The sequence below is a fragment of the Variovorax sp. GW821-FHT09B05 genome (assembly GCF_059418265.1).
Genome location: NZ_JBWKPN010000006.1, coordinates 54,745 through 110,049, shown reverse-complemented (window position 1 = coordinate 110,049; position 55,305 = coordinate 54,745). Strand labels below are relative to the sequence as shown.

Genomic DNA, 55,305 nt, shown 5'->3' with positions numbered 1-55,305 from the left:
CTTTCCCGAACGCTTCGACACCGAGGCCGCGCTCGAGGACTACCTCGCCACGCCCTCGCGCGACCTGCTGCGCGACATGGCGCGCATCGACGGCGACCTGATGGTGCTCGGCGTCGGCGGCAAGATGGGCCCGACGCTCGCGCGGCTGGCGAAGAACGCGATGCCGGGCCGGCGCGTGATCGCGGTGGCGCGCTTCAGCGAGGCCGGCGTGCGCGAAGCGCTCGAGGCGCACGGCATCGAGACCCTGGCCTGCGACCTGCTCGACGCCGAGGCGATCGCGAAGCTGCCGCGCACGCCCAACGTGGTCTTCATGGCCGGGCGCAAGTTCGGCGCCGATGCCGACAACCCGCTGACCTGGGCCATGAACGCGCACGTGCCGGCGCTGGTGGCGCAGCACTTCAGCGGCTCGCGCATCGTGGCCTTCTCCACCGCCTGCGTCTATCCCTTCGTGCCGGTGATCGGCCAGGGCGCGCACGAGAGCGAGGCGCCCAATCCGCCCGGCGAATACGCCAACTCCTGCGTGGGCCGCGAGCGCATGTTCGAGTACTTCTCGCAGCGCCACGGCACGCCGGGCCGGCTGTTCCGCCTGAGCTACGCCATCGACCTGCGCTACGGCGTGCTGGCCGACGTGGCCGGCAAGGTCTGGCGCGGCGAACCGGTGGACGTGACCATGGGCCACGTCAACGTGATCTGGCAGGGCGACGCCAACGCGCAGGCGCTGCGCTGCCTCGCGGCCGCGACGGTGCCGACCTCGCCGCTCAACGTGAGCGGCCCCGAGACCACCTCGATCCGCTGGCTGGCCGAGGAGTTCGGCCGCCGCTTCGGCAAGCCGGTGCAGATCGCGGGCAGCGAGGCGCCCACCGCCTGGCTCATGAACACCGGCGAGGCCGAGCGGCTGTTCGGCTATCCGCGCGTGCCGCTGTCGCAGCTCGTGGGCTGGGTCGCCGACTGGATCGCGCGCGAGCAGCGCCAGTACGGCAAGCCGACCAAGTTCGAATCGCGCGACGGCAAGTACTGAAGGAAGACACCGTGCCCGCCACCGTCACCGTCGAAACGCTGGACGCGCTCTCGCCGCGCGACCTGCCGCAGCTGGACGCGCTGGTCGCGGCCAGCGGCTGGAACCAGCTCGCGGCGGACTGGCGGCTGTTCGAGCGGCTCGGCAGCGTGCACGCGATACGCGATGGCGCAGGCGCGATCGTCGCCAGCGGCGCCGTGCTGCCGCTGGAGCGCGCGGCCGACGCGCCGCGCAACCAGCCCGGCGCCGCCTGGATCAGCATGATCCTCGTGACGCCCGCCGCGCGCGGACAGGGCCTGGGCCGCGCGGTGTTCGCGCACTGCCTCGAGCGCGTGCGCGCGCAGGGCCGCATCGCGATGCTCGATGCCACGCCGCAGGGCGAGCCGCTCTATGCGAGCTTCGGCTTCGCGCCGCTGTGGCGGCTCACGCGCTGGCGCCGCGAGGCGCTCGCGCACGCGGCCGATCCCGCGCCGGTCGACCGGCCCGATGCGGCGCCGCTCGCCGCGCTCGACACCGAGGCCCTGGGCCTCGCCCGCCCCCAGGTGCTCGCCGACCTGCTCGCGCGCCCGGGCAGCCGCTGCGTGCGCGATGGCCTGGCCTTCGCCCTCGTGCGCGAAGGCCGGGTCGCCCATCACGTCGGCCCGCTGCTCGCGGCCGACGAAGCCCATGCCCGCGCGCTGCTGCCGCGCGCGCTCGCCGGTATCGCCGGCCCGGTGCTGATCGACGCGCCCGACGGCCGCGCGCAACTCGCGCAGGCACTGCGCGCGGCGGGCTTCGAACCCCAGCGCGGCTTCGCGCGCATGGCGCTGCCGCCCGCGGGCGTGGCGGCGCCGGCCGGTCATCCCTCGTTCATCCACGCCATTGCCGGCCCCGAGTTCGGCTGAGGACTTCGCACATGCCATTGAACCGCTCCGACCTGCCCGCCGACGTGCTCGCGCTGCTCGCCAAGGGCACCGTGATCCCGGCCCATCCGCTCGCGCTCGATGCCGGGCGCCGCTTCGACCGCCGGCGCCAGCGCGCGCTGACGCGCTACTACGTCGATGCCGGCGCGGGCGGGCTTGCGGTCGGCGTGCACACCACGCAGTTCGCGATCCGCGAGCGCGGCCTCTATGCCGAGGTGCTCGAGGCCGCCATGGCCGACCGCCTGGCCTGGAGCGACCGGCCGATGGCAATGATCGCCGGCCTCTGCGGCCCGACCGCGCAGGCGAGCACCGAGGCGCGCACCGCCGTCTCGCTCGGCTACCACGCGGGCCTGCTGAGCCTGGCCGCGCTGGCCGGCGCCTCGGAAGATGCGCTGATCGCCCATTGCGAGGCGGTCGCGCGGGAGATCCCGCTGATCGGCTTCTACCTGCAGACCGTGGTCGGCGGCCCGGTGCTGTCGAGCGACTTCTGGCGCCGCTTCGCCTCGATCCCGAACGTGCTCGCGATCAAGGTCGCGCCCTTCAACCGCTACCGCACCATCGACGTGGTGCGCGGCGTGATCGAGGCGCGCGCCGAGGAACGCGTGTTCCTCTACACCGGCAACGACGACCACATCGTGCTCGACCTCGCCCTGCCCTTCGCGGCCATGCGCGACGGCGCGCCGGTGCAGGTGCGTTTTCGCGGCGGGCTGCTGGGCCACTGGTCGGTCTGGACCGCGGGCGCGGTGCAGCTGCTCGCGCGCATCCAGGCCGAGCTGGCGGCCGGCCACGGCAACCTGAGCCCCGAGCTGCTCGCGCTCGATGCACGCGTGACCGACTGCAACGCCGCCTTCTTCGACGTGGCGAACAACTTCCACGGCTGCATCGCGGGCTGCCACGAGGTGCTGCGCCGCCAGGGCCTGCTCGAGGGCATCTGGTGCCTCGACCCGGCCGAGGGGCTGGGCGCTGGCCAGTCGGCGGAGATCGATCGCGTGTACGCCGCGCACGGCGACCTCGCCGACGACGCCTTCGTGCGCGACAACCTCGCAAGGTGGCTCGCATGACCGAGGCTGCCGTCCGCGCGCAGGCCCGAGCGGAGGTCGAAGTGCCGCTGATCCGCATGCGCGGCCTGCGCAAGGTCTACCGCCGCCGCGACCAGGAGTTCCTCGCGGTCTCCGACGTCACGATGGACATCCACGCGGGCGACATGGTGTCGCTGGTCGGCCCCTCGGGCTGCGGCAAGTCGACGCTGCTGAAGATCCTCGCCGGGCTGCACGGCCACGACGGCGGCACGCTGGAGATCGGCGGCGGCCAGGCCTTCGAACCGGGCCGCGACGTGGGCATGGTGTTCCAGCAGCCGCTGCTCTTGAAGTGGCGCACCATCCTCGAGAACGTGCTGCTGCCGGCCGACATCCTCGGCCTCGACCGCAAGGCCGCGACGCAACGCGCGCACGAACTGCTCGAGATGGTCGGCCTCGCGGGCTTCGCCGACAAGCGGCCCTACGAGCTCTCGGGCGGCATGCAGCAGCGCGCCGCGATCGCGCGCGCGCTGATCCACGAACCCAAGCTGGTGCTGATGGACGAGCCCTTCGGCGCGCTCGATGCGCTCACGCGCGAGAAGATGAACCTCGAGATGCTGCGGATCTGGGAGCGCAGCCGCACCACCTTCGTGGTGGTCACGCACAGCATCCAGGAGGCGGTGTTCCTCGGCTCGCACTGCGCGGTGCTCACCGCGGGGCCGGCGCGCATGGCCGACTTCTTTCCGATCGAGCTGCCCGCGCCGCGCACGCTGCACATCAAGACCAGCGCCGAGTTCGGCCTCTACGTGCGGCGCATCTACGACCTGCTCGGCGTCGAATAGACCTTGCGGCTCAGGCCGGCAACAGCCGCTCCTTGGCGCGCGCCACTTCCATCTCGCGCGGCAGCGGCACGGCGTTCTTCACCGCGAGAATTTCCGCCATCACGCTGACCGCGATCTCGGGCGGCGTCTTGCTTCCGATGTAGATGCCGATCGGCCCGCGCAGCCGCGCCAGCGACTCGGTGGTCTGGTCGAAGTGCTCGATCATGCGGTCGCGCCGCGCGTCGGCATTGCGGCGCGAACCGATGGCGCCGACGTAGAAGGCGTCGCTCTGCAGCGCCTCGAGCAGCGCGAGGTCGTCGAGCTTGGGGTCGTGCGTGAGCGCCACCACGCAGCTGCGGCGGTCGGGCCGGAAGGCCAGCACCGCGTCGTCGGGCATCTCGGTGGTGATCTGCACGCCCGGCAACGACCAGGCGGTGCGGTACTCGGCGCGCGGATCGCACAGCGTGACCGCGAAGCCGCTGAACTTGGCCATCGTCGCGAGGTACTCGGCGAGCTGGCCCGCGCCGATCAGCAGCATGCGGTACTCGGGGCCGAAGGTGTTGGCGAGTTCGGTGTCGTTGACCGTGAGTTCGTCGGGCGCCTTGGCCTCCTCGAGCCGCACCACGCCCGTGGCCAGCTCGACGGTGCGCCGCATCAGCCGGCCCTGCTCGAGCTGCGACACCAGCGTGTCGAGCGCCCCCGCGTCGGGCGCGTACTCGAGCAGCAGCTCGAGCGTGCCGCCGCAGGGCAGGCCGAAGCGGTGCGCCTCGTCGGCCGTGATGCCGTACTTCACCAGCGCGGGCGGCGCGCCCAGCGGCACCTCCTCGGCCTGGCCGTGGGCATGGCTGTAGCGCGCGATCAGGTCGTCCTCGATGCAGCCGCCCGAGACCGAGCCGACCACCGCGCCGTCTTCGGCCAGCGCCATGATCGAGCCCACGGGCCGCGGCGACGAGCCCCAGGTGCGCACCACCGTGGTCAGCAGCGCGCGCTTGCCGGCACGCCGCCAGTCGCGCAGCGTGCGCAGCACCATCACGTCGAGGTTTTCCATCGCGTCTTCTTTCGTGGGAGCCGGAGCCTGACGGCCGTCTCAGCCGCCGCTGGAGGAATCGCCGCCCGTGCCGGGCTCGGCGTCCTTGTCCGATTTCTTGCCGAGTCCGATCTTCTTCATGAAGCCGGCCACCGCGCCGGTCTTCTCGGCCGACGCTTCCGCATTCTCGGACGCGGCGGCCGGCGGCGGGCCGTAGCGGCTTTGCATTTCGGCTTCGAAGCGCTTGAAGAAATCGTCGGCCGTGGACTTGGCCGCGCCGTCGATCAGGCGCTGGCCGAGCTGGGCGATCTTGCCGCCGACCTGAGCCTGCACGGTGTAGTCGAGCTCGCAGCCGACCGGGGCGGCGGCGGGCGCGCTCTCCGCGCCCTCGGCCACCGGGGCGTCCGCGGACGCCGCCGCCGGCGCGGCATCGGCCAGCGGCCGCAAGGTCACGCTCGACGAGCCCTTGGCGAAGCCGGCCACGCCGCCCTGCCCTTCGAAGGTGAGCTTGTAGCCGTCGGGCGCGACGATGTCCGAGAGCATCACCTTGCCGCTGAACTTGGCCGACACCGGGCCGATCTTGACCGCGAGGCCCACGCTGTAGGTGTTCTCGCCCGTCAGCTCGAACTTGTCGCAGCCGGGAATGCACTTCTTGAGCGTTTCCGGGTCGTTGAGCGCCTCCCAGGCCTGCTGCTGGGTGATGGCGAGCCGGCGGTTACCGAGCATTTCCATGGTGGTCTTTCCTTCTTGTGATCCTGTCCCGTCGCGGTCGGGAGAACGCTAGCGCCCCGACCGCATCAGCGCCGCGAGACTCGCGGCCAGCTGTTCGAGCGCGCTGAGATTGTGAACCGCGAGCATCGCGTCCGCATGGCGGTGCAGCACGCCGGCCCCACGCGCCAAAGGGGCGTAGCCCTCGAAGCGCAGCAACGGGTTGAGCCACAGCAGCCGGCGCGAATGGCGCTTGAGCCACTGCAGTTCCTGCGCGAGCTGGGCCGGCTCGCCGGTGTCGAGCCCGTCGCTGATGACCAGCACCAGCGTGCGGCGGCCGGTCAGCCGGCGCGCATGGCGCTGGCGCAGCTCGGCCAGCGAGCTGCCGAGCCGCGTGCCGCCCGCGAAATCGTCGATGGCGAGGCTGGCCGTGGCCAGCATGTCGTCGGTGTCGGCCAGCCGGAAGGCCGGCGTGAGGTCGGTCAGCCCGGTGCCGAAGGCGAACACGTCGCGCCGGCCCGCGCGCCGCGTGGCCGCGTGCAGAAAGGCCAGCAGCAGCCGCGCATAGCGCTCCATCGAGCCCGAGACGTCGACCAGCACCAGCAGCGGCAGCGGCTGTTCGCGCCGCGCCAGCCGCGGCAGGCGCAGCATCTCGCCGCCGGTGCGCGCCGCCTCGTGCAGCACGCCGGGCCAGTGCATGCGCGCATGGCGGCCGTTCTCGCCAGCGGGGCGCAGGCGCCGCGTGGGCAGCCGCGGCACGGGCAGCGAGATGTCGCGCGCGAGCCGCTCGACCAGCCGGTACTCGGCCGCGCCCAGCGCATTGAAGTCGGCATGGTGCAGCCGCTGGCGATCGCTCGCGGTCATGGCGGCGTCGAACTCGACTTCCTTGTCGGGCAGCGCGGCCAGCGCCGGCTTGTGCGGATCGCGCGGCGCGGCCAGCGCCTCGCGCACGCGCGGCCGGCGCTTCGAGGGCTCGGCCTTGCCCTCGGCGCTCGGCAGCATCTGCGCGAGCAGCTTGTTGGCGAGCTCGGGGTCGCGGAACCAGGCGTCGAACAGCTCGCGGAACACCAGCCGGTCCTGCTCGCGGCTGACCATCACGGCCTCGAGCGCGGCGCTCAGGTCGAGCCTGCGCTCCACGCCGACCAGCGTGGCGGCCTCCTCGGCCAGTGCGATGCGCGCGGCGTCGGTGCGCACGCCCGCGCGGCGCAGCGCCCGGCCGAAGGCGGCGATGTTGCCGGCCAGCTTGCCGGTGCGGGCGTCGCCTAGTTGCTGCATCGCGGCCTCATCTCACGCGCCGGCCTGCTCCGGTTCCGGCTTCAGCAGCTCGCTCGCCAGCTCGCGCGTCAGCGCCGCCACGTCGTCGCGCTGCTTGAACAGGATGCCGGCGGTGTCGGACACCACCTCGGGATCGAGCTCGATCGTGTCGAGCGCGATCAGCGCGCGCGCCCACTCCACGCTCTCGGCAATGCCGGGCGCGCGCTGGAAGGCGTTGACGAAGGGCGCGCTGCGCAGGCGGGCGGCGAAGTCGGCCACCTGCGCCGACAGCTTCTCGCTCACGCCCGGCACCTGGGCGCGCACGATGGCCAGTTCGCGCTCGCGCTCGGGATAGTCGAGCCAGTGGTAGAGGCAGCGCCGCTTCACGGCGTCGTTGAGTTCGCGCGTGCGATTGCTCGTGAGGATGGTGACCGGCGCCACCTCGGCGCGGATGGTGCCGAGCTCGGGAATGCTGACCTGGTACTCGCCGAGGTACTCGAGCAGGAAGGCCTCGAAGGGCTCGTCGGCGCGGTCGACCTCGTCGATCAGCAGCACCGCGCCCGGCGCCGGCGCCTGCAGCGCCTGCAGCAGCGGGCGGCGGATCAGGTAGTGCGGCTGGTAGACCTCGGCCTCGACGTCGCGCACCGCGCCCGAGGCCTCGACCGCGCGCATGTGCAGCAGCTGCGCCGCGTAGTTCCACTCGTAGAGCGCCTCGCGCTGCTCGAGGCCGTCGTAGCACTGCAGCCGCAGCAGCTCGCGCTGCAGCGCCTTGGCCAGCGCCTTCGCGAGCTCGGTCTTGCCCACGCCGGGCTCGCCCTCGAGCAGCAGCGGGCGCTGCAGCTTCAGCGCGAGGAACACGGCGGTCGCGAGCCGGCGGTCGGCGTAGTAGCCGGCGCGCAGCAGGCCGTCGGTGAGGGAGTCGATGGTCTCGAAGGTCATGGCCTAGGGTAATGCAAGGCCGCCGGGCATGCGGGATCGGGCGGCCGAACGCAGAAGTCGCGAAGGTTCCGCGAAAGTCGCAGAAGGAAGACAGAAATGAATGGGCTTCTTTTCTGCGACTTCTGCGTTGCTTTTGTCTTCCTTCTGCGTTCGGCTGTCCGGATTCCTCAGCCCAGCGCCTTCGTCACCGCGCGCTGCGTCAGCACGTTGATCAGGTTGGCGCGGTAGGCCGCCGTGGCGTGCAGGTCGGTGTTGAGCTCGCTGGCGTCGATCTTCACGCCGGCCGCGGCGGCCGCGGTGAAGCTCTTGTTGAGCGCATCCTCGAGCCCCGCGTGCCGGAACACGCCGTTGCCCGCGCCGGTGATGGCCACGCGCACGCCGCTGTCGTACTGCGCGAGGAATACGCCGACCAGCGGGAAATGCGAGGCCTTCTGGCGCAGCTTCTCGTAGACCGCGCGCTTCGGGATCGGGAAGCGGATCGCGGTGATCAGCTCGCCGTCCTCGAGCGCGGTGGTGAACAGGCCCAGGAAGAAATCGTCGGCCGCGATCTCGCGCTTGGTGGTGATCACGGTCGCGCCCGATCCCAGCACCGCGCTCGGATAGCAGGCGGCCGGATCGTTGTTGGCCACCGAGCCGCCGATGGTGCCCATCGCGCGCACCTGCCGGTCGCCGATGCGCGAGGCCAGGTCGGCCAGCGCCGGGAAGGCGGCCTTCACCTCGGCGTTGTTGGCCACGTCGAGGTGGCGCGACATGGCACCGATGACGATGGCATCGCCATCCTTCCTGATGCCGGTGAGTTCCTTGATGCCGCCGAGGTCGACGAGCTGTTCGGGCGCCGACAGGCGCAGCTTCATCGAGGCCAGCAGGGTCTGGCCGCCCGCCAGGGGCTTGCCGCCGGCTTCGGCCAGCTTGACGGCGTCGGCCAGCGCCGCGGGCCGTTCGAACGTGAAGGCGTACATGGGGTGGTTCCTTCTTTATTTGTATGGAGGGGGTTGATCAGGCGGCCGGACGGCCCTGCGTGCTGGCGGCCAGCGCGGGCTGCTGCGCCACCGGGTCGCTGGCGGCGCTGCCGCTGCCCTTCTGCATCGCTTCCCAGACGCGGCTCGACGAGGCCGGCATGTCGAAGTCCTTCACGCCCAGCGGCGCCAGCGCATCGAGCACGGCGTTGATGACCGCCGGCGGCGAGCCGATCGCGCCCGCCTCGCCGCAGCCCTTGGTGCCCAGCGGGTTGTGGGTGCAGGGCGTGCAGACGGTGTCGAGCTTGAACTGCGGGAACTCGGCGGCGCGCGGCATGGCGTAGTCCATGAAGCTGCCGGTGAGCAGCTGGCCGGTCTCGTTGTCGTAGACGCAGTTCTCGAGCAGCGCCTGGCCAATCCCCTGCACCAGCCCGCCGTGCACCTGGCCCTCGACGATCATCGGATTGATGATGGTGCCGAAGTCGTCGACCGCGGTGAAGCGGTCCACGCGCACCTCGCCGGTCTGCTTGTCGATCTCGACCTCGCAGATGTAGGTGCCGCCCGGGAAGGTGAAGTTGGTCGGGTCGTAGAAGGCGGTCTCGTTGAGGCCCGGCTCGAGCTTGTCGAGCGGGTAGTTGTGCGGCACGTAGGCCGTCAGCGCCACCTGGCCGAACGGGATCTTCTTGTCGGTGCCCTTGACCGTGAACTCGCCGTTGGCGAACTCGATGTCGGCGTCGCTCGCCTCCATCAGGTGGGCCGCGATCTTCTTGGCCTTGGCCTCGATCTTGTCGAGCGCCTTCATGATGGCCGCGCCGCCGACCGAGATCGAGCGCGAGCCGTAGGTGCCCATGCCGAAGGGCACGCGGCCGGTGTCGCCGTGCACCACGTCGACCGCCTCGACCGCGATGCCCAGGCGCGCCGCCACCACCTGCGCGAAGGTGGTCTCGTGGCCCTGGCCATGGCTGTGCGAGCCGGTGAACACGGTCACGCTGCCGGTCGGATGCACGCGGATCTCGCCGCACTCGAACAGGCCCGCGCGCGCGCCGAGCGCGCCCGCGATGTTCGACGGCGCGATGCCGCAGGCCTCGATGTAGCTCGAGTAGCCGATGCCGCGCAGCTTGCCGGCCGCCTCGCTGGCCGACTTGCGCTGGCCATAGCCCTCGACCTCGGCCAGCTTGCGCGCCTTGTCCATGCAGGCATGGAAGTCGCCGGTGTCGTACTGCAGCGCCACCGGCGTCTGGTACGGGAAGGCGGTGATGAAGTTGCGCTGGCGGATCTCGTCCTGGCCCAGGTTCATTTCCCAGGCGCAGCGCGAGACCAGCCGCTCGAGCAGGTAGGTGGCCTCGGGCCGGCCGGCGCCGCGGTAGGCGTCGACCGGTGCCGTGTTGGTGAACCAGGCATCGACCTCGACGTAGATCTGCGGCGTGGTGTACTGGCCCGCGAGCAAGGTGGCGTAGAGGATGGTCGGCACCGCGGTCGAGAAGGTCGACAGGTAGGCGCCGAGGTTGGCGTCGGTGTGGACCCGCATCGCGAGGAACTTGCCTTGACTGTCCATCGCCATCTCGGCATGGCTCACGTGGTCGCGGCCGTGCGCGTCCGACAGGAAGCATTCCGAGCGCTCGGCCGTCCACTTGATGTTGCGGTTGAGCTGCTTGGCGGCCCAGGTCAGGCACACGTCCTCGGCGTAGAGGAAGATCTTCGAGCCGAAGCCGCCGCCCACGTCGGGCGCGATCACGCGCACCTTGTGCTCGGGCAGGCCCAGCACGAAGGCCGTCATCAGCAGCCGCTCGACGTGCGGGTTCTGGTTCGAGACGTAGAGCGTGTAGTCGTCGGTGCCGCGGCTGTAGCTGCCGATGGCCACGCGCGGCTCGATCGGATTGGGAATCAGCCGGTTGTTGACCAGGTCGAGCTTCGTGACATGCGCGGCGCCCGCGAACGCGGCATCGACCGCCGCCTTGTCGCCCAGCGCCCACTTGTAGCACTGGTTGTCGGGCGCCTCGTCGTGGATCGTGACGCCGCCGGCCTTCTTCGCCGCGTCGGCCACGCCGACCAGCGCGGGCAGCACCTCGTACTCGACCACCACGGCCTCGGCCGCGTTCTTCGCCTGCTCGACCGTCTCGGCCACCACCATCGCGACGTGGTCGCCGACGTAGCGCACCTTGTTGATCGCGAGGATCGGGTGCATCGGCTCCTTCATCGGCGTGCCGTCGGGGTTGTTGATCAGCCAGCCGCAGGGCAGCCCGCCCATCTTGCCCTCGATGTCCTTGCCGCTGAAGATGCCGACCACGCCGGGCATGGTGAGCGCGTCGGCGATGTCGACCGAGACGACACGCGCATGCGCGTGCGGAGAACGCACGAACACCGCGTGCGACTGGTTGGCCAGCGTGATGTCGTCGGTGTAGTTGCCCGCCCCGGTCAGGAACCGGTAGTCTTCCTTGCGCCGGAGCGCGTCGCCGATGTGCGGCAGATTCGCGAAGTCGGAGGCACCCATGTCGTGCTCCTCAGGCCGCGGCCGTGGCCTGGACCGGAACCGGGTTGCCCGAGGCCATGGCCTCGCCGCCCATCACCACGGCCTTGACGATGTTCTGGTAGCCGGTGCAGCGGCACAGGTTGCCGTCGAGCAGCTCGCGAATCTCGGATTCGCTCGACTTCGGGTGGTGGGTGCACAGGTCGATGGCGCTCATGACCATCCCCGGCGTACAGAAGCCGCATTGCAGGCCGTGGCATTCCTTGAACGCGGCCTGCATCGGGTGCATGGTGCCGTCGGGCTGGGCCACGCCTTCGATGGTGGTGATTTCGGCGCCGGCCACCTGGGCCGCCAGGATGTTGCACGACTTGACGGCCCGGCCGTCGACGTGGACGGTGCAGGCGCCGCACTGGGCGGTGTCGCAGCCGACGTGGGTGCCGGTGAGGTGGAGGTGCTCGCGGATCGCGTGCACGAGGAGGGTGTTGGGTGGCGCGTCGACGGTGACCGAGCGGCCGTTGACCTTGAGGGCTACCTGCATGTGGCTGTCTCCGTGAAGGGTGATGGCTGACAGGCCCGCACCTCGCAGCGGCATGGGCGGGCCCCGAGGGCATCTTGGATGCCGACCCCCTGCACTATCCTAGGCAAAACCCTCGACGCTTGCGCCGGGGGCCTGAAATTCTCAAAATGAAACAGCTTGCCGTTCGGCAGGTCCCCAAAACGGGCGCCCCACGCGCCCCCGCAAACAGATGCTCGCTTCCAACGCCCTGCCGACACCCGAGCGCTCGCTGGCCATCGCCCAGGCCCGGCAGGCCCTGATCCATGGCGATGCCGTCGATCTGCGCGCCCCGCCCGGCAGCCGCATCGAACCCTGGATCGCCCGCTCCTGGCAGCGCTGCATCGAGGCCGGCCAGCAGCCGCAGCAGCGCGTGAGCTTCGAGCCGGTGGGCCGCAGCGCCCAGCGCGCGGTGGCGGAACGCAACCGCGCCCTGGTGTCGGCCGCGCGTCCGGTGATCGAACGCTTGTCGCGCGCCATTGCCGACACCCGCTATTTCGCCGTGCTGACCGATGCCGAGGGCATCGTGGTCGACGTGGGCCTGCTGCCCGACGGCACCGACGACGCCAGCCGCTACGCGCGCAACATCGCGCGCATCGGCGTCGACCTGTCGGAACGCGCCATCGGCACCAGCGCGATCGGCACCGCGCTGGCCGAGCAGGAATCGGTCTGGCTGCACGGCGGCGAGCATTTCTTCGACGACACCAGCGTCTACAGCTGCGCCGGCGCGCCGCTGTTCGGTCCCCAGGGCGACTGCATCGGCATGCTCGACCTGACCGGCGTGCAGGTGGCCGAGCGGCCCGAGCTGCGCCACCTCGCGACCCTGTCGGCGCGCAGCATCGAGAACGCGCTGGTGCTGCGCTCGCCCTGCGAGATGCTGCTGCGCCTGGCCTGGCCCGGCTGCCCCACCAGCGAAGCGGCCGAGGGCCTCTTGTGCATCGACGGCGGCGGCAACGTCACCGGCGCCAATGCTGCGGCGCGGCAAATGCTGCACCAGCCGCTGGCGCGCAGCCAGGGCGGCCTGCATTGCAACGACCTGTTCGCGCTGCCGCTCGACATGCTGTTCGATGCCGCGCGGCGCGGCGATGCGGTGCTCGAGGTGCCGCTGTGGTCGGGCCTGCGTGTGCAGGTACGGCCCCAGCGCGGCGACGGCAGCCATGCCAGTGCCGCCGCGCCCGAAGCCCGCCCGCGGTTGCGCGACGTGGAGACCGCGCTGATCCGCAAGGCCGTGGCCGATGCCCGCGGCAACGTGGCCGAGGCGGCGCGCGCGCTGGGCATCAGCCGCGCCACGGTCTACCGCAAGCTCTGGCGCGGGCGCGGCACCGGCACCACGGACTGACTCAGGCGCCGACCGGCACCTTGTCGAGAAAGCCGGTCACCGAGCGCAGCTTGCCCGCGTCCAGCCGCACGAAGTCGGTGCCCTGGATCAGGTCCTCGGCGCCGCTCGGCCCGAGCGTCCACGAGAAGCGCACGTGGTCGCCGTGCGCGTCGGCCTTGCCCAAAAGGTTGAAGCGGAAGCCCGGGTAGCGCTGGTGCACGGCGCCGACCAGCGCGCTGATCTGCGCATGGCCGCTGCCCTGCATGATCGGATCGACGTACTGCGCGTCGGCCGACCAGCCGGCCTCCAGCAGCGCGGCGCGGCGCGCGGGATCGGTCTCGTTCCAGACGGCGATGTAGCCTTGGGCGATGGCAACGGGGTCGTGGGCGGCGGTGTTCATGGTGACGATTCCTTCGGTGGATGCCCGCGACGTTGCGGGGTGAAGGAATGGTCGTTTCAGCGGCGCTTCGGGTCCATGACGCGGGAGGTCATGAACGCCTTCAGATCGGGTCGAGCGGAAACACCGGCCGCCGCACCTTGCCGAACGGGAACAGGCCGTAGTCCGAACTGGTCACGCCACGGCTGTCGCACTCCACCAGCGCGGCCGCGAGCGGCTCGAACACCGGCCGGCAGTACATGCGCGACTTCAGCAGCAGGAAGCGCTCGCGGCGCGGATCGAGCCCCGCGCATTCGAACACGCCGATGTCCCACGGCTCCTGCGTGCGCTCGGTGACCACGATGCGCGCGGCGCCGATGTCGAACAGCACGGTGCGGCCCATGCTGGCGCGCTGGCCGGTGTAGGTCGGGCCGGTGATGACGTACTCGCCGTCGCAGATCGTGCGCACGATGCCCGTCAACCGCACCGGCGCGTTCTCGCGGCCGATGCCCGCCAGCGAGACCTTGTTGCCCAGCGCCACCGTCGCGCGCGCGCCCTCGCCCGCCGCGATCAGCTGAGCCACTGCCTCGGGATCGCACAGCGGCCCGACGCCGATGCCCTCGAGCCCCTGGGCCAGCGCCTCCTGCAGCACGTCCATGGTGTCGCAGCTGCCGCCCGACATGCAGTTGTCGCCATGGTCGAGCAGCAGCACCGGACGCTCGGCACCGTCGGCCAGCTGCTTCGCGCGCGCGATCGAGTCGGCCAGCGGCTCGCTGTCGTAGACGAAGGCCGCGCGCTCGCGCCACATCTGCGCCGCGATGCGGTCGGCCGTGGCCTGCGCGCGCTCGCCCGACTGCGCGTCGACCACGATCACGCTCATGCACGGCGCCTCGATGTCCGACAGCGAGAAGCCCGCGAGGATCGACACCGCGAGCGACTCGCCCGAGGCCTCGGCCGCGCGCGCGGCATCGATGGCGCGCTGCATCGCGCCGGTGTAGGAGGCGCTGCGCAGCGTGTGGGCCATCAGCGGCAGCGAATGCCAGCGCATCGCGGGCCGCCCGCGCCCTGCCAGCAGGTCGAGCAGCAGCCGGCCCGCGTGTTCGCCGGTCTCGTACATGTCGACGTGCGGATAGGTCTTGAAGCCGACGATCACGTCGGCGTTCTCCACCATCGCGGGCGTGACGTTGGCATGCAGGTCGAGCGCCACGCCGATCGGCACGCCGGGCGCGGCCGCGCGCAGCCGCAGCAGCAGGTCGCCCTCGCCGTCCGCGCTGTTGTGGGCCACCATCGCGCCATGCAGGTCGAGCAGGATCGCGTCGCAGCCCGGCGCCGCATCGACGATGCGTTGCGTGAGCGCGTCGTAGGCGCGCGCGTCGACCGGCCCGCTCGGGTTGGCCGAGGCCGACACCGGCGTGACCAGCTCGGCGCCGGCCGCCTCGGCCAGGTCGATGAAGGCCGACATCGCGGTGCGCATGCCCTTGTTGTCGCGGTACGCCTGCTGGTCGAAGGTCGGGCCGTCGGGCCCGAAGGCCGCGAGCGGCGTGGGCACGGGCGAGAAGGTGTTGGTCTCGTGGTTGAGACGTGCGATCAGCACCTTCATGCGGCCACCCCGGCGACACCGGCGCTCTGCACCATCGCCTGCAGCAGCACGTTGCAGCCGGCCTCGAGGTGCTCGGGTTCGGCGTCCTCGATCTCGTTGTGGCTGATGCCGTCGAGGCATGGCACGAAGATCATCGCGGTGGGGCACACGCGGGCGAGGTACACCGCATCGTGGCCCGCGCCGCTGATCACGTTCATCCACGTCAGGCCCTGCGCCTGCGCGGCGTCGCGCACCGCGGACACGAGCCCGGGCGTGAAAGGCTGGGGGGGGAAGTACACGACCTGCTCCACCGTCGCCTCCACCTTGCCGGCGGAAGCGAGGCGCAGCACGGCGTCCTTCAGTGCCGCGTCCATGGCCGACAGCACCGTATCGTCCGCCGCGCGCAGATCCACGCTGAGCTTGACCCGGCCCGGAATCACGTTGCGCGAGTTCGGGTAGTTGTCGATCCAGCCGACCGTGCCGCGCGCATGCGGTGCGTGCGCGAGCGCGATGCGGTTGACCTCGATCACGAGTTCGGCGGCGGCGAGCAGCGCGTCCTTGCGCAGTTCCATCGGCGTGGGGCCGGCATGCGCTTCCATGCCCTGCACCACGACGTCGTACCAGCGCTGGCCGAGGGCACCTTCGACCACGCCGATCACGCGCGCGTTGGCCTCGAGCACCGGGCCCTGCTCGATGTGCGCTTCGAAGTACGCGCCCACGGGCGATGCGGCCGCCGAGGCGGGCACCGTGCCCGCATAGCCGATCGCATCGAGCGCCTGCGCCACGCTCACGCCCTCGGTGTCGCGCTGCGCGAGCGCGTGTTCCAGCGTGAAGGCATCGACGAACACACCCGAGCCCATCATCACCGGCACGAAGCGCGAGCCTTCTTCATTGGTCCACACGGCCACTTCGAGCGGCGCTTCGGTCGACACCTTCGCGTCGTTGAGCGCGCGGATCACCTCCAGCCCCGCGAGCACGCCGTAGTTGCCGTCGAACTTGCCGCCCGTGGGCTGCGTGTCGATGTGGCTGCCGGTGGTGACGGGCGGCAGCGCGTTGTTGCGGCCGGCACGGCGCGCAAAGATGTTGCCGATGGCATCCACCCGCACCTCGCAGCCCGCCTCGCGCGCCCAGCGCACGAACAGGTCGCGGCCCTGGCGGTCGAGGTCGGTCAGCGCGAGGCGGCACACGCCGCCCTTCTCGGTGGCGCCGACCTGGGCCAGCTGCATCAGCGAATCCCAGAGGCGCTGGCCGTCGATGCGGAGGGCGCGCACATCGGGTGCGGAAGAAGTTTCGATGGTTGTCGTCATGGTTCTGCGAATGAGGTCTGGAAGACGGGAGGCTTCAGGCGAGGCCGACGCCGAGGTAGCGGTCCTTCACGTCGTGGTCGGCCATGAAGGCGGCGTTGCCCGCCTCGTGCACGATCACGCCCTGCTCCACGATGTAGTGGCGGTCTGCGAGCTGCACGCACACCTCGAGGTTCTGCTCGACCAGCAGGATGGCGACACCCGCGGCCTTGATGGTTTTCAGCTGCGCGACGATCTCCTCGACGATCACCGGCGCCAGGCCTTCGACCGGCTCGTCGAGGATCAGCAGGCGCGGATGGTTCATCAGCGCGCGGCCGATCGCTAGCATCTGCTGCTCGCCGCCCGAGAGCTGGCCGCCGCCGTTGCGGCGCCGCTCCTTCAGGCGCGGAAAGATGCGGTAGATGTCCTCGAGCTGCCACGGCGACTCGCGCCGCTGGCCGAGCAGCAGGTTCTCCTCGACCGTCAGCAGCTTGAAGATGCCGCGGTGCTCGGGCACCAGGCAGACGCCGCGCGCGGCGATGCGGTGCGCGGGCTGGCCCGCGATGTCGGCGCCCTGGAAGCGCACGCGCCCGGCCGTGGGCGTGACCGCGCCCGCGATGCTCTTGAGCGTGGTCGACTTGCCCGCGCCGTTGCGGCCCAGCAGCGTCACCAGTTCGGCCTCGCCCACGCGCAGCGACACGCCCTGGAGCACGTGGCTCTTGCCGTAGTGCGCATGCAGGCCCTCGACCTCGAGGATGTGGGTGATGCTCATGCCTTGCCTCCCGTGATCATGTTGCCGAGGTAGGCGCTGCGCACGCGCGCATCGGCGCGGATGTCGCCCGGCAGTCCCTCGGCCAGCACGCGGCCCAGCTGCATCACGGTCACGGTGTCGGAGATGTCCATCACGATGTTCATGTTGTGTTCGATCAGTACCACGGTGTGCCGGTCGCGCAGTCCGCGGATCAGCTGCTTCATGTCGTCGAGGTCGTCGATGCCCATGCCCGAGGTCGGCTCGTCGAGGAAGATCGCCTTCGGCCGCGCGGCCAGCGCCATGCCGACCTCGAGCCGCCGCTGCTGGCCATGCGAGAGCTCGGCCGCCGGCACATCGGCGAAGCGCTCGAGGCCCACGCGCTGCAGCACCTCGTCCACGGTCTGCGTGCAGGCCAGCTCGCCGACCGGCGCGCGCCAGCAGTTCATGGCCTGGCGCGGCGCGATGCCCTGCGCCGCCACGCGCAGGTTCTCGCGCACCGCGAGGCTGCCGAACAGGCTCGTGACCTGGAACGAGCGCGCCATGCCGCGCTGCACGCGGCGGTGGTCGGGCTCGCGCGTCACGTCGTGGCCATCGAACAGGATGCGCCCGCCGGTGGTGGTGCCGGTGCCCGTGAGCATGTGGAACAGCGTGGTCTTGCCCGCGCCGTTCGGGCCGATCACCGAGTGCACGGTGTTGCGGCGGATCTGGAGGTCGACGCCGCCGAGCGCGGCGAACTTGCCGTAGTGCTTGGTGACGCCGACGGCTTCGATGAGGACGTCGCTCATGCTTTCTCTCCCTGCGCGGCGGAGGCGCCGGCGCCTTGCGCGCCCTTCCCGAAGATGCGTCGCCAGGCGCTCTCGCCCAGCCCCCAGAGGCCGCGCTGCATGCCGATGCTCACGCCGATCAGCAGCAGCCCCAGCAGCAGCAGCCAGCGCGGCCACAGCGTGGAGAGCCAGTCGGCCAGCAGCACGTAGAAAGCCGACCCCAGCACCGAGGCGAACAGGTTGCCGGTGCCGCCGATCACGGTGATGACCAGGATCATCTCGCTCGTGTGGTACTCGGCGTTCGACAGCGGCGCAATGCCGGTCATCATCGCGTGCAGCCCGCCCGCGAGGCCGGTGACGGCCCCCGAGATCACGAAGGCCAGCAGCTTGAAGCGCCGCAGGTCGTAGCCCACCGCGGCGGCGCGGTCGCCGTTGTCGCGGATCGCCAGCAGCGTGCGGCCGAACACCGAGTCGGTCACGCGCAGCAGCAGGCCGAAGGCGATCAGGAACATCACGGCCACGAAGGCGTAGTACTTCCACGGCGTGTCCATGAAGGCCGGGCGCGGCACGTCGAGCAGGCCGTTGTCGCCACCGGTCAGGCCCGAGGCCGTGTAGGCCACGAAATAGAACATCTGCGCGAAGGCCAGCGTGAGCATCACGAAGTAGGTGCCGCGCTGGCGTATCGCGACCCAGCCGACCAGCGCCGCGCCGAGCGCGCCCACTCCGATGGCCGCGAGCAGGGCCAGCGGCATCGGCAGCGCGAGCCGCGTGAGCAGGATCGCGATGGTGTAGCTGCCGAGGCCGAAGAAGATGCCCTGGCCGAAGGACAGCAGGCCCGTGTAGCCCAAGAGCAGGTTGCAGCCGAGCGCGGCGAGCGCGTAGATCAGCACCTCGCTCGCGAGCGAACCCGAGCGCATGAAGAGCGGCAGCGCCAGCGTGACGGCCAGTGCCAGCAGGAAAGTGATTTTTCTGGGCATGGCCTTCATCCTCTGCGGCCGAGCAGGCCATGCGGGCGCAGCAGCAGCACGGCCGCCATCGCGATATAGATCATCAGGCTCGCACCGGGCGGCCACAGGGTGCTCATCAGGCTCTGCACGATGCCGATCAGCAGGCCGCCGACCAGCGCGCCGCCGAAGCTGCCGAGCCCGCCGATCACCACCACCACGAAGGCCACGCCGAGCGCCTCCACGCCCATGAAGGGCTCGGCGCCGCGGATCGGCGCGGCCAGCACGCCGGCCAGCGCCGCCGTGGCCGCGCCGAGCGCGAACACCAGGCTGAAGACGCGGAACACGTTGATGCCGAGCAGCGAGACCATCTCGGTCGATTCGCTGCCCGCGCGCACCGCGCTGCCCAGGCGCGTGCCCTCGAGCACCCACCACAGCAGCACCGCGAGCACGGCGGTGAAGCCGATCACGAACAGCCGGTACTTCGGATAGATGAAGCTGCCCCACATCACCACGCCCTGCAGCAGGTCGGGCGTGGGCACGCTGTTGCCCAGCGGGCCCCAGAAGACGATCACGATCTCCTGCACCGCGAGCGCCAGGCCCACGGTGACGAGGATGTGGAATTCATGCGCCTTCGCATACACGCGGCGCAGCAGCAGCTTCTCGGCCAGCCAGCCGAGCGCGCCGACGGCCAGCGGCACCAGCACCAGCGCGGCCCAGAAGTTCAGGCCCCACTGCAGCGCCTGGAAGCACAGGTAGGCGCCCAGCAGGTAGAAGGCGCCGTGCGCGAAGTTCACGAAGCGCAGCAGGCCGAACACGATCGACAGGCCGACGGCCAGCAGGAAATACAGCATGCCGATGCCGATGCCGTTGATGGTCTGGAGCAGGTAGACGGACATGGGTGTGGGAAATGGAGCGTGCGGGCGGACCGCGCCCCGCCGCACCACCGCGGTGGCGCGGACGAGATCGCGGAACCGGCGTGACTCAGGCCAGCTTGCAGCCCGTCTTGTCGACCGGCAGGAAGGACTTTCCGGCGCTCACGACGTCGACATAGTCGGCCGCGTCCTTCATCTTCGACTTGGCCTTGCCCTTGAGCAGGTAGTAGTCCTTCACCACCTGGTGGTCGGCCTTGCGGATCTCCTCGCCGCCCGTGAGCCCGTCGAACTTCATGCCCTCGAGCGCGGCGATCACGGCCTTCTGGTCGACCGTGCCGGCCTTCACGATGCCGTCGATCAGGATCTTGGTGCAGATGTACGAGCCCGCGAGGCTGTAGTTGGGCACGATCTTGAGCTTGTCGGCGGTGCGCTTGACCAGCTCCTTGTTGAGCGGCGCATCCACCGTGTGCCAGTACTGCGCGCCGAAGTACACGCCGTCGCAGAGGTCGGCGCCGAGCTCGTCGAACTGCTCGAGCCCCGAGGCCCAGGCCATCAGGATCGTCATGTTCTTGTGCATGCCGAAGCTCACCGCCTGGCGCAGCGCGGCCGAGGACTGGGCGCCGAAGTTCAGCAGCAGCAGCACGTCGGGCTTGGCCGCCATCGCATTGGTGAGGTAGCCGCTGAACTCCTTTTCGTTGAGCGAGTGGTAGCTGTTGCCCACGTGCTCGATGCCCTTCTCCTGGAAGATGGTCTTGGCCGCGCTCAGCAGGCCGTCGCCGAACACGTACTGCGGCGTGATCGTGTACCAACGCTTGGCCTTGGGCATCTGCGCGACCAGCGGGCGCACCGTCTGCTCGATGGCGCCGAAGGTGGGCACCGACCAGCGGAAGGTGGCGGGGTTGCAGTCCTTGCCGGTGATCTCGTCGGCGCCCGCGGTGGTGATGAACAGGCCACCGGCCTTCTCGGCCTCCTTGCCCATGGCCAGCGCTTCCGACGACAGGATGCCGCCCGCGAAGAACTTCGCGCCCTGCTGCTGCGAGGCTTCCTGCACCTTGCGCACCGCGGTCGCGGGCTTGCCCTCGGTGTCGAGCACCGTGTAGGCCAGCGGACGCTTGAGCACGCTGCCGTACTGCTCGATCGCCAGCTTCATGCCGAGGTCGGCGAACTTGCCGTTGGCCGCGAAGGCGCCCGACATCGGCACCGGGCAGCCGAAGCGGATCGCCTCGGCCGATTGCGCGAAGGCCGAGCGGCCGGCCAGCAGGGAAGCGGGAGCGGCCGACAGGGCGGCCAGTTGGAGAAGGTGTCTGCGTTGCAAGAGGAACTCCGTCGTGGTGAGGGTGGAGAGGGATGGGCGTCCGCGGTCGCGGCGAATTTAAGCGGATAAATAGGATTAATATGCTGGTAAAAACCCGTTAGCAATCCCCGTGCCCAAAAACCACCCACTTCGCGGGCCCCTCGCCCCGCCCGCGTGCACCACGCCGATGCGCCCAGGACCGCTGGGTAAGATCGCCCGCTGTTGCGCATTCCGCGCATCTCCCGAGGGACATCGAGCGTGGGCATGACAGTGGGGCAACACCGCCCGAAGCGACAAAAGCTCTCGGACGTCATCGTCGAGGACGTGAAGCGCTGGATCGTGGCCGAGCGCAAGCAGCCGGGCGACCGGCTGCCGAACGAGAAGGAACTGATCGAGCTGTTCGGCTATTCGAAGAGCACGGTGCGCGAGGCGCTCAAGGCGCTCGAAGTCAGCGGCCTGATCTCGATCCGCACCGGGCCCGGCGGCGGCGCCTACCTGCAGCAGGTGTCGGTCGAGCATGCGTCGGAGCCGCTGCGCAACTTCCTGCACTTCCACCACCTCGACGGCCACCACATCTACCAGCTGCGCAAGGCGCTCGAGCCCGAGCTCGCGGTCAGCGTGGTGGGCCGGCTCACGCCCGAGATGTTCGAGCGGCTCGAGGAGAACGTGCGCCTGTGCACGAAGGAGCCGACCTCCGAGGACGAGCAGCGCATCCAGCGCGAGGCCGAGCTGGCCTTCCACACCATCCTGGCCGAGGCCTGCCCCAACCCGGTGCTGTCCTTCATGTGCCGCTTCCTCAACGACCTGCTGCGCGACCTCGTGGTCTACAAGAAGGCGCTCGACCACCATCACTTCGGCGAGGCCAACGTCGACTACCACACGCAGCTGCTGGCGGCCTACCGCAAGGAGGACGCCGCGACGGTGCAGCGGCTGATGAGCGAGCACATGGTCGACGCCGAGCAGCACATGCACGAGATGGAGGCGCACATCGGCGCCAAGCATCTTCTCGTGCCCAACGCCCAGCGCTGACAAGGCGTGAATAAACCTGCTGCGCGCCCCGATCTCGCACCTGCGGTCCTCACCGTACAAGGTACGGCTCCGGTCCTCGGCGCGACCTCGGCGCGCTCGCTACGGTTTCTTCACGCCTTGTGAGCGCGCCTCCTACTTGCCGCGGTGCGCCGCCGTGAGGCAGGCCTGAAACGCCAGCACCGCGCGCGAAGGCTTCGGCGAACGCCGCAGCAGACTCACGAAGCGGCATTCGTAATGGAAGCGCTCGGGCAGCACCGGGCGCATCAGCCCGCGCTGCTCGAACACCTGCGCATAGTGGTCGGGCAGGAAACCCAGGAAACGCCCCGACAGGATGAGCGTGGCGATCGCCTCCTGGTCGAAGCCCGTGGCCTTGCGCGAGAGCTGCGCGCGGTGGCTGAGCTCCATGTTGGGCGAGTGGTAGCCCAGGCCCGCGAAATGGTGCTCGCGCAGCTTCGGCCAGGTGAGCTTCGCATGGCTGGCCTCGAACAGCGGATGGCCGCGGCCGCAATACAGCAGCATGGTCTCGCCGAACAGTTCTTCATAGACCAGGCTCTTCGAGCTGCGGTGCGCCGGGATGATGCCGATCTGGAAGTGGCCCTCGAGCACGCCCTGCTCGATCGCGTTGATCGAACCCACGTGCACCGCCAGGCTGACCTCGGGCGCCACTTCGGCAAAGCGCGCGATCGCCTCGCCGATGCGCGCCTGCGGATTGGTCGCGGTCTTGTCGAACAGCGCCACCTCGAGCTGGCCGCCCATGCGGTTGTGGATGTCGTCGATGCTGCCGCGGAAGGCGTCGACCGAGGCCAGCAGCCGCAGCGTCTCGTCGTAGACGCGCTGGCCCTCGGCCGTGAGTGCGAAGCCGGCCCGGCCGCGCCGGCACAGCACCAGACCGAGCCGGGTCTCGAGGTCCTTCACATGGCGGCTCACGGTCGAGGTGCCGATGTTGAGCTCGAGCTCGGCCGCCGCCATGCCGCCGCAGTCGACCACGCTCTTGAACACCTTGAGCAGGCGCAGGTCCATATCGCTGAGCTGGCCCAGCACGGCACGGCTGCGGGCCGTGGAAGCGCCTTCTTTTACTTGCATGGATCGTCAAGTGAACATTGATATTGCGCCATTCTCCACACTGAACGGCTTGCCAACAATCGACGCGTCAGCTTTCCCACCCAACCTGGACGCACCCATGACCCTCGCCACGCCCGATCTCGCCAACCCGGCCCCGCGCACCGATGCCGCCTGGCTCGAGGCGCACTGGATGCCCTACACCGCCAATCGCCAGTTCAAGGCCGACCCGCGCCTGATCGTCGAGGCCAAGGGCGCCTACTTCACCGACCACGAAGGCCGCAAGATCTTCGACGGCCTCTCGGGCCTGTGGTGCTCGGGCCTGGGCCACGGCCGCCCCGAGATCACCGAAGCGGTGAGTCGCCAGATCGCGAAACTCGACTATTCGCCGGCCTTCCAGTTCGGCCATCCGCTGTCCTTCGAGCTCGCCAACAAACTCAAGGAGCTGACGCCCGCGGGCCTCGACTACGTCTTCTTCACCGGCTCGGGCTCCGAGGCCGCCGACACCTCGCTCAAGATGGCGCGCGCCTACTGGCGCGCCAAGGGCCAGGCCAGCAAGACCCGGCTGATCGGCCGCGAGAAGGGCTACCACGGCGTCAACTTCGGCGGCATCTCGGTCGGCGGCATCGGTGCCAACCGCAAGCTGTTCGGCCAGGGCGTCGAGGCCGACCACCTGCCCCACACCCAGCTCGCGGCCAATGCCTTCACGCGCGGCATGCCCGAGAACGGCGCCGAGCTGGCCGACCGCCTGCTCGACCTGATCGCGCTGCACGACGCCTCGAACATCGCGGCCGTCATCGTCGAGCCCTTCGCGGGTTCGGCCGGCGTGGTGATCCCGCCGCAGGGCTACCTGAAACGCCTGCGCGACATCTGCACCGCGCACAACATCCTCTTGATCTTCGACGAGGTCATCACCGGCTTCGGCCGCTGCGGCACCCTCACCGGCGCCGATGCCTTCGGCGTGGTGCCCGACATCATGAATGCCGCCAAGCAGATCACCAACGGCGCGCAGCCGCTGGGCGCCGTGATCGCCAGCAAGGAGATCTACGACACCTTCATGGCCGCGGGCGGCCCCGACTACATGCTCGAGTTCCCGCACGGCTACACCTACTCGGCCCACCCGGTGGCCTGCGCCGCCGGCATCGCCGCGCTCGACGTGCTGCAGAAGGAAGACATGCCCGCGCGCGTGAAGGCGCTGGCCCCGCATTTCGAGAACGCCGTGCACAGCCTCAAGGGCAGCAAGCACGTCACCGACATCCGCAACTTCGGCCTCGCGGCCGGCCTCACCATCGCCGCGCTGCCGGGCGAACCGGCGCGCCGTCCCTACGAGATCGCGATGAATTGCTGGAAGAAGGGCTTCTACGTGCGCTACGGCGGCGACACCATCCAGCTCGCGCCGCCGTTCATCTCGGAGAAGGCCGAGATCGATCGCATGATCAATGCGCTGGGCGACGCGCTGGCGGAAACCAACTGATCAGATCCCGCCCGACATGACCTTGATGTTCGAGGTGCGCACGGCATACACGCCGCCGAAGCTCCTGAACCAGATCAGGTCGCCAGACCGCGCGATGAACCGGCCATTCATCTCGATCTCGATGCGGGGCGTCAGCAGATCCGACTTGTAGCTGAAGTCTTTCTCGGTCCCGCCCTTGGCCTGGCCCTCCTGCTGCGGCGCTTCCTTCGCGATGAAGGCCGCGAGCGCCGAGAAGCCCTGGGCCGCCTCCGTGCCCAGCCGGGCCTGCATCTCGGGCGTGAGACGGGCCAGGTCGTCCAACTGGTACGACGAAGGCAGCTGGTACATGTAGACGCCCGACCACTGGTCGGCGCCCTGCCCGTACTCCAGCCGCACCGCCGCCGCGGTCAGCAGGCGGTCGTTGTCGGTCTTGCTCACGAACAGGTAGGGCGTGGCCAGCGTGCGGCCCGGCGCGCCGGTCGCGGCATCTTCCACGACCTCCAGGCCCTGTTGCGTCGCGGCCGCGAGGAACAGCTCCCGCGGCGCCAGCGTCAGCTTGCCCCGCAGGCGTACGGCGTCCGCCTCGGTGTTGCTGTCGATCATGCTGGCGTTGGCTGCTACACCCAATGGGCCGAGCAGCAGGCCGAGGGCCGCGCCGCCACCGCCGAAGTTCTGGGAGTAGACGATGCTCTTGGCCGCATCCAGATGGCGCACGGCATGGCGCTCGTCCTCGACCGCCTTGGAATGGGCCAGCGAGAAAGTCCCCGGCGACTGGCCGGTGACGGGGCGAAGCTTGTAGGTCGGCGGCGTTCCGCAGCCGACAAGACTCGCGACGGCCAGCAACGCGCCCAGCCAGAACGTGCGACGGCGCACGGCCTTGAAATATGTCATGCCTTCTCCTCGTCTTCGTGTTGTGATGCCTGCCGCTCCCATGCGGCGCGCGGATCATAGACGGGTGCCATGACGTGCGGGCCCGCCCGGCCCGCCGCCTCGGGTCAGGCCTTGTCGGCCTTGCCCGCAGCATTCGCGAGCTTGCTGAGCATGCGATCCACCAGCCAGGGCTGGCGGTTCTCGTCCTCGGCGAGCTCCTTGCGGCGGATCGCATTGCGCACCACGATCGATCCCACATAGCGCACCGGCTCGGGCGGAAAGTAGCCCAGCGGCCCCTTCGTGATCGGGCTGCGCGTCCAGGCGTTGTCCTGGTCGAGCACCAGCGACGACAGGATCTGCCCGCCCATGTAGGTCGGCCCGACGCCGTTGCCCGAGTAGCCGAAGCCGTAGTAGATGTGCGGCGCGCCATCGAGCCGGCCGAAGAACGGGAAGCCCGTGACCGAGCGGTCGGACGGGCCGTTCCAGCTCGCGGTGATCGGCGTTTCGCTCAGGGCCGGGAAGAAGGAACGCAGCGCCTGCGTGAGCTCGGCCTCGTAGGGCGAGCGCTCGTCGAACACCTTGGCCATGCGCCCGCCCCAGGCGAAGGTGTTGCCGCCCTTGCCCAGCATGAGGCGGCCATCGGCGGTGCCGCGGTAGTAATAGACGAAGGTGCGCGAATCGAGCACCGACACGCCGTCGGTCAGGCCGCTGCGCGCGAGCAGCTCGGGGCAGCGCTCGGTGATCACCATGTCGCTCGACACGATGGCGATGGTGCGCTCGAACTGCGCGAAGCGGCTGGCCATCCAGGCATTCATCGCGAGCACCAGCTTGTTCGCGCGCACGCTGCCGGCCGGCGTGCGCACCACGACCGGATGACCGGTGGAGAAATCGAGCATCGGCGTGCGCTCGTGGATGCGGATGCCCATCGCCAGCGCCACGCGCCGCAGCCCGCGCACCAGCTTGCCCGGATGCACGGTGGCCGCGATCGGCGAGTACACGCCCGCGAGGTTGCGCGCCGAGCCCGAGCGCCGCGCCACTTCCTCTGGCGGCAGGGTGCGATAGGAATGGATGCCGCGCGCCTCGAGCGCGCGCATCATCGGATCGAGCGTGCCGACCTGGGCCGGCGAGGTGGCGGTGTAGAGCGTGCCGTCCTGGCGCAGCTCGGCGTCGATGCCGTGGGCGGCGCAGAAGTCGGCGATGTGCTGCACCGCGGCCTCCGAGGCCTTGACCAGGCGCACCGCCTCGTCCTCGCCGAACAGCCGGCGCAGGGTCAGGAACTTGGCCGACCAGGTGAGCAGGCAGCCGCCGTTGCGCCCGCTCGCGCCGGCGCCGCAAAGGTCGCTCTCGAGAATGACGATGTCGAGCGCGGGCGCCTGCTGCTTGGCCTGGATCGCGGTCCACAGGCCGGTGAAGCCGCCACCGACGATGCAGAGGTCGGCCTCGCATTCGCCCTGCAGCGCGGGCGCGAGGTCGCCGTCGTTGAACAGGGCCTGTTCGATCCAGAAGGGGCGCATGGCGGCTCCGTAGGTGGTCAGGGCTTGCGCCGCATCTCGTAGGAAAACTCGGACTCGCGCTCGACGAGGAAGCCGAAGCGCGCATAGAGCGCGCGGGCCGGATTCGCCTTGAGCACGCTGAGCGTGAGGTCCACGCCGGCGCGCCCGGCCTCGGCGACGACCTCGGCCAGCAGCCCGGTGCCGATGCCGCCGCCCTGATAACCCGGTGCAAGCTGGATCTGGATCAGCACCCACTCGCGAGGATCGCGCGACACCTTGAGCAGGCCGACCGGCTCGCCCTCGTGCAGCAGCACCTCGGCGCATTCGAAGCGGTGCATCAGCCGCGCCATGTGGTGCGCGTCGCTGACCTCGGCGCCCGAAGCCACCACGTGGCCGTTCATCGTGCGCTGCCGCAGCGCGAGCAGGAAAGGCACGTCTTCCTGCGTGGCCGGACGGCGCGCCAACACGACCGGTGGCGCTGAGTTCATGCCGCGATGGCGGTGGGCTTCAACGCGGCCTCCAGGTGCCGCACGTAATGCGCGAGGTCCGGCGTCTTCGCGTCGGCGCACTTGGCCGTGTCGTCCCAGCGCCGCAGCCGCACCGCGTCCTTCGCGTAGGGCAGCGCCTCGAAGGCACTGGCCTGCGCCGAATCGAACACGCCGCCCTGCAGCTGCAGGCTGCGCTGCGAATCGGGCGACAGTGCCTCCAGATAACCGGGCTCGCGCGCGCACAGGAAGCGCTTGGCGTCCACGTGCAGCCGGATCGGCTCCAGCGTGGCCGGACCGAACAGCGCGCGCAGGAACGGCAGGCAGCGGTACTGGTGCAGGTCGTCGAGCCCCTGCTGCGTCGGTGTGCCGCCGAAGTCGTGCAGCAGGTGGCCCAGGTCGTGCAGCAGCGAGGCGGCGATCAGCGCGCTGTCCGCCCCCTCCTGCTCGGCCAGGTGCGCGGATTGCAGCGCATGCTCGAGCTGGGTGACGGGCTCGCCGTCGTACTGGGCATGGCCCTTGGTTTCGAACAGGCCGACGATGTCGGGAAGGCTCAGGCTCATGGTTACCAGGGCAGCGAGTAGGTCTTGGTGTTGGTGAAGCTCTTCATCGCCTCGAGCACGCCTTCCTTGTAGCCCAGGCCCGAGTCCTTGATGCCGCCGAACGGCGTGAGTTCGAGCCGGTAGCCCGGCACCTCGCGCACGTTGACGCTGCCGACGTTGAGCTCGCGGATGAAGCGCGTGATGTGGTCGAGCCGGTTGGTGCAGATCGACGACGACAGGCCGTAGGCCGTGCCGTTCGAGATGCGGATCGCCTCGTCGATGGTCTTGAAGCGGATCACCGGCGACACGGGACCGAAGGTCTCGTGCTTCGCCACCGTCATCCCGGGATCGACGCGGTCGAGCACCGTCGGCGAATACAGCGCGCCGCGGCGCTCGTTGCCGTACAGCAGCTTCGCGCCGGCCGCGATGGCCTCGTTCACCACGCCCTCGAACTGCTTCGCGGCGGCTTCGTCGATCACCGTGCCCATGTCGGTGTCGGGATCCATCGGGTCGCCGTACTTCAATGCGCGGGTCTTGGCCACCAGCAGCTCGACGAACTGGTCGGCCACCGATTCGTGCACCAGCATGCGCTTGATCGCGGTGCAGCGCTGGCCCGAGTTCTTGTACGAGCCGCTGGCCGCGAGCGTGGCCGCCTCCTCGATGTCGGCATCGTCCATCACGATGATCGGGTCGTTGCCGCCGAGCTCGAGAATCTGGCGCTTGTAGACCGCCTTGGCCGCGATGTACTTGCCGATCGGCACGCCGCCGGTGAAGGTGACGAGGTCGACGTCGGCATTGGTCAGCAGCTCGTCGGCGATCTCGCGCGGGTCGCCCGTGAGCACCGACAGCATCGGCGGCGGCAGGCCGGCCTCGTAGAGGATGTCGGCCAGCAGGAAGGCCGCCAGCGGCGTCTTCTCGCTGGGCTTGAGCACGATGCGGTTGTTGGTGGCGATGGCCGGCGCCACCTTGTGGATCACCTGGTTGAGCGGATGGTTGAACGGCGTGATGGCCGTGATCGCGCCCTGCAGCGGCTCGCGCAGCGTGTAGACCTTGCGGCTCTTGCCGTGGTGCGTGAGGTCGCACGAGAACACCTGGCCATCGTCGACCAGCGCCTGGTTGGCCGCGAACAGCAGCACGTCGGAGGCGCGGCCCACCTCGTAGAGCGAGTCCTTGCGCGACAGCCCCGATTCGAGCGTGATGGTGCGCGAGATCTCGTCGAGGCGCGAGGCGATGATCTCGCCCGCGCGCATCAGGATCTTGTAGCGCTCGTAGCGCGTGAGTGTGGGCTTGTAGTCGCGCGCGATGCGCAGCGCGTTGCGCACGTCGTCGAGCGTGGCCTTGGGCACGGTGGCGATCACCTCGCCGGTGTAGGGATAGGTGACCTCGATCGTGCGGTCGCGGTAGACGCGCTCGCCGGCGATGCGCAGGGCTTCGCGGTGGATGGTGCCTGGCTTCAGCGTGGCTTGGCTCATGGGTGCTCCGGCGGTCGGTTACTGGGCGTGGTTCAGCGCGATGTCGAGCGCATCGAAGTTGCGCAGCCGGCGGCCGGCGGCGATGCCCGTCACCGGGCGGTTGCAGATCAGCGGCACGCGCTGCTCCGACACGCCACCGTGCGAGCGCAGCGGCACCTCGAGCGCCGACAGGTCGTGGCGGCTGGCCGCGGTGCCGATCACGGTGTTCTTCTCGCTCACGACCACGATGTCGCCGATGCGGTCGGCGGGGAGCTCGAAGCGCTGCGCCGCCTCCTTGCGCGACAGCACCGACTCCATGCCCGGCACCTGGCGGATGCGCTCGATCCAGCCCGGCACGCTGGCCTCGTCGGGCGCGTAGACCGTGGCGAAGGAACCGAGCGCGCCGTGGTGCACCACGTAGGGATCGGTGATCGGCAGGATCACGCGCGCGGTGCCGGCGCCGTACCAGCCGTCGAGCACGTCCTGCAGGTAGATGACGTTGGGCGAGCCGTCGGCGCCGTGCTTGTCGTTCATGCCGTGGTCGGCGGTCAGCACGATGGTGGCGCCCAGCGCATCGAGCTGCGCCAGGTAGCGGTCCATCATCGCGTAGAAGGCATTGGCCTGTTCGCTGCCGGGCGCGGCCTTGTGCTGCACGTAGTCGGTGGTCGACAGGTACATCAGGTCGGGGCGGCGCGACTCCATGAGCTTCACGCCGGCCGCGAACACGAACTCGGAGAGCTCGGCGCTGTAGACCGAGGGCACCGGCATGCCGACCATGCCGAGCACGTCGTCGATGCCGTTCTCCTCCATCGTCACCTGGTCCGACTTCTCGGACGAGAAGCAGATGCCCTTCATGCGGTGGCCCAGCAGCTTGCGCAGCTTGTCCTTGGCCGTGACCACGGCCAGCTTGGCGCCCGCGTCGGCGAAGGCGGCCAGCACGGTGCCGGCGCGCAGGTACTTTGGGTCGTTCATCATCACTTCCTGGCCCAGCTCGCGGTCGAAGAAGTAGTTGCCGCAGATGCCGTGCACCGCGGGCGGCGCGCCGGTCACGATCGACAGGTTGTTCGGATTGGTGAAGGACGGCACGACGCAGTCGGCCAGCAGGTCGGCGCCCTCCTTGCGCATGCGGCCGAGGTACGGCGCCACGCCGGCGGCGATGGCCGCGTCGAGGTAGGCCGGCTCGCAGCCGTCCACGCACACGACCACGATCGGGCGCGCCATCCAGCGATAGCTCCTGGCATTGACTTCGAGGGTCTCCGGTGTCATTTCAGACTTCCTTTTGGGGTGGGTTGTTCGTGGTGGCGGCTTCGGCACCGGCGCGGCCGAAGGCCTTGTGCATGCGGGCGCGGCTGCCCGCGACATGCTGGCGCAGCGCGCGGCCCGCGATGTCGGGGTCGCCGCTGGCGATGGCCTCGACGATGTCGCGGTGCTCGTCGGCCGAGACCCGCAGGCCGCCGCCGCTGTCGAGCGCGCGCATGCGGAACAGGTGCAGCTCCTTCACGAGGCGCTTGTAGGTCTCGGTCAGCTTCTTGCTGCCCGCGGTGTCGAGCAGGATCTCGTGAAACTGCAGGTTGAGCTGCGCGTACTGCTCCACGTCCTGCGCCTGGGCCGCCGAGCGCATGGCATCGAGCATGGCGCGCAGCCGCTCGACGGCATCGGGCTTGATCGCCAGCGCCACGCGGCGGCCGATGATTTCCTCCAGCGCCTCGCGCAGCTCGTAGATCTCGTCGGCCTCCTCGAACGCGATCTCGCGCACGAAGACGCCGCGGTTCTTCTCGTTGCGCACCAGGCCCGCCTCCTCCAGCGCGCGCAGCGCCTCGCGGATCGGGCCGCGGCTGGTGTTGAAGCGCTGCGAGAGCTCGCTCTCGTTGATGCGGCTGCCCACCGGGAGCTCGCCCGTCATGATCAATCGCTCGATCTCCTCCTGCATCAGCATCGGCAGCGAGCTGGACTGGAGGAACGCGAGGGCGGAGGAGGGATTGCTGGTGACCATGGAACGCATTCTCCAGCCTCGGATTGAAAACTGTCAACAATTTTTTATTGACAGTCTTCAGTCTGCAATCTACATTGCCTTCACCGGATCCCGGCCGCCAGGCCCCGGACGCCCGCCACTCACCCTTTCGTGACAGCAAGCCCTCTCAGGAGAAACAGATGACGATGAAACCAAGCTCGCGCCGTCTCGCGGCCGTCCTGTGCGCCGCGGCGCTCGGCCTCGCGGCCAGCGGCGCCGCCTGGGCGCAGAAGACCTCGCTCCTGGTCTACACCGCGCTCGAGACCGATGCCATGAAGCTCTACAAGGACGCCTTCGAGAAGGCCAATCCCGACATCGAGGTGAAGTGGGTGCGCGACTCCACCGGCATCGTCACCGCCAAGCTGCTGGCCGAGAAAGCCAATCCGCAGGCCGACGTGGTGGCCGGCCTGGCCGCCAGCAGCCTCGCGCTGCTGCAGCAGGAAGGCATGCTGCTGCCCTACGAGCCCAAGGGCTTCAAGGAACTGAACCCGGCCTACTCCGATGCCGCGCGCCCGCCGGCCTGGGTCGGCATGGACGTCTGGGCCGCCACCATCTGCTTCAACCGGGTCGAGGCCCAGAAGCTGGGCCTGCCCAAGCCCGAGAGCTGGAAGGACCTGGCCAAGCCGGTCTACAAGGGCGCCATCTCGATGCCGCACCCGGCCTCCAGCGGCACCGGCTACCTCGACGTCTCCTCGTGGCTGCAGATGTGGGGCGATGCCGAGGGCTGGAAGTACATGGACGCGCTGCACCAGAACATCGCGCAGTACGTGCACTCGGGCTCCAAGCCCTGCAAGCAGGCCGGCGCGGGCGAATTCCCGATCGGCATCTCGTTCGAGTTCCGCGCCCACCAGGTCAAGAAGTCGGGCGCCCCGGTCGACCTGATCTTTCCGAAGGAAGGCCTGGGCTGGGACATCGAGGCCACCAGCCTCATGAAGACCAGCACCAAGCTCGAGCAGGCCAGGCGCTTCGCCGACTGGATGGCGAGCAAGGAGGCCAACCAGATCAGCGCGCGCTGGTGGGCCGTGGTGGCCTATCCCGGCGTGGTCTCGAAGCTCGAGGGCATTCCCGACAACTACGAGAAGCTGCTCGCGAAGAACGACCTGAACTGGGCCGCCAAGAACCGCGAACGCATCCTGGCCGAGTGGAGCAAGCGCTACGAAGGCAAGGCCGAAGCTAAATAGGCTCGCCCCCAGGCTGCGCGCACTTCGTGTCGCTTCGCCAACCCCCTACCGGGGGCGACACCGGCGGCCCGGCGAAGCCGGTTCCGCGGTGTCCCGCGAAAAAGTCCGATCGACCGCTGTCTTTCTGTCCTTCTTCAACCCGCGGACGCGCGTCCCGCGCGTCCGCCAACGACGAGTGCGAACAATGGATACGACCGACACCCCGTTCATGGCCGGCCGGCGGCCCGCGAGCGGCGCCGCGGCGCTCGAGGTCATCGGGGTCCGCAAGGACTTCGAGACCTTCAGCGCGCTGCGCGACGTGCACCTGCGCGTCAACCCCGGCGAGATGCTGTGCTTCCTCGGCCCCTCGGGCTGCGGCAAGACCACGCTGCTGCGCATCATCGCGGGGCTGGAGACGCAGACCTCCGGCCAGATCCTGCAGAACGGCAAGGACGTCTCGTGGCTGCCGCCCGACCGGCGCGACTACGGCATCGTGTTCCAGTCCTATGCCCTGTTCCCCAACCTCACGATCGCCGAGAACATCGGCTACGGCCTGGTCAACGGCCGGGCCCGGCGCGCCGAGGTCAAGGCGCGCGTCGACGAGCTGCTGACCCTGGTCGGCCTGCCGACCTCGGGCGCCAAGTACCCGAGCCAGCTCTCGGGCGGCCAGCAGCAGCGCGTGGCGCTGGCGCGCGCGCTTGCCACCCGGCCTGGGCTGCTGCTGCTCGACGAGCCGCTGTCGGCGCTCGACGCGCTCGAGCGCATCCGCCTGCGCGGCGAGATCCGCCGGCTGCAGAAGCAGGTCGGCATCACCACCATCATGGTCACGCACGACCAGGAGGAGGCGCTGTCGATGGCCGACCGCATCGTGGTCATGAACCACGGCGTGATCGAGCAGGTCGGCACGCCGATGGAGGTCTACGAGCAGCCGGCCACGCCCTTCGTGGCGGACTTCGTCGGCAAGGTCAACGTGCTGCGCTCGGTGGCGCTGGGCAACCACCGCTTCCAGGTCGGCGACATGGAGCTGCAGTGCGATGCCTGCGACGGCGCCTTCGAGCCCGGCGAGGCGGTCAACCTCTACCTGCGGCCCGAGGACCGCGCGGTCGAGCACCTGCGCGAGGACACGGCCAACCGGCTGCAGGCCATGGTCACCAAGGTCGAGTTCCTCGGCGGCCTGTGCATCGCCGAGGTGACGGCCGATGCACTGCACGGCCAGACGCTCGGCCTGCACTTCTCGCTCAACCAGCTGCACGACCTCGGCATCCGCGAGGGCCACACGGTCGACATCGCGCTGCGCGCCAACCGCATCCGCGCCTTCTCCGCCGCGCGCGCGCCGCAACCATGAACACGCTGGCCCATCCCCTCGCCGCCAAGCCGGCCATCAGCACGCGGCCCGCCCTGCGCTGGAGCCGCGACGAGACCATCGCGCGCGCCGTGCTGTGCGTCGTGATGGCGATGCTGTTCGTGTTCCTGGTCGCGCCGCTGCTCACCATCCTCGCGCACGCGGTGCAGGACAAGGACGGCCGCTTCGTCGGCCTGGCGCACTTCATCACCTACTTCCAGACGCCGAGCCTGCTGCGCGCCGCCTGGAACTCGGTCTGGGTCGCGGCCGCGGTGGTCGCGATCTCGGTGCCCACGGCCTTCGTGTTCGCCTACGCGCTCACGCGCAGCCGCATGCCGGCGCCGCTCAAGGCCGTGTTCCGCCTCATCGCGCTGATCCCGCTGCTCGCGCCCTCGCTGCTGTCGGCGATCTCCTTCGTGCAATGGTTCGGCAACCAGGGCGCGCTCAAGTTCCTGCTGGGCGGCACCTCGATCTACGGCGCGCCCGGCATCATCCTGGCCGAGGTCTACAACACCTTCCCGCATGCGCTGATGATCCTGGTCACCGCGCTGTCGCTGGCCGACGGGCGGCTCTACGAGGCCGCCACCGCGCTGCGCACGCGGCCGCTGCGGCAGTTCATGACCATCACCCTGCCTTCGTGCAAGTACGGCCTGATCAGCGCGGCCACCGTGGTCTTCACCTACGTGGTCAGCGACTTTGGCGCGCCCAAGGTGATCGGCGGCAACTTCAACGTGCTGTCGGTCGACGTCTTCAAGCAGGTGGTCGGGCAGCACAACTTCTCGATCGGCGCGGTGGTCGGCATGCTGCTGCTGCTGCCGTCGATCGTCTCCTTCGTGATCGACTACGTGGTGCGGCGCAAGCTCAAGGCACAGCTCACGGCGCGCTCGGTGCCCTACAGCCCGAAGCGCCGGCGCGTGGCCGACACCCTGCTCACGCTGTTCTGCACCGTGGTCTGCGCTTTCCTGCTGGCCACCATCGGCATGGCGGTCTACACCTCGCTGATCGCGCTGTGGCCCTACGACCAGTCGTTCACGCTCAAGCACTACCACTTCGTGCTGGTCGAGAGCGACATGGCCGCGGCCTACGGCAACAGCCTGCTGGTGGCCATGGCCACCGCGGTGGCCGGCTCGCTGATCGTGTTCACGGGCGCCTACCTGATCGAGAAGACGCGCGGCCTGGGCCTGATGCGCAAGGGCATGCACCTGATGGCCGTGCTTTCGATGGCGGTGCCGGGCCTGGTGCTGGGCCTGGGCTACGTGATGTTCTTCAACCATCCGGCCAACCCGCTGAACTTCCTCTACCAGACGATGGCGATCCTGATCGTGTCGATGGTGGTGCACTACTACACCTCGAGCCACCTCACGGCCGTGACCGCGCTCAAGCAGATCGACAACGAGTTCGAGGCCGTCTCGGCCTCGCTCAAGGTGCCGTTCTTCAAGACCTTCCTGCGCGTCACGGTGCCGGTGTGCCTGCCGGCCATCCTCGACATCGGGCGCTACTTCTTCGTGGTGTCGATGGCCAGCCTGTCGTGCGCCATCTTCCTCTACACGCCCGAGACCATCCTCGCGTCGGTCGCGATCATGCACATGGACGACGCCGGCGACATCGGCCCGGCCGCCGCGCTGGCCAGCCTGATCGTGGTCACCTCGACGCTGGTGTGCATCGCCTATGCGCTGCTCACGCGCGTGCTGCTCGCGCGCACGCAGGCCTGGCGCAACCTGGGCCGCGGCTGAACAGCCCTTCCTCATTCCCCTTCCCTGCCTGGAGACACCATGAGTCAAGCCCCGCATCCGATCCTGCTCACCCCCGGCCCCCTGACCACCTCCGAGCGCACGCGCCAGGCGATGCTGCGCGACTGGGGATCATGGGACGGCGACTTCAACCAGATCACCGCGCGCATCCGCCGCCAGGTGCTGGAGATCGTGCACGGCACGGGCACGCACGAATGCGTGCCGCTGCAGGGCAGTGGCACCTTCTCGGTCGAGGCCGCCATCGGCACCGTGGTGCCGCGCGACGGCCACGTGCTGGTGCCGAGCAACGGCGCCTACTGCCAGCGCCTCGCGAAGATCTGCAAGGTGCTGGGCCGCAAGCTGACCACCATCGACTACACCGAGGAGAAGCAGATCTCGCCCGCCGACGTGGACCGCGCGCTCGCGGCCGACCCCGGCATCACCCACGTCGCGGTGGTGCACTGCGAGACCGGCGCCGGCGTGCTCAACCCGCTGCACGAGATCGCGCTGGTGGTGGCCAGGCACGGGCGCGGCCTGATCGTCGATGCCATGAGCTCCTTCGGCGCGCTCGAGATCGACGCGCGCAAGACGCCGTTCGACGCGGTGGTCGCGGCCTCGGGCAAGTGCCTCGAGGGCGTGCCGGGCATGGGCTTCGTGATCGTCAAGCGCAGCACGCTCGAGCAATGCGAAGGCCACAGCCCCTCGCTGAGCCTGGACCTGTACGACCAGTGGGTCTACATGGAGCGAACCACGCAGTGGCGCTTCACGCCGCCCACCCACGTGGTGGCCGCGCTCGACACCGCGATCGCGCAGTACGTGGAGGAAGGCGGCCTGGCCGCGCGCGGCGGCCGCTATGCGCGCAACTGCAAGGCGCTGGTCGGCGGGCTGGCCGCGCTGGGCCTGCGCGCCTTCCTCGACCCCGCCATCCAGGCGCCGATCATCGTCACCTTCCATGCGCCCGACGATCCGCGCTACGACTTCAAGACCTTCTACAACGAGGTCAAGCGGCGCGGCTACATCCTCTATCCCGGCAAGCTCACGCAGGTGGAGACCTTCCGCGTGGGCTGCATGGGGCACTTCGGCGACGCGGGCATCCCGGGCGCGGTCGCCGCCATCGCCGAGACGCTCGAGGCCATGGGCATCCGGCAGGCATCGGCCGCCGTCGCGGCCTGAGCGAGCAGTTCATCGGACCGGCGCATTGCAGCGTCGGTCCTACAAAGCGGGGCACGGCGCGCTTCCCATAATCGTGCGCATGACGGTGCTGCGCAGCGACATCCCCGCCCGCCTCGACCGCCTACCCTGGTCGCGCTGGCACTGGCGCGTGGTGATCGCCCTCGGCGTGGCCTGGGTGCTCGACGGCCTCGAGGTCACCCTGGTGGGCTCGATCGGCGCCGTGCTCGAACGGCCCGACACGCTCGGGCTCACGGCCGGCGAGATCGGCCTCTCGGGCTCGATCTACGTGGCCGGCGCCGTGCTCGGCGCGCTGCTGTTCGGCCGGCTCACCGACCGGCTCGGACGCAAGAAGCTGTTCCTGGTCACGCTGGTGGTCTACACGCTCGGCACGCTGGCCACGGCCTTCTCTCCCGACTTCGCCTTCTTCGCGCTGTGCCGCTTCGTCACCGGGCTGGGCATCGGTGGCGAGTACGCGGCGATCAACTCGGCGATCGACGAGCTGATCCCCGCGCGCGTGCGCGGTCGCGTCAACCTCGCGATCAACGGCAGCTTCTGGATCGGTGCCGCGCTCGGCGCCGGGCTGAGCCTGGTGCTGCTCGATGCGCGCGTGATCGGCCCGGTGTGGGGCTGGCGCGCCGGCTTCGGCCTGGGCGCGGTGCTCGCGGTGGCGATCCTGCTGGTGCGCCGCCACGTGCCCGAGAGCCCGCGCTGGCTGATCGCGCATGGCCGCGCCGACGAAGCCAAACGCATCGTCGACGAGATCGAGGCCGAGGTCTCGGCGCAGCACGGCCCGCTGCCCGCGCCGCGCAGCTACGTCGACTACACGGCCGCGCGCCGCGAGAGCCCGCCGATGCGGCAGGTGGCGCGCGTGCTGCTCCAGCACTACCGGCAGCGCAGCGTGGTCGCGCTCGCCTTGATGATCGCGCAGGCCTTCTTCTACAACGCGATCTTCTTCACCTATGCGCTGGTGCTGACGCGCTTCTACGCCGTGCCCGAGGCCAGCGTGGCGCTCTACATCTTCCCGTTCGCGCTCGGCAACGTGCTGGGGCCGCTGCTGCTGGGCCCGCTGTTCGACAGCGTGGGCCGGCGCCGCATGATCGCGCTGACCTATGTGCTCGCGGGCGTGGGGCTGGCCTTCACCGGCTGGGCCTTCATGCAGGGCTGGCTCGACGCGCGCAGCCAGGCGCTGTGCTGGTCGGCCGTGTTCTTCCTGGCCTCGGCCGCCGCGAGCTCGGCCTACCTCACGGTCAGCGAGGTGTTCCCGCTCGAGATGCGCGCGATGGCGATCGCGATCTTCTATGCCATCGGCATGGGCGCGGGCGGCTTCGCGGCGCCGGTGCTGTTCGGCCTCTTGATCGAGACCGGCAGCCGCGGCGCGGTGATGGTGGGCTACTGCTTCGCCGCGGTGCTGGTGGTGGTGGCCGGGCTGCTGGCCTTGCGCTACGCGGCCGACGCCGAACGCAAGCCGCTCGAGGAGGTGGCGCCGCCGCTGGCCTCCGGGCATGGCGGCGAACGCTGAGGCGCACAAACAACATCGCCACACGGTTGCACTAGGAAGGTGCCACGCGGGGGCACGTGAATTGCTTGCACCCCACGGTCCGCAGCGCGAGACGCAGGACTCTCACAAACGTCGACACCCGTCTTCGATTCATTGGCTATCGCGATGCCGACATCGCCAGAGGCGAGTTGCGGCCCCGCCGCCCATCGCCTCGATCCTTAAGAAATCTTGGGAGAAAGCAAATGAAAAGAAGGCGTTCCATGCGCATGGCGGCAGCCTGCGCGATCGTTCTTGCACTCGCGCTCGCGAGCGGATGCGGAGGCGGCGACGGCGGCGGCAGCACGCTGTCGCTCACGGCCCTGCCCACCGCACCCACCGCGACCGCCGACCCCGCGCCGACGATTCCCGTGACCACCCCGCCCGATCCGCAGGACCCGACGGCGATCACGCGCTTCACGGCGACGGTGCCGTTCGGCGAGAAGGGCGACTACCAGTCCTCGGCGCAGGTGGTCTATGGCTTCGGCACCACCGCGGTGGCCGATGCGCAATACAAGGACGTGATCTACACGGTGCCGCTGCAGGGCACGGTGCGCTATCCGGCCGGGCCCGCCGGCACGCCGGGCAGTTCCAAGGTCCAGCCCTCGGCCAGCGGCGGCCATCCGGTGGTGGTGTTCCTGCATGGCATGCACGACTCCTCCGATCTCAACAACGCCAAGGGCTACGACTACCTGCAGAAGGACCTGGCCGAGCACGGCTATGTCGCCTTCTCCATCGACGCCGGAAAGATCAACGGGCTCAGCAGCTGGAACGCCTCGGACGCCGGCGCGTTCGCGCGCGGCCAGTTGCTCATGACCACGCTCGACCTGCTGCGCGCCGGCAATGCAACCGGCCTCTTCAACGGTGTCGCGATGCCCGAGCTCAAGGGCAAGCTGGACCTCGAGCGCGTGGGCATCGTCGGCCATTCGCGCGGCGCGGAAGCGGTCGCGTACGCGGTGGAACTGAACAAGCAGCGCATCGGCATCAGCTACCAGGACGTCGAGACGGCACGCCGCAGCCGCGAGCTCGTTGCACTGGCCAAGGCCGAGAAGGAGAAAGCCGAGAAGCGGGTCGATGAAGCCACTGCCGCCGCCACCGACATCACCGTGAAGCTGTTCATGGCCCAGGCGGCGCTGCTGGCCGCGCGAATCCAGTCGCCGCCCGCCTCGCCCGAGAAGATCGACGCTCTGACGCAGGCCCTGCAGCAGTTGCAGCAGCAGGCGGCGCAGGCGAAGGAACGGGTCGCCGCCGAGCAAGCCGCGCTCGAGGAAGTCAACGCCAGGTTCCGGGATGTGAGCACGTTCTCGTACGCGATCAACGCGGACAGCGAGAAGTGGCTCGCGCAGATGACCTCGCTCGAGGCCCTGCTGCAATCGGGCGTCGTCTTGCCGTCGGCCACCGAGCCGCCGCACCGCGTTCGCGCCGTGTTCTCGCTGGCGCCGATCAATGCCAGGCAGCTGTCGCGCGTGACCCATGTGCCGTTCGCGACCCTGCTGCCCACCTGCGACGGCGATGTCTACAACATGCCCGGCGCGCAGATCTTCGACGACAGCCGCAACACGGCGAGCGACGAGAGCGCGCCCAAGTACCAGGTGGTCGTCAGGGGCGCCAACCACAACTTCTACAACGACCACTGGTCCGAGGACGACGATGCCGAGAAGTTCGCCCCGCTCTATTGCCAATCGGGAAAGATCGACACGCTGCGCCTGAGCCCCGACGACCAGCGCCGCAACGGCGCGTTCCTGATGGCCTCGTTCCTGCGTTACTTCGTCGGCGACGAGTTCCAGTTCGCGCCCTACTGGAAAGGCCAGGCCCCGATTCCATCGGCCGGCTGCCCGGCCGGTGAAAGCAGTTGCGACGAACGCGTCGTGCTGACGGTGCATCAGCCCGCCGCCCAGCGCAAGCTGCTGCAGGACTTCCGCAACGTGGATGCCAGTGCGAAGAACGCGAGCGGGCTGTCGACCACCTACGAGCGCTTCAAGACGACCGTTCAATGCCGCTTCCTGGCCATCATCGCCCAGCCGAACGATCGAAAGGCGTCCTGCACCGACCCCGTGAGCCAGCTTCCGGCCGAAGCCCTGTTCAAGGAAGGCGAGCTCTACAACCCCTCCTCGTACGACAGGAAAACCCTGCTGCTCTGGTCGATCACCGACCAGGCCCAGCTGCAGTGGGACACGGCCGGCCCCACGGTGGCGATCGACACCGGCGACCTCTCCGCCCAGGGCTTCGACACGCTGAGCGTGCGCGTCGCCGTGCTGGCACCGATCGGCCAGGAGGTCGAGATCGCGCTGACCGACACGCAGGGCCGCAAGGCGGCGCTCAAGGGCAGCGACTTCAGCGATGCGCTCTACGGCATCGCGCGCAAGCCCGATGGCGCGATCCCGCTGGTCGACGCGCCCGATGACGCGATCTATGCCGACACCGGCACCACGCGGCCGCTGCTGAACATGGTGGCGGTCCCGCTGAAGGCCTTTGCGCTGCATGGCGTGGACATCGCGCACATCCAACGGGTGACACTGCGCTTTCCGAAGGCCGCGGGCAGCGTGGCCGTCACCGACGTGCAGCTGCAGCGGATGAACTGAAGGCCGCGCCGGCTACAGCGCGCAGGTCCTGAACCCCAGGAAGCCGTCGTCGCGCTGCGGCAGCGCGAAGCCGCGCCGTCGCATCGAACGCAGCCGCGCGCGCGTGGCGAACGAGGCCCCGCGCAGCACGCGCGCGCGGCCGAAGCCCGCGGCGGGATCGAACTCGCCGCCGCCGCTCCACGGATCGGCGCGGTAGCCGGGCCAGGGCTGCAGCGTGCCCGCGGTCCATTCGTGCACATCGCCCCAGCGGAAGCCGCGGCGCGCCGCGGTGTGGGCCGCGATCTCCCACTCGACCTCGGTCGCGATGCGGCGGCCCGCCCAGCGCGCCCAGGCATCGGCCTCCCACCAGCTCAGGTGCACCGCGCTGTGGTGGCCGGCGGCGCGCACGGTGGCGCCGAAGCGCTGCTGCAGCACCGAGCCGCCGGTGGCGCTGCGCGCCGCGCCGATCTGCTCCACGTGGCGCGGCCCGCGCCGGCCCTCGGCCTGCGCGGCCAGCCAGCGCCAGCCCTCGCCGTGCCAGAGCTCCTCGCGGTCGTAGCCGCCGTCGTCGACGAATTCGGTGAACTGGTTCCAGGTGACCGGCTGGGCATCGATCTCGAACTCGGGCACGTCGACGCGGTGCGCACCGCGCTCCTGCGCGAAGGCGAAGCCGGCCTCGTCGCGGCCCAGGCTCCAGCGCGTGGCCGGCAGCGCCAGCGGCTCGCGCACCACGCTCACGGGCGCCTGCTCGATGCCCAGCGGCAGCCCGAGGGTCTGCGCCATCACCACGAACTGCTCGCCGCGCAGGTCCTCGTGGAACAGCGCGAGGCGGTAGAAGTACAGGCCGGCATCGGTCTCGGCCGCATGCTCGAGCAGTTCGAGCGTGCTCTCGAGCGTCTCGAGCAGGTAGGCCTTGGTCTGGGCCAGGTCCGGCAGCTCGGGCGACCAGCGGCGCTCGGGGCCGATCTGGGCCGGGTTCCACCAGTCGTCGGCGCCGGGGTCGATGGCCGCGAGCCGCGTCGGCCGCACCGGGCAGTCGACACCGAAGGCACGCTGCGTGTTGCGCCCGATCCACCATTCGGCGAACCAGCCGATGTGGCCGGCCAGCCAGACCGGCGGCTGCATGCCCTCCTGCGCCTGCAGCTCGCGCGGCACCGGCAGCGCGGCCGAGCCGAGCGCCTGCTCGTAGAGCGCCAGCAGGTGCAGCGTGTGGTTGCGCGCATCGATCAGCGCCAGCGACAGCAGTTCGCGGCCGGCACGGTGCATGTCGGGCGAGTCGATCGAATGCGGCAGGCCCAGGGCGCCTGAAGGAGTCGAGGGCTGCGGGCTGGAAGACATCGGGCGATTATGGGCACCCGCCGGCGGACGTCGTGGGCGCCGACTCCCGGGTAAACCCGGGCGTCGCGGCCTGGGCGGACGGGGCAATACAAAGGTACACCGCGTTACCATTGCGGGCTTTGCGTCGACCCCACCAGGGCCGGTCGCTATCACCCTGGGCTTTGTGGGAGACACCCCTTGTCTGCATTCCTCAAATTCGCGGCCGGCATGGACTGGATCAGCGAAAAGTTCGGCAAGTTCGCCGGCTACACCGTCCTGGCGGCCTCGCTCATCTCCGCCGCCAACGCACTGGTGCGCTACGGCTTCGACTTCAGCAACAACGCCTTCCTCGAGATCCAGTGGTACCTGTTCGCGGCCACCGTGATGCTCGGTGCGCCCGTGGTGCTGCGCTTCAACGAGCACGTGCGCGTGGACATCATCTACGGCAAGCTCAAGGGCAACGGCCCGGTCTACGTCGACCTGTTCGGCCTGATCTTCTTCCTGCTGCCGGTGATGGGCATGTTCACCTACCTCACCTGGCCCTACTTCTGGAACACCTGGGTCACGGGCGAGATGTCGGGCAACATCGGCGGCCTGGTCCGCTGGCCCGCCGCGCTGCTGATGCCGGTGGGTTTCGCCGCCATGTTCCTGCAGGGCGTGGCGGAAATCATCAAGCGCATTGCCTACCTGCGTGGGCTCATCGAGATGAACACGCACTACGAGAAGCCGGTGCAGTGAGCGCGCAGCGCCCTCGCCCCGTCACCGTCTCCCTTCTCTGTGTCCCAACGGCAGGATAAGTAGAAATGCACATGGAAAACTTCGCCCCGATCATGTTCGCGGGGCTCGTCGTGATCATGCTGATCGGGTTCCCGGTCGCGTTCTCGCTCTCGGCACTCGGCCTGATCTGCGGCTTCTTCGCGATCGAGATGGGCTGGTTCCCGGCCGGCTTCATGGCCAACCTGCCGCTCAACGTCTTCGGCATCCTGTCGAACGAGACGCTGCTGGCGATCCCCTTCTTCACGCTGATGGGAGCCGTACTGGAGAAATGCGGGCTGGCCGAGGACATGCTCGACTCCATGGGCCAGCTGTTCGGCCCGGTGCGCGGCGGCCTCGGCTACTCGGTGATCATCGTGGGCTTCATCCTCGGCGCCATCACCGGCACGGTGGCGGGCCAGGTGATCGCGATGGCGATGATCTCGCTGCCGGTGATGATGCGCTACGGCTACAACATGCGCTACTCGACCGGCGTGCTCGCCGCCTCGGGGACCATCACGCAGCTGGTGCCGCCCTCGCTGGTGCTGATCGTCATGGCCGACCAGCTCGGCACCGACGTCGGCCAGATGTACAAGGGCGCCTGGGGTCCGTCGATCCTGCAGGTGATCATCTTCGCGATCTACACCTTCCTGATCGGGCGCATCTACCCGAGCTACGTGCCGGGCCTGCCGGCCAGCGCGCGCACGCTGCACGGCTGGGCGCTGTGGGGCAAGTGCCTGCGCGGCATCATCCCCTCGGCCATCCTGATCTTCGCGGTGCTGGGCTCGATGGGCGGCCTGCCGTTCATGGACAAGGCCATCGCCACGCCGACCGAGGCCGGCGCCATGGGCGCGGTCGGCGCGCTGATCCTCGCGCTGGTCCACCGCCGGCTGAACTGGGAACTGCTCAAGGGCGCGATGGAAGGCACGATGCGCCTGACGGCCATGGTGGTGTTCATCCTGATCGGCTCGCGCGTGTTCTCGCTGGTGTTCCAGGGCGTGGACGGCGCCAAGTGGATCGAGCACATGCTCTCGGGCCTGCCGGGCGGCCAGGTCGGCTTCCTGATCGCGGTCAACATCTTCGTCTTCTTCCTCGCGTTCTTCCTCGACTTCTTCGAGATCGCGTTCATCATCCTGCCGCTTTTGGGCCCCGTGGCCCACAAGCTCGGCATCGACATGGTGTGGTTCGGCGTGCTGCTGTGCGTGAACATGCAGACCTCGTTCATGCATCCGCCGTTCGGCTTCGCGCTGTTCTATTTGCGAGGGATCGCCGACACCCTGTTCAAGAACGGGGCGCTGCCCAAGAAGGTGGAGTCGCGCGACATCTACCTGGGCGCCGTGCCCTGGGTCATCATGCAGCTGCTGCTGGTGGCCATCGTGATCTTCTTCCCGCAGACGGTGACCGTGTTCCTCGACAAGGAGAAGGTGGTCGACATCGACAAGGTGATCCTCGAGATGCCGGTGGACGAGCAGTCGAACGCACCCGACGCCAACGGCGTGAACATGGAAGACCCGTTCGGCAACGAGAAGAAGGACGAGCCGGCCCCGGCGGCCGAGCCCGCGCCGGCGCCCGCCGACGGCGCCAAGCAGTGACGCAGGCCGGCGCCGACGAAGGCGCTGCGCTCGAGAGCGCCGCCTTCCCGCCGCTGCTGCGCACGCTCGCGGTCGTGATCGTCGTCGACCTCTTCGCCATCGCGCTCTGGAGCCTGCCCTCGCTGCGCGAGACCAGCTGGTCGACCTCGAGCCTCGTGGTCTTCGGCCTCGCGGGCCTGTGCGTGGTGTGGGTCGGCTACTGGATCGTCTACAGCCGTACGCGGCTCGAGGGCGACGAACTGGTCCAGACCTGGCTGTGGACCAAGCGCGTGCGCGCGCAGGATGCCTCGCAGCTCAAGCTGGTCCATATCCGCATGCTCGAGCGCGTCGTCGCGCCGCGCCTCCTGGTGCGCCGTCGCAATGGCGGCATCACCTGGTTCCATGCCTACGACCCGAAGGTGCTGGTCGCCTTCGGCGAGCAGGTGGCGCTGCGCGCGGTACCGGCACGGGCACCGGCTTCCGACGACAACGGCGCCTGAGTCAGCCTCGCGGCACCCGATGCGGCGAAGATAGCCGCATGCATCCCAGATCCCTTCTCCCGTCGAACGGTGTGCGTGCCCTGGCCGCGGCCCTGTGCCTCGCCGCATTCGCGGCCAACGCCGCGGCGGCCGACTGCACGGCATCGGCCGCGCCCGACTGCTACCGCGCCTTCGAGCCCCCGCAAGCGGGCGGCACCTTGCACTACTACGCCTCGCTCGCCCCCGGCGCGGGCCCCACGCAGGCGCTCATCGCCATGCACGGCCATCCGCGCGATGCCGGCAAGACCTTCGACGCGGCCCTGCGCACCGTGCGCCAGGCCGGCGCGCTCGAGCGCACGCTGGTGGTCGCGCCGCTGTTCCAGGTCGCGGCCGACAAGGCCGGCAAGTGCAACAGCGCGGGCGTGCCGGCGGCGCAGGACGGCGACCTGCTGTGGACCTGCGCCTCCTGGCTCGAAGGCGGCCGCGCGGAGAACGGCAGCGGCCTGTCCTCGTTCGCGGCCATGGACGCGCTCGTGGCCGAGCTGCATCGGCAGTGGCCCGGCCTGCGCACGGTCACCCTCGCGGGCTTCTCGGCCGGCGCGCAGATGGTGCAGCACTACATCGGCTTCGCGGCCGATCCGCCCGCGGCCTCGCTCGCGCTGCGCTACGTGGTGGCCGACCCCGGCACCTGGCTCTACTTCGACGCGTACCGCCCGTTTCCTCCGGGTGACGCCGCCGCCTGCCCCGCGCTGAACCGCTGGAAGTACGGCACCGAGGGCCTGCCCGCGCACCTGGGCCGCGATGCCGCGCAGGCCCGCGCGCGCTATGCGGCCGCCGACATCCACTACCTGCAAGGCGAGCTCGACACCGGCGAGGGCAAGGGCACGGCCTACCGGGTGCTCGACAAGTCCTGCGCGGCCACCGCGCAAGGCCCCTACCGGCTGCAGCGCGGCCTGTCCTACGCGCAGTACGACCGCACGCTGCTCGCGCCGGCCAAGCGCCGCGAGGTCACGGTGGTGCCGGGCTGCGCGCACGACGTGGCCTGCGTGTTCCCGTCCGAGGCCGCGCGCGCCGCGCTGCTCGGCACGCCCTCCAAATGAAAAAAGCCCCGCCATTGCGGGCGGGGCTTTCGATACGGAGCGAAGTCTTCGTCGCCGCGCTTACAGCTTCTGCTGCTGCATGAAGCGGTCGAAGGTGCCTTCGGTGTAGCGGAACCAGGCGTTCTGGTCGGCCAGGAATTTGGACCAGTCGCCGTAGATCTTCTTCCACTCGGGGTTGGAGTTGTTGAGGTCCGAGTAGACCTGCTGGGCCGACTTGAAGGCCGCGTTCATCACGTCCTGCGAGAACGGGCGCAGCTTGGTGCCCGAGCCCACGAGCTGCTTGAGCGCGATCGGGTTCTTGGCGTCGTACTTGGCCGTCATCGTGATGTTGGCGTGCGCGGCGGCCGCCTCGACGATCGCCTTGTAGTCGGCCGACAGGCCTTCCCAGGCCTTGGTGTTGATGTAGAAGTCGAGCTCGGGGCCGCCTTCCCACCAGCCGGGGTAGTAGTAGAACGGGGCGATCTTGTTGAAGCCCAGCTTCTGGTCGTCGTACGGGCCGACCCACTCCAGGCCGTCCAGCGTGCCCTTTTCGAGCGCGGGGTACAGGTCGGCGCCGGGGATCGATTGCGGGATCACGCCGAAGGGCTCGAGCACCTTGCCCGCGAACGGGTTGGTGCGGAACTTCAGGCCCTTGAGGTCGGCGACCGACTTGATTTCCTTGCGGAACCAGCCGCCCATCTGCGCGCCGGTGTTGCCGCCGGGCAGGTTGATGATGTTGTACTTGGCGTAGAAGGCGCGCATCAGCTTCAGGCCGTTGCCTTCGTACATCCAGGCGTTCTGCTGGCGGGTGTTCATGCCGAAGGGCACCGAGCAGCCGAGGCAGAAGGTCGGGTCCTTGCCGTAGAAGTAGTACGGCGCCGTGTGCGCCATTTCGACCGAGGCGTTCTGCACGCCGTCGACCACGCCGAACGCGGGCATCAGCTCGCCGCCGGCATGCACCGAGATCTGGAACTTGCCGCCCGTCATGTCGCTGACGCTCTTCGCGAACACCTCGGCGGTGCCGAAGATGGTGTCCAGCGACTTGGGAAAGCTCGACGCCAGGCGCCAGCGGACGGTGGCCTGCGCATGAACGGCAGGCGCGATGCCGGCAGCCAGGACGCCAGCGATGCCGGCGTTTTTGATGAGGGAACGACGATCCATGGATAGCTCTCCGAATACTTGGAAAAAACGACGCACGGCTTGTGACCGCTGGGGACTCTTGTAGAAGCCCGGGCGATTGTAAAAACGCGCTTACAGCGACCGGCGGGGGTTTACCCTGCGCTGCAGCAATACGGCGGATGCGCGCCACGCCATCGCCACGGCCCGCGAGCAGCCCCGCGACGAGCCCGGCAAGGCCCCCGGGAAGCCTGAATTCGGACGAGGCATAAAATGTTAATCCGCCTTACACACACCTCCGATACGGCATCCGACATGAGACTCTCCCATTCCTTCAAGCCCGCGCTGCTCGCCTTCGCCGCAGCCACCGCCTTCGGCGCCCAAGCCGCCGACATCAAGATCGGCGTCGCCGCCGCGCTGTCCGGCGGTGCCGCCCAGTACGGCGCCGCGATCCGCAACGGCTTCCAGCTCGCGGCCGACGAAATCAATGCCGCCGGCGGCATCAACGGCGACAAGATCGTCCTCGCCATCGAGGACGAGCAGGGCAAGAAGGAAGACGCCATCAACGTCTTCAAGAAGCTGATCTTCCAGGACAAGGTCCTGATGACCTTCGGCCCCACGCTGTCGAACTCGGCCCAGGCCGCCGACCCGATCGCCCAGGCCGCCAAGACCGTGGCCTTCGGCACCTCGAACACCGCCGACGGCATCACCTCGATCGGCGACTACGTGTTCCGCAACTCGGTGACCGAGGCCGACGTGCTGCCCGAGACCCTGCGCGTGGCGATCAAGCACGCCAACGTCAAGAAGGTCGCCGTGCTCTACGGCAACGACGACGTGTTCACCAAGAGCGGCTACGACAACTTCAAGAAGGCCCTCGAGGACCTGAAGCTGCCCGTGACCACCACCGAGACTTTCGCCAAGGGCGACGTGGACTTCAAGGCCCAGCTGACCAAGATCAAGGCCTCCAACCCCGACGCCATCGTGTTGTCGGCCCTGCTGGCCGAGGGCGCGCCGATCATGGTGCAGGCCCGCCAGCTCGGCCTGAACGTGCCGGTCATCGGCGGCAACGGCATGAACTCGACCAAGATCTTCGACCTGGCCAAGGGCAGCTCGGACAACCTCTACGTCGGCAGCCCCTGGTCGGCCAGCAACGCCACGCCCGAGAACACCAAGTTCCAGAAGGCCTACAACGACAAGTTCAAGGTCGCACCCGACCAGTTCGCCGCCCAGGCCTACGACGGCCTGTACGTGGTGGCGCAGGCGCTCAAGGGCGTGAAGCTGTCGGGCAACCTGCCGGCCGACCGCACCGCCCTGCGCGACGCACTGCCCAACGTGAAGTGGACCGGCGCCACCGGCGCCTTCACCTTCGCGCGCGCCAAGGACAAGGCCGGCAAGCCCGCCGGCTACGACGCGCAACAGACGGCCATCGTGAGCGTGACGCGCGGCACGCAGTTCGTGATCGAGAAGTAAGCAAGGGGCGGCACCTTCGCCGCTCGAGGCGGGCCGCGCGGCCCGCCCTGCCTTTTGCATCCGGCGCAGGACGACCCACTGCGCCATTCGTTTTTCCTGTTTTGATTCGCCGCGGCGCCCTTCGGCCGCGGCCCGACGAAAGCCCATCGTGCTCGATCAGCAGCTTGTCAACGCCCTGTCGCTGGGGTGCGTCTACGCACTCTTCGCACTGGGCTTCACACTCATCTTCGGCGTGCTCGGCGTCATCAACCTCTCGCACGGCGCGGTGTTCATGGTCGGAGCCTACGCGGCCGCCGAGTTCATGCGCCTGACCAACCTGCCCCTGTGGGCCGGCCTGCCCTTCGCGTTCGTGCTGTGCGGCGTGCTGGGCCTGCTGATCGACGTGCTGGTGCTCAAGCCGCTGCGCAAGCGCGACGCGCCCCACCTGATCCCGATGATCGCCACCATCGGCGTGGCCATCATCCTGAACAACGGCGTGCAGGGCATCTTCGGCGCGGAGAACCTGCGCTTCCCGTCCGGCACCATCCCCGACGACGCGCTGGTGCTCGCGGGCATCCACGTCACGGCGCTCGAGCTCGGCATCATCATCGCGTCCTTCGCGCTGATGGCGGTGCTGCTGCTGTCGCTGCAACGCACGCAGCTCGGCCGCGCGCTGCGCGCCATCGCCGAGTCGCCCAAGGCCGCCTACCTCGTGGGCGTGAACGTCGAGGGCCTGTTCTACCTGACCTCCTTCGTGGCCGCCGGCCTCGGCGGCGTGGCCGGCGTGCTGATCGGCCTGTACTCGAACGCGCTGTTCCCGCTGATGGGCCAGCCGATGCTCGAGAAGGGCATCGCCGTGATCATCCTGGGCGGCATGGGAGACATCCGCGGCGCGCTGCTCGGCGGCCTGTTCCTCGGCTTCGCCGAGGTGCTGTCGGTGGCCTACGTGGGCTCCACCATGCGCGACGCGGTGGCCTTCGGCCTGCTGTTCCTCGTGCTGCTGGTGCGTCCCAAGGGCCTGTTCGGCTCGCTCAAGGAGCGCAAGGTCTGACCATGGAAGCGCTCGACAACTTCTGGTCGGTCTACAGCAACCTGGTGCTCTCGCTGGGCATCAACGGCCTGCTGGCGCTCTCGATCTGGCTCACCCTGGCCTGCGGCATGCTGGCCCTGGCCAACGCGGCCTTCATGGGCATCGGCGCCTATGCGGCCTCGATCCTCACGCTCAACTACGGCGTGCCGTTCCCGGTCGCCATCGCGGCCGGCATGGCCGCGCCGGCGCTGGTGGCCTTCGCCATCGGCAAGCCCACGCTGCGCCTGTCGGGCGTGTACCTGGCGATGGCCACGCTGGCCTTCGGCGAGGTGGTGCGCATCGCCGTGCTCAACGCCGAGTCGCTCACGGGCGGCGCGCTGGGCCTCAACGGCATTCCGCAGTCGACCGAGTGGTGGCACGTGGCGCTCGCGCTGGTGCTGGTGCTGCTGGTGCTGTGGCGCATCCGCCGCTCGAAGGTGGGCCGTGCCTTCGAGGCCATCAAGGAGGACGAGACTGCCGCCGGCCTGATGGGCATCGACGTGGCGGGCCACAAGATGCTGGCCTTCGTGCTCGGCGGCGCGATCGCCGGCCTGGCCGGCACGCTGAACGCGCACCTGACCTTCTTCATCGGCCCGTCCGAATACGGCTTCAACCGCGCGGTCGACATCCTCACGATGGCGATCCTCGGCGGCATCGGCGGCCTCACGGGCCCGGTGCTCGGCGGCACGATTCTCACGCTGCTGCCCGAGATGCTGCGCGGCCTGGGCGCCTTCCGCCTCGTGGTCAACGGCTTCATCCTGGTGCTGATCGTGCTGTTCCTGCCCAAGGGCATCTGGGACCCGGCGCGCATCCGCCAGTGGTTCGGCCGCAAGGGGAGCGCCGCATGAGCCAGACCCTGCTGACATTGAAGAACGTGTCGCGCCATTTCGGCGGACTCAAGGTGCTGCAGGACGTGAACCTCGAGATCCCGCAGGGCGGCATCTTCGGGCTCATCGGGCCGAACGGCGCCGGCAAGACCACGGTGTTCAACCTGATCACCGGCCTGCTGCCGACCACCAGCGGCAGCATCCATTTCGAGGGCCGCGACCTGGCGGGCCGCAAGCCCTTCCAGATCACGCGCGGCGGCATCGCGCGCACCTTCCAGAACATCCGCGTCTTCAAGGAGATGTCGCTGCTGGAGAACGTGATCGTGGGCATGGATTCCAAGCTGCGCTACGGCCCGCTGGGCCTGCTCGCGGGCTCGGGCCTGTTCCGCGGCGAGGAGAAGCGCGCCCGCGAGCGCGCGCACGAGCTGCTGGGCTGGGTGCGCCTGGACCACAAGGCGCACGACATCGCCGACAACCTCTCGTACGGCGAGCAGCGCAAGCTGGAGCTGGCGCGCGCGCTGGCCACCGAGCCCAAGCTGCTGCTGCTCGACGAGCCGGTCGCCGGCATGAACAGCACCGAGAAGAGCGAGCTGATGGTCGAGATCGAGAACATCGCGGCGCGCGGCTTCACGGTCTTCATGATCGAGCACGACATGCGCTTCGTGATGGGCTTGTGCCAGCAGATCGCGGTGCTGAACTTCGGGCGCATCATCGCGCGCGGCGGCCCCGAGCAGATCCGCAACGACCCGCAGGTGATCGAGGCCTACCTCGGCCGCGAGGACGACGAAGCCACCAACGAACCGGAGGCCGCGGCATGAGCGCAGGCAGCAAACAACCCCTGCTGCAGGTGCAGGGCCTGAAGGTTTCCTTCGGCCATGTGCAGGCCGTCAAGGGCATCGACTTCGAACTGCACGAAGGACAGATCACCACGCTGGTCGGCGCCAACGGCGCCGGCAAGTCGACCACGCTGCTGGCGTTGTCGGGCCTGGTGAAGAAGACCGCCGGGCGCGTCGTGTTCGCGGGCCAGGACATCTCCGCCCTCGCGCCGCACAGGATCGTGGCCGGCGGCGTGGTGCAGGTGGCCGAGGGCCGCGCCACGCTGACCACGCTGACGGTGCGCGAGAACCTCGAGCTCGGCGCCTACACGCGGCGCGACGGCGCGGCCGCGCGCACGGCCGACCTGGAGCGCATCTACGCCCTGTTCCCGGTGCTCAAGGACCGCGCCGACGGCCTGGCCGGCAACCTCTCGGGCGGCGAGCAGCAGATGCTGGCGATCGGCCGCGCCCTGATGGCGAAGCCGCGCGTGCTGCTGCTGGACGAGCCCTCGATGGGCCTGGCGCCGATCATCGTGCAGGACATCTTCCGCACGCTGCGCGAGATCAACCGCCAGGGCCTGACGATCTTCCTGGTGGAGCAGAACGTGCGCCAGGCACTGAAGATCGCGGACCGGGCCTATGTGATCGAGACCGGCAGCATCGTGCTGTCGGGCAGCGGTCGCGACCTGCTCGGCGATCCGAAGGTGCAGGAAGCCTACCTGGGCAGCTGATTCAGCCGGCGGCGCGGCCGAAGCGCTGCGCGATCGACTGCTCGATGCCCGCCGCATCGAGCCCGATCGAGGCCAGCAGCTTGGCCGGGTCGCCGTGCTCGATGAAGCGGTCGGGCAGGCCCAGTTGCAGCACCGGCACCTGCACGCCCGCGGCCTGCAGCGCCTCGAGCACCGCGCTGCCCGCGCCGCCCATCAATGCGCCTTCCTCGAGCGTGACCAGCGCCTCGTGCGAGCGCGCCACCTCGAGCAGCAGTTCCACGTCGAGCGGCTTGGCCCAGCGCATGTTGGCCACCGTGGCGTCGAGCGCCTCGGCCGCCGTGAGGGCCGGATACAGCAGCGTGCCGAAGGCCAGGATGGCGATGCGTTGGCCCTGGCGGCGCAGCTCGCCCTTGCCGAAGGGCAGGCCGTCGAGCGCGAGGTGCGGCTCGACGCCGGCACCCGCGCCGCGCGGATAGCGCACCGCCACCGGGTGGTCCTGCTCGTAGGCGGTGGTCAGCAGTTGCCGCGTCTCGCGCTCGTCGGCGGGACAGGCGATGCTCATGTTCGGGATGCAGCGCAGGAACGGGATGTCGTAGGCACCCGCGTGCGTGGCGCCGTCGGCGCCCACCAGGCCCGCGCGGTCGAGCGCGAACACCACCGGCAGGTTCTGGATCGCGACGTCGTGCACCAGCTGGTCGTAGCCGCGCTGCAGGAAGGTCGAGTAGATCGCCACCACCGGCTTCAGGCCCTCGCAGGCCAGGCCCGCGGCGAAGGTCACGGCATGCTGCTCGGCGATGCCGACGTCGTAGTAGCGATCGGGAAAACGCTGCTCGAACTCCACCAGCCCCGAGCCCTCGCGCATCGCGGGCGTGATGCCGACCAGCCGGCCGTCCTTGGCCGCGGTGTCGCACAGCCACTGGCCGAAGATCTGCGTGAAGGTCTTCTTGGGCGCCGACGCGGGCTTGACCAGCCCGACCTGCGGATCGAACTTGCCGGGGCCGTGGTAGGCCACGGGGTCGGCCTCGGCCAGCTTGTAGCCCTGGCCCTTCTTGGTCACCACGTGCAGGAACTGCGGGCCCTCGAGGTGCTTGAGGTTCTCGAGCGTGGGCACCAGCGAGTCGATGTCGTGGCCGTCGATCGGGCCCACGTAGTTGAAGCCGAACTGCTCGAACAGCGTGGCCGGCACCACCATTCCCTTGGCATGCTGCTCGAAGCGCTTGGCCAGCTCGAACAGCGGCGGCGCGGCGCGCAGCACGCTCTTGCCCACGTTCTTGGCGGCGGCGTAGAAGTTGCCGCTCATCAGCTGCGCGAGGTAGCGGTTGAGCGCGCCCACCGGCGGGCTGATCGACATGTCGTTGTCGTTGAGGATCACGATCAGCCGGCAGTCGCACACGCCCGCGTTGTTGAGCGCCTCGAAGGCCATGCCGGCCGTGAGCGCGCCGTCGCCGATGATGGCCACGGTGAAGCGGTCCTCGCCCTTCTGCTTGGCGGCCATGGCCATGCCGAGCGCGGCCGAGATGCTGGTCGACGAGTGCGCGGTGCCGAAGGTGTCGTACTCGCTCTCGCTGCGCTGCGGGAAGCCCGAGATGCCGCCGAGCTGGCGCAGGGTGGGCATGCGCTCGCGCCGGCCCGTGAGGATCTTGTGCGGATAGGTCTGGTGGCCCACGTCCCACACCAGCCGGTCGTGCGGCGTGTTGAACACGTGGTGCAGCGCGACCGTGAGCTCCACCGTGCCGAGGTTCGAGCTCAGGTGCCCGCCGGTGCGCGAGACGTTGTCGAGCACGCAGGCGCGCACCTCGTCGGACAGCTGCTTGAGCTGGGCCCGGTCGTACTGGCGGATGGGGGACGGATCGTGGAGCGTGGGGAGCAGCGGAGCGGCCATGGATCGTGGTGTTCGTTCTTGTCTAGCGGTCGCGGTCTACGACCATGTGGGCCAGCGCGCGCAGCGCTGCAGTGTCCTGCAGGCCGCTCGCATCGAGCGCGGCGAGCGCGTCGTCGAGCAGCTGCGAAGCCTGGGCCCGGGCGCCCTCGAGCCCCAGCAGCGACACATAGGTGGGCTTGTCGGCCGCGGCATCCTTGCCGGCGGTCTTGCCCAGGGTCTGCGAATCGGCCGTGACGTCGAGGATGTCGTCGACCACCTGGAAGGCCAGGCCGATCGCCGCGCCGTAGCCGCGCAGCGCGGCCAGCGCCGCCGCCGAAACGCCGGTGCCGCAGGCCGCGCCCATCTCGACGCTGCCCTGCAGCAGCGCGCCGGTCTTCAGCCGGTGCATCTCGCGCAACTGCGCTTCGTTCAAGGCCACGCCCACGCTCGCGAGGTCGATCGCCTGGCCGCCGGCCATGCCCTGGCTGCCGGCGGCGCGCGCCAGCATGCGGCACAGCGTGGCCTGCATCGCGGGCGGCACCTCGTCGCCATCGGGCGTGAGCAGTTCGAAGGCCAGCGCCTGCAGCGCGTCGCCCGCGAGCAGCGCGTCGGCCTCGCCGAACTTCACGTGCACCGTGGGCTTGCCGCGGCGCAGCACGTCGTTGTCCATGCACGGCAGGTCGTCGTGCACCAGCGAATAGGCGTGGATCAGCTCGGTGGCGCAGGCCGCGCGCAGCGCCGCGGCCGCATTGCCGCCGACCGCCTCGCTGGCCGCGAGCACCAGCAGCGGCCGCAGCCGCTTGCCGCCGTCGAGCACCGCATAGCGCATGGCCTCGCCGAGCAGCACCGGCGAATCGACGCCGACCCAGCCCGACAGCGCCTGTTCGACGCGCTCGAGGTGCGGGCGGCTCCAGAGCGCAAGGCGGGCCTGGTCCCAGGCAGGGGACGTGGTGGCCGCGGTCATTCGGCGGCCCAGGGCTTGAGGCTGCCCGCGTCGAGCACCTTGATCTGGTCTTCCACCGCCTGCAGCCGGTCGCGGCAGAAGGCCAGCAGCGCGGCGCCGCGCTGGTAGCTGCCCAGCAGCTGGTCGAGCGGCAGCTGGCCCGATTCGAGTTCCGCGACCAGTTGCTCCAGTTCCTGGAGTCCCGCTTCGTAGCTGACGGGCATCGGGCCCGTGTCGGGCGTGGGCGCCGGACTGGACGCGGGAGAGGAAGGCACGTTGGGCATGCGGGGGCAACGAGGATGAAACCGCGCATTTTAGGTCGCGGCCGATGGCACATCGGCGGCTTGCGCGACACCGTGGCGCGGCGTCGTGCACGGCCGGACAGGGCGCCGGCCCGACCAGGGTGAAAGCCCCAGGGGCCACAAGGAAGGCCCCCCGGGTACAATCCCCCTCCCCCAGCCGGTCACGCCGGCGCAACTCTCGGGCCGACACGCCTCTCCTGTCGTCGGTACCTTCCGTTTCAATTTTGTTTTCCTCCCTGTGGGGAGCTTGGTCAGGTCCTCCATGTCTGATTTAAGTCT

Annotated in this window: 51 protein-coding genes (2 of these 51 cut by a window edge); 23 read left to right on the top strand and 28 right to left on the bottom strand. The window is 69.5% G+C overall.

What is annotated here, in order from left to right; genetic code table 11:
• The 4 genes in view from AC07RM_RS17255 to AC07RM_RS17240 are tightly spaced (at most 11 nt apart) and all read left to right on the top strand, a layout consistent with a single transcriptional unit that may run on beyond the window.
• A protein-coding gene (locus AC07RM_RS17255; RefSeq protein WP_203205061.1) for an NAD-dependent epimerase/dehydratase family protein crosses the window boundary here: on the top strand, positions 1–1,018 show its 3' portion. The gene continues 35 nt to the left of window position 1, outside the view; the window shows 1,018 of its 1,053 coding nt (coding positions 36–1,053); the start codon falls outside the window, past its left edge; its stop codon occupies positions 1,016–1,018.
• Positions 1,019–1,029: 11 nt separating this feature from the next.
• On the top strand, positions 1,030–1,899 hold the full coding sequence (locus tag AC07RM_RS17250; RefSeq protein WP_495335307.1) for a GNAT family N-acetyltransferase: 870 nt from the start codon (positions 1,030–1,032) through the stop codon (positions 1,897–1,899).
• Positions 1,900–1,910: 11 nt separating this feature from the next.
• Positions 1,911–2,978 (top strand): dihydrodipicolinate synthase family protein, encoded by a 1,068-nt coding sequence (locus AC07RM_RS17245; RefSeq protein WP_495335306.1) that lies wholly within the window; start codon positions 1,911–1,913, stop codon positions 2,976–2,978.
• Entirely contained in the window at positions 2,975–3,775 is an 801-nt protein-coding gene (locus tag AC07RM_RS17240) for an ABC transporter ATP-binding protein (protein WP_209541149.1), read from the top strand. Before AC07RM_RS17245 ends, AC07RM_RS17240 begins: the two co-directional genes overlap by 4 nt.
• Positions 3,776–3,785: 10 nt before the next feature.
• Here AC07RM_RS17240 and AC07RM_RS17235 read toward each other — a convergent pair whose 3' ends face one another.
• The 7 genes from AC07RM_RS17235 to AC07RM_RS17205 all read right to left on the bottom strand — a co-directional run bounded on the left by AC07RM_RS17235 (position 3,786) and on the right by AC07RM_RS17205 (position 11,643).
• Positions 3,786–4,802 (bottom strand): XdhC family protein, encoded by a 1,017-nt coding sequence (locus tag AC07RM_RS17235; RefSeq protein WP_395348299.1) that lies wholly within the window; start codon positions 4,800–4,802, stop codon positions 3,786–3,788.
• Positions 4,803–4,841: 39 nt separating this feature from the next.
• Positions 4,842–5,513: an SRPBCC family protein gene (locus AC07RM_RS17230; RefSeq protein WP_495335305.1), complete on the bottom strand. Its 672-nt coding sequence runs from the start codon at positions 5,511–5,513 to the stop codon at positions 4,842–4,844.
• Positions 5,514–5,561: 48 nt separating this feature from the next.
• Positions 5,562–6,764, bottom strand: coding sequence for a vWA domain-containing protein (locus AC07RM_RS17225; protein WP_495335304.1), 1,203 nt, complete (start codon positions 6,762–6,764; stop codon positions 5,562–5,564).
• Between the two features lie 12 nt (positions 6,765–6,776).
• Complete coding sequence (locus tag AC07RM_RS17220; protein WP_296800563.1) at positions 6,777–7,682, bottom strand: AAA family ATPase; 906 nt, start codon at positions 7,680–7,682, stop codon at positions 6,777–6,779.
• Between the two features lie 167 nt (positions 7,683–7,849).
• The gene (locus AC07RM_RS17215; RefSeq protein WP_093349206.1) at positions 7,850–8,641 is read right to left on the bottom strand and encodes an FAD binding domain-containing protein; all 792 of its coding nucleotides are present in this window, start codon (positions 8,639–8,641) and stop codon (positions 7,850–7,852) included.
• 37 nt (positions 8,642–8,678) lie between these two features.
• Positions 8,679–11,129: a xanthine dehydrogenase family protein molybdopterin-binding subunit gene (locus AC07RM_RS17210; RefSeq protein WP_495335303.1), complete on the bottom strand. Its 2,451-nt coding sequence runs from the start codon at positions 11,127–11,129 to the stop codon at positions 8,679–8,681.
• A 10-nt stretch (positions 11,130–11,139) separates the two neighbouring features.
• The gene (locus tag AC07RM_RS17205; protein WP_093349201.1) at positions 11,140–11,643 is read right to left on the bottom strand and encodes a (2Fe-2S)-binding protein; all 504 of its coding nucleotides are present in this window, start codon (positions 11,641–11,643) and stop codon (positions 11,140–11,142) included.
• Between the two features lie 208 nt (positions 11,644–11,851).
• Between AC07RM_RS17205 and AC07RM_RS17200 the strand changes: the two genes are divergently transcribed.
• Positions 11,852–12,997: a helix-turn-helix domain-containing protein gene (locus tag AC07RM_RS17200; protein WP_495335302.1), complete on the top strand. Its 1,146-nt coding sequence runs from the start codon at positions 11,852–11,854 to the stop codon at positions 12,995–12,997.
• A 1-nt stretch (position 12,998) separates the two neighbouring features.
• Here AC07RM_RS17200 and AC07RM_RS17195 read toward each other — a convergent pair whose 3' ends face one another.
• The 8 genes from AC07RM_RS17195 to AC07RM_RS17160 form a co-directional block, all read right to left on the bottom strand.
• Positions 12,999–13,376 carry a nuclear transport factor 2 family protein gene (locus AC07RM_RS17195; RefSeq protein ID WP_093349196.1) on the bottom strand — a complete coding sequence of 126 codons (378 nt, stop codon included), beginning with the start codon at positions 13,374–13,376 and terminating at the stop codon, positions 12,999–13,001.
• 100 nt (positions 13,377–13,476) lie between these two features.
• On the bottom strand, positions 13,477–14,952 hold the full coding sequence (locus tag AC07RM_RS17190; protein WP_495335301.1) for a M81 family metallopeptidase: 1,476 nt from the start codon (positions 14,950–14,952) through the stop codon (positions 13,477–13,479).
• On the bottom strand, positions 14,949–16,238 hold the full coding sequence (locus tag AC07RM_RS17185) for a Zn-dependent hydrolase (protein WP_495335300.1): 1,290 nt from the start codon (positions 16,236–16,238) through the stop codon (positions 14,949–14,951). The genes AC07RM_RS17190 and AC07RM_RS17185 overlap by 4 nt, the downstream gene beginning before the upstream one ends.
• A 34-nt stretch (positions 16,239–16,272) precedes the next feature.
• Positions 16,273–16,986, bottom strand: a complete 714-nt coding sequence (locus tag AC07RM_RS17180; RefSeq protein WP_495335299.1) for an ABC transporter ATP-binding protein — start codon at positions 16,984–16,986, stop codon at positions 16,273–16,275.
• Positions 16,983–17,750, bottom strand: coding sequence for an ABC transporter ATP-binding protein (locus AC07RM_RS17175; protein WP_495335298.1), 768 nt, complete (start codon positions 17,748–17,750; stop codon positions 16,983–16,985). Before AC07RM_RS17175 ends, AC07RM_RS17180 begins: the two co-directional genes overlap by 4 nt.
• Positions 17,747–18,706 carry a branched-chain amino acid ABC transporter permease gene (locus AC07RM_RS17170; RefSeq protein ID WP_495335297.1) on the bottom strand — a complete coding sequence of 320 codons (960 nt, stop codon included), beginning with the start codon at positions 18,704–18,706 and terminating at the stop codon, positions 17,747–17,749. Before AC07RM_RS17170 ends, AC07RM_RS17175 begins: the two co-directional genes overlap by 4 nt.
• Before the next feature lie 5 nt (positions 18,707–18,711).
• Positions 18,712–19,572: a branched-chain amino acid ABC transporter permease gene (locus tag AC07RM_RS17165; RefSeq protein WP_057589571.1), complete on the bottom strand. Its 861-nt coding sequence runs from the start codon at positions 19,570–19,572 to the stop codon at positions 18,712–18,714.
• Positions 19,573–19,657: 85 nt separating this feature from the next.
• A complete protein-coding gene (locus tag AC07RM_RS17160) occupies positions 19,658–20,863 on the bottom strand; it encodes an ABC transporter substrate-binding protein (RefSeq protein WP_495335296.1) in 1,206 nt (401 codons plus the stop codon).
• Between the two features lie 243 nt (positions 20,864–21,106).
• Between AC07RM_RS17160 and AC07RM_RS17155 the strand changes: the two genes are divergently transcribed.
• The gene (locus AC07RM_RS17155) at positions 21,107–21,871 is read left to right on the top strand and encodes a FadR/GntR family transcriptional regulator (RefSeq protein ID WP_296781662.1); all 765 of its coding nucleotides are present in this window, start codon (positions 21,107–21,109) and stop codon (positions 21,869–21,871) included.
• 132 nt (positions 21,872–22,003) lie between these two features.
• Here AC07RM_RS17155 and AC07RM_RS17150 read toward each other — a convergent pair whose 3' ends face one another.
• Positions 22,004–22,954, bottom strand: a complete 951-nt coding sequence (locus tag AC07RM_RS17150; protein ID WP_208512027.1) for a LysR family transcriptional regulator — start codon at positions 22,952–22,954, stop codon at positions 22,004–22,006.
• Positions 22,955–23,051: 97 nt separating this feature from the next.
• Here AC07RM_RS17150 and aptA point away from each other — a divergent pair, with 97 nt between their 5' ends.
• Entirely contained in the window at positions 23,052–24,404 is a 1,353-nt protein-coding gene (aptA, locus tag AC07RM_RS17145; protein WP_495335295.1) for an omega-aminotransferase AptA, read from the top strand.
• Here aptA and AC07RM_RS17140 read toward each other — a convergent pair whose 3' ends face one another.
• The 7 genes from AC07RM_RS17140 to AC07RM_RS17110 all read right to left on the bottom strand — a co-directional run bounded on the left by AC07RM_RS17140 (position 24,405) and on the right by AC07RM_RS17110 (position 31,217).
• Positions 24,405–25,274 carry a hypothetical protein gene (locus tag AC07RM_RS17140; RefSeq protein WP_495335294.1) on the bottom strand — a complete coding sequence of 290 codons (870 nt, stop codon included), beginning with the start codon at positions 25,272–25,274 and terminating at the stop codon, positions 24,405–24,407.
• A gap of 104 nt (positions 25,275–25,378) precedes the next feature.
• Positions 25,379–26,767 carry an FAD-dependent oxidoreductase gene (locus AC07RM_RS17135; protein WP_495335293.1) on the bottom strand — a complete coding sequence of 463 codons (1,389 nt, stop codon included), beginning with the start codon at positions 26,765–26,767 and terminating at the stop codon, positions 25,379–25,381.
• 17 nt (positions 26,768–26,784) lie between these two features.
• Positions 26,785–27,234: a GNAT family N-acetyltransferase gene (locus AC07RM_RS17130; protein WP_495335292.1), complete on the bottom strand. Its 450-nt coding sequence runs from the start codon at positions 27,232–27,234 to the stop codon at positions 26,785–26,787.
• On the bottom strand, positions 27,231–27,794 hold the full coding sequence (locus tag AC07RM_RS17125; protein ID WP_093349162.1) for a phosphonate degradation HD-domain oxygenase: 564 nt from the start codon (positions 27,792–27,794) through the stop codon (positions 27,231–27,233). Before AC07RM_RS17125 ends, AC07RM_RS17130 begins: the two co-directional genes overlap by 4 nt.
• Before the next feature lie 2 nt (positions 27,795–27,796).
• Positions 27,797–29,245 carry a phosphonoacetaldehyde dehydrogenase gene (gene phnY / locus AC07RM_RS17120; RefSeq protein WP_057589562.1) on the bottom strand — a complete coding sequence of 483 codons (1,449 nt, stop codon included), beginning with the start codon at positions 29,243–29,245 and terminating at the stop codon, positions 27,797–27,799.
• An 18-nt stretch (positions 29,246–29,263) separates the two neighbouring features.
• Positions 29,264–30,490 carry a phosphonoacetate hydrolase gene (gene phnA / locus AC07RM_RS17115; protein WP_495335291.1) on the bottom strand — a complete coding sequence of 409 codons (1,227 nt, stop codon included), beginning with the start codon at positions 30,488–30,490 and terminating at the stop codon, positions 29,264–29,266.
• A 1-nt stretch (position 30,491) separates the two neighbouring features.
• The gene (locus AC07RM_RS17110; protein WP_208512020.1) at positions 30,492–31,217 is read right to left on the bottom strand and encodes a phosphonate utilization associated transcriptional regulator; all 726 of its coding nucleotides are present in this window, start codon (positions 31,215–31,217) and stop codon (positions 30,492–30,494) included.
• A gap of 158 nt (positions 31,218–31,375) precedes the next feature.
• On the opposite strand from AC07RM_RS17110, the gene AC07RM_RS17105 reads away from it, so the two are divergent.
• From AC07RM_RS17105 to AC07RM_RS17080, 6 genes are all read left to right on the top strand, one after another.
• Positions 31,376–32,416: a putative 2-aminoethylphosphonate ABC transporter substrate-binding protein gene (locus tag AC07RM_RS17105; RefSeq protein ID WP_093349154.1), complete on the top strand. Its 1,041-nt coding sequence runs from the start codon at positions 31,376–31,378 to the stop codon at positions 32,414–32,416.
• Positions 32,417–32,600: 184 nt separating this feature from the next.
• The gene (locus AC07RM_RS17100) at positions 32,601–33,740 is read left to right on the top strand and encodes a putative 2-aminoethylphosphonate ABC transporter ATP-binding protein (RefSeq protein ID WP_490875775.1); all 1,140 of its coding nucleotides are present in this window, start codon (positions 32,601–32,603) and stop codon (positions 33,738–33,740) included.
• Positions 33,737–35,470: a putative 2-aminoethylphosphonate ABC transporter permease subunit gene (locus tag AC07RM_RS17095; RefSeq protein ID WP_203205031.1), complete on the top strand. Its 1,734-nt coding sequence runs from the start codon at positions 33,737–33,739 to the stop codon at positions 35,468–35,470. The genes AC07RM_RS17100 and AC07RM_RS17095 overlap by 4 nt, the downstream gene beginning before the upstream one ends.
• A gap of 39 nt (positions 35,471–35,509) precedes the next feature.
• A complete protein-coding gene (locus AC07RM_RS17090; RefSeq protein WP_495335290.1) occupies positions 35,510–36,640 on the top strand; it encodes a 2-aminoethylphosphonate--pyruvate transaminase in 1,131 nt (376 codons plus the stop codon).
• A gap of 79 nt (positions 36,641–36,719) precedes the next feature.
• The gene (locus AC07RM_RS17085; RefSeq protein WP_495317029.1) at positions 36,720–38,159 is read left to right on the top strand and encodes an MFS transporter; all 1,440 of its coding nucleotides are present in this window, start codon (positions 36,720–36,722) and stop codon (positions 38,157–38,159) included.
• Positions 38,160–38,398: 239 nt separating this feature from the next.
• Positions 38,399–40,756 carry an alpha/beta hydrolase gene (locus AC07RM_RS17080; RefSeq protein WP_495335289.1) on the top strand — a complete coding sequence of 786 codons (2,358 nt, stop codon included), beginning with the start codon at positions 38,399–38,401 and terminating at the stop codon, positions 40,754–40,756.
• Between the two features lie 12 nt (positions 40,757–40,768).
• Here AC07RM_RS17080 and AC07RM_RS17075 read toward each other — a convergent pair whose 3' ends face one another.
• The gene (locus AC07RM_RS17075; RefSeq protein ID WP_495335288.1) at positions 40,769–42,073 is read right to left on the bottom strand and encodes an SUMF1/EgtB/PvdO family nonheme iron enzyme; all 1,305 of its coding nucleotides are present in this window, start codon (positions 42,071–42,073) and stop codon (positions 40,769–40,771) included.
• A gap of 177 nt (positions 42,074–42,250) precedes the next feature.
• Here AC07RM_RS17075 and AC07RM_RS17070 point away from each other — a divergent pair, with 177 nt between their 5' ends.
• The 4 genes from AC07RM_RS17070 to AC07RM_RS17055 all read left to right on the top strand — a co-directional run bounded on the left by AC07RM_RS17070 (position 42,251) and on the right by AC07RM_RS17055 (position 45,955).
• Positions 42,251–42,790: a TRAP transporter small permease subunit gene (locus AC07RM_RS17070; RefSeq protein ID WP_495335287.1), complete on the top strand. Its 540-nt coding sequence runs from the start codon at positions 42,251–42,253 to the stop codon at positions 42,788–42,790.
• A 65-nt stretch (positions 42,791–42,855) separates the two neighbouring features.
• Complete coding sequence (locus AC07RM_RS17065; protein WP_495335286.1) at positions 42,856–44,397, top strand: TRAP transporter large permease; 1,542 nt, start codon at positions 42,856–42,858, stop codon at positions 44,395–44,397.
• Positions 44,394–44,876: a hypothetical protein gene (locus AC07RM_RS17060; RefSeq protein ID WP_495335285.1), complete on the top strand. Its 483-nt coding sequence runs from the start codon at positions 44,394–44,396 to the stop codon at positions 44,874–44,876. Before AC07RM_RS17065 ends, AC07RM_RS17060 begins: the two co-directional genes overlap by 4 nt.
• Before the next feature lie 38 nt (positions 44,877–44,914).
• A complete protein-coding gene (locus tag AC07RM_RS17055; protein WP_495335284.1) occupies positions 44,915–45,955 on the top strand; it encodes a hypothetical protein in 1,041 nt (346 codons plus the stop codon).
• A gap of 60 nt (positions 45,956–46,015) precedes the next feature.
• Here the strand turns inward: AC07RM_RS17055 and AC07RM_RS17050 are convergent, their stop codons facing one another.
• Positions 46,016–47,095 (bottom strand): TRAP transporter substrate-binding protein, encoded by a 1,080-nt coding sequence (locus AC07RM_RS17050; protein ID WP_208508799.1) that lies wholly within the window; start codon positions 47,093–47,095, stop codon positions 46,016–46,018.
• Positions 47,096–47,365: 270 nt separating this feature from the next.
• Here AC07RM_RS17050 and AC07RM_RS17045 point away from each other — a divergent pair, with 270 nt between their 5' ends.
• From AC07RM_RS17045 to AC07RM_RS17025, 5 genes are all read left to right on the top strand, one after another.
• On the top strand, positions 47,366–48,520 hold the full coding sequence (locus tag AC07RM_RS17045) for an ABC transporter substrate-binding protein (RefSeq protein ID WP_203205021.1): 1,155 nt from the start codon (positions 47,366–47,368) through the stop codon (positions 48,518–48,520).
• A 148-nt stretch (positions 48,521–48,668) separates the two neighbouring features.
• Complete coding sequence (locus tag AC07RM_RS17040; protein WP_208508800.1) at positions 48,669–49,550, top strand: branched-chain amino acid ABC transporter permease; 882 nt, start codon at positions 48,669–48,671, stop codon at positions 49,548–49,550.
• A 2-nt stretch (positions 49,551–49,552) separates the two neighbouring features.
• Complete coding sequence (locus AC07RM_RS17035; protein WP_398501285.1) at positions 49,553–50,416, top strand: branched-chain amino acid ABC transporter permease; 864 nt, start codon at positions 49,553–49,555, stop codon at positions 50,414–50,416.
• Positions 50,413–51,213 (top strand): ABC transporter ATP-binding protein, encoded by an 801-nt coding sequence (locus AC07RM_RS17030; protein ID WP_398501284.1) that lies wholly within the window; start codon positions 50,413–50,415, stop codon positions 51,211–51,213. The genes AC07RM_RS17035 and AC07RM_RS17030 overlap by 4 nt, the downstream gene beginning before the upstream one ends.
• Positions 51,210–51,941 (top strand): ABC transporter ATP-binding protein, encoded by a 732-nt coding sequence (locus AC07RM_RS17025; protein ID WP_495335283.1) that lies wholly within the window; start codon positions 51,210–51,212, stop codon positions 51,939–51,941. Before AC07RM_RS17030 ends, AC07RM_RS17025 begins: the two co-directional genes overlap by 4 nt.
• 1 nt (position 51,942) lies before the next feature.
• Here AC07RM_RS17025 and dxs read toward each other — a convergent pair whose 3' ends face one another.
• Genes dxs through xseB form a run of 3 tightly spaced genes read right to left on the bottom strand, consistent with a single transcriptional unit; the run spans position 51,943 to position 55,008 of the window.
• A complete protein-coding gene (gene dxs / locus AC07RM_RS17020) occupies positions 51,943–53,802 on the bottom strand; it encodes a 1-deoxy-D-xylulose-5-phosphate synthase (RefSeq protein ID WP_495335282.1) in 1,860 nt (619 codons plus the stop codon).
• 22 nt (positions 53,803–53,824) lie between these two features.
• Positions 53,825–54,745 (bottom strand): polyprenyl synthetase family protein, encoded by a 921-nt coding sequence (locus AC07RM_RS17015; protein WP_495335281.1) that lies wholly within the window; start codon positions 54,743–54,745, stop codon positions 53,825–53,827.
• Complete coding sequence (xseB, locus tag AC07RM_RS17010) at positions 54,742–55,008, bottom strand: exodeoxyribonuclease VII small subunit (RefSeq protein WP_495335280.1); 267 nt, start codon at positions 55,006–55,008, stop codon at positions 54,742–54,744. The genes AC07RM_RS17015 and xseB overlap by 4 nt, the downstream gene beginning before the upstream one ends.
• 280 nt (positions 55,009–55,288) lie before the next feature.
• On the opposite strand from xseB, the gene AC07RM_RS17005 reads away from it, so the two are divergent.
• Positions 55,289–55,305, top strand: the beginning of a protein-coding gene (locus AC07RM_RS17005) for an aromatic ring-hydroxylating oxygenase subunit alpha (protein ID WP_057589543.1). Its footprint extends 1,114 nt past the window's final position; the window shows 17 of its 1,131 coding nt (coding positions 1–17); the start codon lies at positions 55,289–55,291; its stop codon lies beyond the right edge, outside the window.

Excerpts from the sequence above, each read along its gene's own strand:
- phnA (WP_495335291.1), bottom strand. The coding sequence starts at position 30,490 with ATGACACCGGAGACCCTCGAAGTCAATGCCAGGAGCTATCGCTGGATG.
- AC07RM_RS17045 (WP_203205021.1), top strand. The coding sequence starts at position 47,366 with ATGAGACTCTCCCATTCCTTCAAGCCCGCGCTGCTCGCCTTCGCCGCA.
- AC07RM_RS17205 (WP_093349201.1), bottom strand. The coding sequence starts at position 11,643 with ATGCAGGTAGCCCTCAAGGTCAACGGCCGCTCGGTCACCGTCGACGCG.
- AC07RM_RS17240 (WP_209541149.1), top strand. The coding sequence starts at position 2,975 with ATGACCGAGGCTGCCGTCCGCGCGCAGGCCCGAGCGGAGGTCGAAGTG.
- AC07RM_RS17135 (WP_495335293.1), bottom strand. The coding sequence starts at position 26,767 with ATGCGCCCCTTCTGGATCGAACAGGCCCTGTTCAACGACGGCGACCTC.
- dxs (WP_495335282.1), bottom strand. The coding sequence starts at position 53,802 with ATGGCCGCTCCGCTGCTCCCCACGCTCCACGATCCGTCCCCCATCCGC.
- AC07RM_RS17085 (WP_495317029.1), top strand. The coding sequence starts at position 36,720 with ATGACGGTGCTGCGCAGCGACATCCCCGCCCGCCTCGACCGCCTACCC.
- AC07RM_RS17165 (WP_057589571.1), bottom strand. The coding sequence starts at position 19,572 with ATGTCCGTCTACCTGCTCCAGACCATCAACGGCATCGGCATCGGCATG.
- AC07RM_RS17035 (WP_398501285.1), top strand. The coding sequence starts at position 49,553 with ATGGAAGCGCTCGACAACTTCTGGTCGGTCTACAGCAACCTGGTGCTC.
- AC07RM_RS17230 (WP_495335305.1), bottom strand. The coding sequence starts at position 5,513 with ATGGAAATGCTCGGTAACCGCCGGCTCGCCATCACCCAGCAGCAGGCC.
- AC07RM_RS17245 (WP_495335306.1), top strand. The coding sequence starts at position 1,911 with ATGCCATTGAACCGCTCCGACCTGCCCGCCGACGTGCTCGCGCTGCTC.
- AC07RM_RS17185 (WP_495335300.1), bottom strand. The coding sequence starts at position 16,238 with ATGACGACAACCATCGAAACTTCTTCCGCACCCGATGTGCGCGCCCTC.
- AC07RM_RS17025 (WP_495335283.1), top strand. The coding sequence starts at position 51,210 with ATGAGCGCAGGCAGCAAACAACCCCTGCTGCAGGTGCAGGGCCTGAAG.
- AC07RM_RS17095 (WP_203205031.1), top strand. The coding sequence starts at position 33,737 with ATGAACACGCTGGCCCATCCCCTCGCCGCCAAGCCGGCCATCAGCACG.
- AC07RM_RS17225 (WP_495335304.1), bottom strand. The coding sequence starts at position 6,764 with ATGCAGCAACTAGGCGACGCCCGCACCGGCAAGCTGGCCGGCAACATC.
- AC07RM_RS17100 (WP_490875775.1), top strand. The coding sequence starts at position 32,601 with ATGGATACGACCGACACCCCGTTCATGGCCGGCCGGCGGCCCGCGAGC.
- AC07RM_RS17150 (WP_208512027.1), bottom strand. The coding sequence starts at position 22,954 with ATGCAAGTAAAAGAAGGCGCTTCCACGGCCCGCAGCCGTGCCGTGCTG.
- AC07RM_RS17155 (WP_296781662.1), top strand. The coding sequence starts at position 21,107 with ATGACAGTGGGGCAACACCGCCCGAAGCGACAAAAGCTCTCGGACGTC.
- AC07RM_RS17050 (WP_208508799.1), bottom strand. The coding sequence starts at position 47,095 with ATGGATCGTCGTTCCCTCATCAAAAACGCCGGCATCGCTGGCGTCCTG.
- AC07RM_RS17125 (WP_093349162.1), bottom strand. The coding sequence starts at position 27,794 with ATGAGCCTGAGCCTTCCCGACATCGTCGGCCTGTTCGAAACCAAGGGC.
- AC07RM_RS17210 (WP_495335303.1), bottom strand. The coding sequence starts at position 11,129 with ATGGGTGCCTCCGACTTCGCGAATCTGCCGCACATCGGCGACGCGCTC.
- AC07RM_RS17215 (WP_093349206.1), bottom strand. The coding sequence starts at position 8,641 with ATGTACGCCTTCACGTTCGAACGGCCCGCGGCGCTGGCCGACGCCGTC.
- AC07RM_RS17030 (WP_398501284.1), top strand. The coding sequence starts at position 50,413 with ATGAGCCAGACCCTGCTGACATTGAAGAACGTGTCGCGCCATTTCGGC.
- AC07RM_RS17200 (WP_495335302.1), top strand. The coding sequence starts at position 11,852 with ATGCTCGCTTCCAACGCCCTGCCGACACCCGAGCGCTCGCTGGCCATC.
- AC07RM_RS17075 (WP_495335288.1), bottom strand. The coding sequence starts at position 42,073 with ATGTCTTCCAGCCCGCAGCCCTCGACTCCTTCAGGCGCCCTGGGCCTG.
- xseB (WP_495335280.1), bottom strand. The coding sequence starts at position 55,008 with ATGCCCAACGTGCCTTCCTCTCCCGCGTCCAGTCCGGCGCCCACGCCC.
- AC07RM_RS17065 (WP_495335286.1), top strand. The coding sequence starts at position 42,856 with ATGCACATGGAAAACTTCGCCCCGATCATGTTCGCGGGGCTCGTCGTG.
- aptA (WP_495335295.1), top strand. The coding sequence starts at position 23,052 with ATGACCCTCGCCACGCCCGATCTCGCCAACCCGGCCCCGCGCACCGAT.
- AC07RM_RS17055 (WP_495335284.1), top strand. The coding sequence starts at position 44,915 with ATGCATCCCAGATCCCTTCTCCCGTCGAACGGTGTGCGTGCCCTGGCC.
- AC07RM_RS17235 (WP_395348299.1), bottom strand. The coding sequence starts at position 4,802 with ATGGAAAACCTCGACGTGATGGTGCTGCGCACGCTGCGCGACTGGCGG.
- AC07RM_RS17105 (WP_093349154.1), top strand. The coding sequence starts at position 31,376 with ATGACGATGAAACCAAGCTCGCGCCGTCTCGCGGCCGTCCTGTGCGCC.
- AC07RM_RS17190 (WP_495335301.1), bottom strand. The coding sequence starts at position 14,952 with ATGAAGGTGCTGATCGCACGTCTCAACCACGAGACCAACACCTTCTCG.
- AC07RM_RS17195 (WP_093349196.1), bottom strand. The coding sequence starts at position 13,376 with ATGAACACCGCCGCCCACGACCCCGTTGCCATCGCCCAAGGCTACATC.
- AC07RM_RS17080 (WP_495335289.1), top strand. The coding sequence starts at position 38,399 with ATGCGCATGGCGGCAGCCTGCGCGATCGTTCTTGCACTCGCGCTCGCG.
- AC07RM_RS17170 (WP_495335297.1), bottom strand. The coding sequence starts at position 18,706 with ATGCCCAGAAAAATCACTTTCCTGCTGGCACTGGCCGTCACGCTGGCG.
- AC07RM_RS17130 (WP_495335292.1), bottom strand. The coding sequence starts at position 27,234 with ATGAACTCAGCGCCACCGGTCGTGTTGGCGCGCCGTCCGGCCACGCAG.
- AC07RM_RS17090 (WP_495335290.1), top strand. The coding sequence starts at position 35,510 with ATGAGTCAAGCCCCGCATCCGATCCTGCTCACCCCCGGCCCCCTGACC.
- AC07RM_RS17015 (WP_495335281.1), bottom strand. The coding sequence starts at position 54,745 with ATGACCGCGGCCACCACGTCCCCTGCCTGGGACCAGGCCCGCCTTGCG.
- AC07RM_RS17110 (WP_208512020.1), bottom strand. The coding sequence starts at position 31,217 with ATGGTCACCAGCAATCCCTCCTCCGCCCTCGCGTTCCTCCAGTCCAGC.
- AC07RM_RS17140 (WP_495335294.1), bottom strand. The coding sequence starts at position 25,274 with ATGACATATTTCAAGGCCGTGCGCCGTCGCACGTTCTGGCTGGGCGCG.
- AC07RM_RS17175 (WP_495335298.1), bottom strand. The coding sequence starts at position 17,750 with ATGAGCGACGTCCTCATCGAAGCCGTCGGCGTCACCAAGCACTACGGC.
- phnY (WP_057589562.1), bottom strand. The coding sequence starts at position 29,245 with ATGAGCCAAGCCACGCTGAAGCCAGGCACCATCCACCGCGAAGCCCTG.
- AC07RM_RS17180 (WP_495335299.1), bottom strand. The coding sequence starts at position 16,986 with ATGAGCATCACCCACATCCTCGAGGTCGAGGGCCTGCATGCGCACTAC.
- AC07RM_RS17220 (WP_296800563.1), bottom strand. The coding sequence starts at position 7,682 with ATGACCTTCGAGACCATCGACTCCCTCACCGACGGCCTGCTGCGCGCC.